Annotated in this window: 44 protein-coding genes, 1 tRNA gene and 1 pseudogene (1 of these 46 running past the window's edge); 18 read left to right on the top strand and 28 right to left on the bottom strand. The window is 54.3% G+C overall.

What is annotated here, in order from left to right:
* Both B088_RS01950 and B088_RS01945 read left to right on the top strand, forming a co-directional pair.
* A protein-coding gene (locus B088_RS01950) for a dephospho-CoA kinase (protein WP_018106728.1) crosses the window boundary here: on the top strand, positions 1-497 show its 3' portion. It extends 103 nt beyond the left edge of the window; the window shows 497 of its 600 coding nt (coding positions 104-600); its start codon lies off the left edge, out of view; its stop codon occupies positions 495-497.
* A 2-nt stretch (positions 498-499) separates the two neighbouring features.
* Positions 500-919, top strand: coding sequence for a DUF5606 family protein (locus tag B088_RS01945; RefSeq protein WP_018106727.1), 420 nt, complete (start codon positions 500-502; stop codon positions 917-919).
* 60 nt (positions 920-979) lie between these two features.
* Here the strand turns inward: B088_RS01945 and fmt are convergent, their stop codons facing one another.
* The 8 genes and pseudogenes from fmt to B088_RS01905 all read right to left on the bottom strand — a co-directional run bounded on the left by fmt (position 980) and on the right by B088_RS01905 (position 13,059).
* The gene (gene fmt / locus B088_RS01940; RefSeq protein ID WP_018106726.1) at positions 980-1,957 is read right to left on the bottom strand and encodes a methionyl-tRNA formyltransferase; all 978 of its coding nucleotides are present in this window, start codon (positions 1,955-1,957) and stop codon (positions 980-982) included.
* A 4-nt stretch (positions 1,958-1,961) separates the two neighbouring features.
* A complete protein-coding gene (locus B088_RS01935; protein ID WP_025081463.1) occupies positions 1,962-3,761 on the bottom strand; it encodes a chloride channel protein in 1,800 nt (599 codons plus the stop codon).
* Positions 3,762-4,367 carry an L-threonylcarbamoyladenylate synthase gene (locus tag B088_RS01930; protein ID WP_018106724.1) on the bottom strand — a complete coding sequence of 202 codons (606 nt, stop codon included), beginning with the start codon at positions 4,365-4,367 and terminating at the stop codon, positions 3,762-3,764. It lies immediately after the preceding gene.
* A gap of 194 nt (positions 4,368-4,561) precedes the next feature.
* A pseudogene (locus B088_RS01925) lies at positions 4,562-5,410 on the bottom strand (3-dehydroquinate synthase); the annotation flags it as partial.
* Between the two features lie 5 nt (positions 5,411-5,415).
* Positions 5,416-8,052 carry an alanine--tRNA ligase gene (gene alaS / locus B088_RS01920; protein ID WP_025081461.1) on the bottom strand — a complete coding sequence of 879 codons (2,637 nt, stop codon included), beginning with the start codon at positions 8,050-8,052 and terminating at the stop codon, positions 5,416-5,418.
* A gap of 356 nt (positions 8,053-8,408) precedes the next feature.
* On the bottom strand, positions 8,409-10,805 hold the full coding sequence (locus B088_RS01915; RefSeq protein ID WP_018106721.1) for an aspartate kinase: 2,397 nt from the start codon (positions 10,803-10,805) through the stop codon (positions 8,409-8,411).
* Between the two features lie 20 nt (positions 10,806-10,825).
* Complete coding sequence (locus B088_RS01910; RefSeq protein ID WP_018106720.1) at positions 10,826-11,773, bottom strand: alpha/beta fold hydrolase; 948 nt, start codon at positions 11,771-11,773, stop codon at positions 10,826-10,828.
* The gene (locus B088_RS01905; RefSeq protein WP_018106719.1) at positions 11,758-13,059 is read right to left on the bottom strand and encodes an O-acetylhomoserine aminocarboxypropyltransferase/cysteine synthase family protein; all 1,302 of its coding nucleotides are present in this window, start codon (positions 13,057-13,059) and stop codon (positions 11,758-11,760) included. Before B088_RS01905 ends, B088_RS01910 begins: the two co-directional genes overlap by 16 nt.
* 428 nt (positions 13,060-13,487) lie before the next feature.
* Here B088_RS01905 and pyrE point away from each other — a divergent pair, with 428 nt between their 5' ends.
* Genes pyrE through B088_RS01880 form a run of 5 tightly spaced genes read left to right on the top strand, consistent with a single transcriptional unit; the run spans position 13,488 to position 17,928 of the window.
* The gene (gene pyrE / locus B088_RS01900) at positions 13,488-14,129 is read left to right on the top strand and encodes an orotate phosphoribosyltransferase (RefSeq protein ID WP_018106717.1); all 642 of its coding nucleotides are present in this window, start codon (positions 13,488-13,490) and stop codon (positions 14,127-14,129) included.
* A 23-nt stretch (positions 14,130-14,152) separates the two neighbouring features.
* A complete protein-coding gene (locus B088_RS01895) occupies positions 14,153-14,584 on the top strand; it encodes a hypothetical protein (RefSeq protein ID WP_018106716.1) in 432 nt (143 codons plus the stop codon).
* Positions 14,585-14,612: 28 nt separating this feature from the next.
* Positions 14,613-15,095: a hypothetical protein gene (locus B088_RS08240; RefSeq protein WP_018106715.1), complete on the top strand. Its 483-nt coding sequence runs from the start codon at positions 14,613-14,615 to the stop codon at positions 15,093-15,095.
* A gap of 1 nt (position 15,096) precedes the next feature.
* Positions 15,097-17,043 (top strand): family 20 glycosylhydrolase, encoded by a 1,947-nt coding sequence (locus tag B088_RS01885; protein ID WP_026170429.1) that lies wholly within the window; start codon positions 15,097-15,099, stop codon positions 17,041-17,043.
* Between the two features lie 3 nt (positions 17,044-17,046).
* Positions 17,047-17,928, top strand: coding sequence for a lysophospholipid acyltransferase family protein (locus tag B088_RS01880; RefSeq protein ID WP_018106713.1), 882 nt, complete (start codon positions 17,047-17,049; stop codon positions 17,926-17,928).
* A gap of 60 nt (positions 17,929-17,988) precedes the next feature.
* Here B088_RS01880 and gltX read toward each other — a convergent pair whose 3' ends face one another.
* The 18 genes from gltX to B088_RS01790 all read right to left on the bottom strand — a co-directional run bounded on the left by gltX (position 17,989) and on the right by B088_RS01790 (position 38,946).
* A complete protein-coding gene (gene gltX / locus B088_RS01875) occupies positions 17,989-19,518 on the bottom strand; it encodes a glutamate--tRNA ligase (protein WP_018106712.1) in 1,530 nt (509 codons plus the stop codon).
* 47 nt (positions 19,519-19,565) lie between these two features.
* A complete protein-coding gene (gene obgE, locus B088_RS01870; protein WP_018106711.1) occupies positions 19,566-20,723 on the bottom strand; it encodes a GTPase ObgE in 1,158 nt (385 codons plus the stop codon).
* A gap of 63 nt (positions 20,724-20,786) precedes the next feature.
* A complete protein-coding gene (locus B088_RS01865) occupies positions 20,787-21,362 on the bottom strand; it encodes an adenylate kinase (protein ID WP_018106710.1) in 576 nt (191 codons plus the stop codon).
* A 2-nt stretch (positions 21,363-21,364) separates the two neighbouring features.
* Entirely contained in the window at positions 21,365-21,940 is a 576-nt protein-coding gene (locus B088_RS01860) for a phosphoribosyltransferase (RefSeq protein WP_018106709.1), read from the bottom strand.
* 65 nt (positions 21,941-22,005) lie between these two features.
* On the bottom strand, positions 22,006-22,734 hold the full coding sequence (locus tag B088_RS01855; protein WP_018106708.1) for a tRNA1(Val) (adenine(37)-N6)-methyltransferase: 729 nt from the start codon (positions 22,732-22,734) through the stop codon (positions 22,006-22,008).
* Between the two features lie 21 nt (positions 22,735-22,755).
* On the bottom strand, positions 22,756-24,054 hold the full coding sequence (gene metK / locus B088_RS01850; RefSeq protein WP_018106707.1) for a methionine adenosyltransferase: 1,299 nt from the start codon (positions 24,052-24,054) through the stop codon (positions 22,756-22,758).
* Between the two features lie 509 nt (positions 24,055-24,563).
* A complete protein-coding gene (locus B088_RS01845; protein ID WP_018106706.1) occupies positions 24,564-26,102 on the bottom strand; it encodes a RecQ family ATP-dependent DNA helicase in 1,539 nt (512 codons plus the stop codon).
* A complete protein-coding gene (locus B088_RS01840) occupies positions 26,099-26,629 on the bottom strand; it encodes a CinA family protein (protein ID WP_018106705.1) in 531 nt (176 codons plus the stop codon). The genes B088_RS01845 and B088_RS01840 overlap by 4 nt, the downstream gene beginning before the upstream one ends.
* Before the next feature lie 11 nt (positions 26,630-26,640).
* Positions 26,641-27,681 (bottom strand): tRNA (adenosine(37)-N6)-threonylcarbamoyltransferase complex transferase subunit TsaD, encoded by a 1,041-nt coding sequence (tsaD, locus tag B088_RS01835; RefSeq protein WP_018106704.1) that lies wholly within the window; start codon positions 27,679-27,681, stop codon positions 26,641-26,643.
* Positions 27,682-27,808: 127 nt separating this feature from the next.
* Positions 27,809-29,941, bottom strand: coding sequence for an ATP-dependent Clp protease ATP-binding subunit (locus B088_RS01830; RefSeq protein WP_018106703.1), 2,133 nt, complete (start codon positions 29,939-29,941; stop codon positions 27,809-27,811).
* Positions 29,942-29,973: 32 nt separating this feature from the next.
* The gene (locus tag B088_RS01825; protein WP_018106702.1) at positions 29,974-30,678 is read right to left on the bottom strand and encodes a cytidylate kinase-like family protein; all 705 of its coding nucleotides are present in this window, start codon (positions 30,676-30,678) and stop codon (positions 29,974-29,976) included.
* Positions 30,679-31,024: 346 nt separating this feature from the next.
* Complete coding sequence (gene xseB / locus B088_RS01820; RefSeq protein WP_018106701.1) at positions 31,025-31,261, bottom strand: exodeoxyribonuclease VII small subunit; 237 nt, start codon at positions 31,259-31,261, stop codon at positions 31,025-31,027.
* Between the two features lie 4 nt (positions 31,262-31,265).
* Positions 31,266-32,711, bottom strand: a complete 1,446-nt coding sequence (xseA, locus tag B088_RS01815) for an exodeoxyribonuclease VII large subunit (protein WP_018106700.1) — start codon at positions 32,709-32,711, stop codon at positions 31,266-31,268.
* Positions 32,712-32,721: 10 nt separating this feature from the next.
* Positions 32,722-33,324, bottom strand: coding sequence for an RdgB/HAM1 family non-canonical purine NTP pyrophosphatase (gene rdgB / locus B088_RS01810; RefSeq protein WP_018106699.1), 603 nt, complete (start codon positions 33,322-33,324; stop codon positions 32,722-32,724).
* Positions 33,325-33,338: 14 nt separating this feature from the next.
* A complete protein-coding gene (locus B088_RS01805; RefSeq protein ID WP_018106698.1) occupies positions 33,339-34,298 on the bottom strand; it encodes a YitT family protein in 960 nt (319 codons plus the stop codon).
* Positions 34,299-34,333: 35 nt separating this feature from the next.
* Positions 34,334-37,123, bottom strand: coding sequence for a leucine--tRNA ligase (gene leuS / locus B088_RS01800; RefSeq protein WP_018106697.1), 2,790 nt, complete (start codon positions 37,121-37,123; stop codon positions 34,334-34,336).
* 132 nt (positions 37,124-37,255) lie between these two features.
* Positions 37,256-38,170, bottom strand: coding sequence for a dihydroorotate dehydrogenase (locus B088_RS01795; RefSeq protein ID WP_025081453.1), 915 nt, complete (start codon positions 38,168-38,170; stop codon positions 37,256-37,258).
* 5 nt (positions 38,171-38,175) lie between these two features.
* Positions 38,176-38,946 carry a dihydroorotate dehydrogenase electron transfer subunit gene (locus B088_RS01790; RefSeq protein WP_245546714.1) on the bottom strand — a complete coding sequence of 257 codons (771 nt, stop codon included), beginning with the start codon at positions 38,944-38,946 and terminating at the stop codon, positions 38,176-38,178.
* Between the two features lie 565 nt (positions 38,947-39,511).
* Here B088_RS01790 and B088_RS08235 point away from each other — a divergent pair.
* The 6 genes from B088_RS08235 (at position 39,512) to bioD (ending at position 44,824) form a co-directional block, all read left to right on the top strand.
* Entirely contained in the window at positions 39,512-40,003 is a 492-nt protein-coding gene (locus tag B088_RS08235; RefSeq protein WP_018106694.1) for a helix-turn-helix domain-containing protein, read from the top strand.
* A 319-nt stretch (positions 40,004-40,322) separates the two neighbouring features.
* Entirely contained in the window at positions 40,323-41,615 is a 1,293-nt protein-coding gene (bioA, locus tag B088_RS01780) for an adenosylmethionine--8-amino-7-oxononanoate transaminase (RefSeq protein WP_018106693.1), read from the top strand.
* Positions 41,612-42,745 (top strand): aminotransferase class I/II-fold pyridoxal phosphate-dependent enzyme, encoded by a 1,134-nt coding sequence (locus tag B088_RS01775; RefSeq protein WP_018106692.1) that lies wholly within the window; start codon positions 41,612-41,614, stop codon positions 42,743-42,745. Before bioA ends, B088_RS01775 begins: the two co-directional genes overlap by 4 nt.
* Positions 42,736-43,404: a pimeloyl-ACP methyl esterase BioG family protein gene (locus tag B088_RS01770; RefSeq protein ID WP_018106691.1), complete on the top strand. Its 669-nt coding sequence runs from the start codon at positions 42,736-42,738 to the stop codon at positions 43,402-43,404. The genes B088_RS01775 and B088_RS01770 overlap by 10 nt, the downstream gene beginning before the upstream one ends.
* Positions 43,401-44,153: a methyltransferase domain-containing protein gene (locus B088_RS01765; RefSeq protein ID WP_018106690.1), complete on the top strand. Its 753-nt coding sequence runs from the start codon at positions 43,401-43,403 to the stop codon at positions 44,151-44,153. The genes B088_RS01770 and B088_RS01765 overlap by 4 nt, the downstream gene beginning before the upstream one ends.
* A gap of 14 nt (positions 44,154-44,167) precedes the next feature.
* The gene (gene bioD, locus B088_RS01760; protein ID WP_018106689.1) at positions 44,168-44,824 is read left to right on the top strand and encodes a dethiobiotin synthase; all 657 of its coding nucleotides are present in this window, start codon (positions 44,168-44,170) and stop codon (positions 44,822-44,824) included.
* Here bioD and B088_RS01755 read toward each other — a convergent pair.
* Positions 44,819-45,595 (bottom strand): ADP-ribosylglycohydrolase family protein, encoded by a 777-nt coding sequence (locus B088_RS01755; RefSeq protein ID WP_018106688.1) that lies wholly within the window; start codon positions 45,593-45,595, stop codon positions 44,819-44,821. The genes bioD and B088_RS01755 overlap by 6 nt on opposite strands.
* A gap of 214 nt (positions 45,596-45,809) precedes the next feature.
* Here B088_RS01755 and B088_RS01750 point away from each other — a divergent pair, with 214 nt between their 5' ends.
* Genes B088_RS01750 through B088_RS01730 form a run of 5 tightly spaced genes read left to right on the top strand, consistent with a single transcriptional unit; the run spans position 45,810 to position 57,100 of the window.
* The gene (locus B088_RS01750; protein WP_018106687.1) at positions 45,810-49,109 is read left to right on the top strand and encodes an MFS transporter; all 3,300 of its coding nucleotides are present in this window, start codon (positions 45,810-45,812) and stop codon (positions 49,107-49,109) included.
* Entirely contained in the window at positions 49,106-50,050 is a 945-nt protein-coding gene (gene queG, locus B088_RS08550) for a tRNA epoxyqueuosine(34) reductase QueG (RefSeq protein WP_018106686.1), read from the top strand. The genes B088_RS01750 and queG overlap by 4 nt, the downstream gene beginning before the upstream one ends.
* A 21-nt stretch (positions 50,051-50,071) precedes the next feature.
* Positions 50,072-52,942, top strand: a complete 2,871-nt coding sequence (gene uvrA / locus B088_RS01740) for an excinuclease ABC subunit UvrA (RefSeq protein WP_018106685.1) — start codon at positions 50,072-50,074, stop codon at positions 52,940-52,942.
* On the top strand, positions 52,939-55,227 hold the full coding sequence (locus B088_RS01735; protein ID WP_018106684.1) for an ATP-dependent helicase: 2,289 nt from the start codon (positions 52,939-52,941) through the stop codon (positions 55,225-55,227). The genes uvrA and B088_RS01735 overlap by 4 nt, the downstream gene beginning before the upstream one ends.
* A gap of 31 nt (positions 55,228-55,258) precedes the next feature.
* Complete coding sequence (locus tag B088_RS01730) at positions 55,259-57,100, top strand: ABC transporter ATP-binding protein (protein ID WP_018106683.1); 1,842 nt, start codon at positions 55,259-55,261, stop codon at positions 57,098-57,100.
* Positions 57,101-57,211: 111 nt separating this feature from the next.
* Here B088_RS01730 and B088_RS01725 read toward each other — a convergent pair.
* Positions 57,212-57,285 (bottom strand) — tRNA-Met (locus B088_RS01725).
* Positions 57,286-57,671: the final 386 nt, after the last annotated feature.

Below are 57,671 nucleotides of genomic sequence, written 5' to 3'. Positions count from 1 at the left end.
ACTGTGACACCAGAGCTAAGGCACTTTACAGAGATCCCGTGGTGCGGGCTGAGATCACCTCGCTACTGCATGAGGATCCTATCGATCAGGATGGTCGACTGAAGAAGGAGCTACTCTCCTCCGCCTTGCATGACGAGCACCTCAGGCCGCTACTTGAGGGGATCATCCATGAGGCTGTCAGGGAGGACTTTGCCCACTGGCTTGCTGAGTCCGCGGAGCCTTATGTGATACTGGAGTCGGGGATCCTCTTCTCCTCAGGTATGGACAGGTGCGTGGACTGCTCGATCGAAGTAGCTGCTGATGAAGCCCTACGGTCCCGGCGAACCCAATTCAGAGATCGTACTCACGGTGCCACTCAGTACAAGTCAATGAGTAGTCTGCAGCTCAAGGAAGCTGATCTCAGAGGCCGACTGGCGGACTACACAATCTATAACAATGGATCTGACTCGCTGATCCATCAGTGCGAGCGGATCCTCATAGAAATCAATCATCGTTAGACATGAAACTATCAGAAATCGTCTCTATCTCCGGCAAGCCCGGACTTTTCCTCTTTATCAATAGCTCACGAGTTCCCTACACAGTGGAGGAATTAGAGACCGGACGTCGCATGCCGGTCTTTGGTCGGGAGAAGATGAGCCTGCTCAGCAATATCTCCATGTACACCACCGAGGGGGAGAAGCCACTGGCTGAGGTGATGCAGGGGATGTACGAGACTTTTGGGGAGGAGATCCCGGATGCTAAGTCTGTCTCCGAGAGTGCCGAGTCACTTAAGGACTTTATGGACAAGGCTCTCCCCAATTGGGACCAGGAGCGGATCCATCAGAGCGACATTAAGAAGCTGGCTAAGTGGTACCAGATCCTGCGACAGAAGGGTATGGACTCCTTTATGCCCTCTGAGGAGGAAGAGAAGGAGGACTGAAGTACTTACACTCTCGTAAAACAAAAAGCGGAGCGCTCTTGATGAACGCTCCGCTTTTTATTAGAGAAAAGTCCCCAGAGGGAACGGTGAGTGACCAAGGAGAAATGCCTTCGTGGGCATCACCTTGCTGGAGGGCCACTGCAGCTCCAGCACCTCTATAGTGCCCCTGGCTGTGCCAACGAACAGCCGCTTGTCGTCTGTCTCGAGAGGCTCACCCGGTGCGAGATCACGGTGGATCGGTTTCTCGCAGATACACACGCTTAATATCTTGATCTCCACCTCTGCATCGGTAGTCTCATCGTGGAAAAGGGCTAATGCCTTAGGGTAGGGCGCCATAGCTCTCACGCGTCGATCGATCTCCTCTGCAGTCATCGAGGCAAAGCGGATGGTCTGCTCCTCCTTGAAGATCTTTGGAGCCATCGGCAGGTGAGAGACATCCTCCGGCTGAGGATGACCGAGATGCTCCTTCGGCTCCTCAGACTGCCCGATCAAGTCGATCGTCTCCTCGATCACCTTTGCCCCGATGACCATAAGCTTGTCATGCAGGGTCCCGCCTGTCTCATCTACTGAGATCGGCACACGCTCCTGGAGAAGTACTCGTCCGGTGTCGATCTCCTTATCAAGGAGAAAAGTGGTGACACCGGTCTCCTGCTCGCCATTGATCACCGCCCACTGGATCGGTGCCGCCCCACGGTACTTAGGCAGGAGGGCGGCGTGGAGATTGATCGTCCCACGAGGGGGCATATCCCAGACCTCCTCGGGGAGCATCCTAAAGGCGACGACAATAAAGAGGTCAGCATTGATCTCTCGCAGGCGCTCCAGAAACTCCTCGTCTCGAAGCCGTTCCGGCTGGAGGATTGGGATCTCGGGCAAGAGCACCTGAGCCGTACGCTTGACGTCTGAGGGCTGGAGCTTATGGCCACGCCCCTTGGGCTTATCGGGCATCGTAACTACAGCAACCACCTCCCGATTATGCTCTACGAGCGAGTGGAGAGAGTAGGCTGCAAATTCGGGTGTGCCAAAAAATACGATCTTCATTATCTTATTCGTCACCAAAGTTCAGGTTAAGCACTCTCCGGTAGACGTTGAGGATAGCCGACTTGGAGATGAAGCCGACATACTTCCCCTCAGGAGTCTCTACCGGGAGATTCCACAGTCCAGAGTCATCAAAGATGGTCATCACATCCTCCATCTGCATATTCGTTTTAATTCGGATCCCCGGCTCTACCATAAACTTCTTCACTCGGAGTCTCTCGTATAGGTCGGGGCGGAACATAATGTTTCGGATATTGTCGAGCATCACAATGCCCACTAAGTGGTCATCATCGTCCAGTACCGGGAAGATATTGCGCTGGCTCTCCGTGAAGGTCTTTACTGTCTCACCGAGGGTCTCTTCCGGATGCAGGGTCTTGAATTTCTTCTCCACCACATCCTCCACGTCCATCAGTGTCAGTACTGCTCGGTCCTTCTCGTGCGTCACCAGTTGCCCCTCTTCACCTAGTCGCATCGCGTAGATATTGTACTTCGTGAAGATCCGCATGAAGCCGTAGGAAATCAGCGACACTATCAGGAGCGGAAGGAAGAGATTGTATTGTCCTGAGAGCTCCGCAATGAGGAAGGTCCCGGTCAGCGGCGCATGCATAACGCCCGCCATCAGTCCCGCCATACCCATGAGGGTAAAGTTTTGATGGGGCAGATAGGTCTCAATGCCCAGTTCACCGCAGATGTAGGAGAAGAAGAATCCCAGGAAAGCGCCTACGAAGAGAGTAGGGGCAAAGGTTCCGCCGCACCCGCCACCGGAATTGGTTGCCACGGTGGCGAAGATCTTAAGTAGCATGGCTGCCAAGAGGAAGAGGATGAAGCTCCGATGGGATGGGTCGGAGACATTCTCCAGCAGCGACCCCTCCAAGATCCTCTCCGGGTGATCGCTCATCAGCATTGATATGATGTCGTATCCCTCGCCATATAGAGGAGGGAGGAGGAAGATCAGGCTGCTGAGGATCAGAGACGCAATCACAAAGCGGACGCTCCAGGTACTGATTCCGCCAAGTTTCCGCTCCAACCACGAGGAGCATCGGGTAAAGTAGAGTGAGAGACCACCGCAACAGAGACCGAGCAGAACCACGTAGGGTAGTCTATTGAGGGTAAAGGCCTCCTCGGCCATCACAGGGAAGAGGGCACCCATACCGAAGATCAGATAGCTAACCGTCGCTGCTGTCACGGATGAGATCATCAGAGGCATCACGCTGGTGAGAGTAAAGTCCATCATCAGCACCTCGATGACAAATAGCAGCCCGGTGATCGGTGCCTTGAAGATCCCCGCAATCGCGCCGGCGGCACCGCACCCCACGAGGAGCATAAGGTTTCGGTGCTCCATATGGAAGAGCCGACCTATATTGCTACCTATGGCGGCACCGGTTAGCACGATCGGTGCCTCCGCTCCCACAGAGCCGCCCAGTCCGATAGTAATGGACGAGGCAACGACCGAGGTCCAAGTGTTGTGGGGCTTCAGCCGGCTCTGACGACGGCTGATCGCATAGAGCACCCTGGTGATCCCATGAGAGATATTGTCTCTTACGATGTACTTCACAAAGAGACCACAGAGGAAGATCCCCACCACAGGTGTGATGAGGTAGGAGAGATAAAGGTCGGTGTGGGTATTCAGCCCGATGACGAAGTGCTGTATCGTGGTGACAAACCACTTCAGCAACGCTGAGACAAGCGCACATGCGATACCGGTAAGGAGTGCCAGTGCCGTCACCGGCATCCCCTCAGGAAGGTGCTTATGGAGCCAATTGGAGAATGGCTTCCTGGGTTGTGACTTTACCTCTGTAGCTTGCATTTATCGGATCACCTTTACTTCGCCTCTCAGTCCCAGCTTGATGATGTTGGAGGCCACATGTTTCGTCTGCTCCTCTTGGCGATACCTCACGACGTAGTCAACTCCATTGCGCACTTCGTCCGTGATATCCGCAAAGGCAGCGGGCGATGGCTTGCCGGAGATATTCGCTGAAGTACTCACGATGGGTCCGCCCAGTCGCTCACACATTTTCTTACAGAAGTGATCTCCCACCACTCGGATGCCTGCGCTGCCATCCTCAGCAAGGAGGTTAGGAGCGAGGCCAATGGCATCAGGATAGATGATCGTCAGGGGCTTCGTCGCCGTATCCATCATATCGTAGGCAATGTCCGGAATGGTCCGGACCACTTGTGCCAGCATCCCATCGCTGGACACGATAGAGAGGAGCGCCTTAGCATCATCTCTCTGCTTAAGAGCAAAGATCCGGCTCACCGCCTCGGCATTAGTCGCATCGCACCCAATGCCCCATATGGTGTCTGTGGGGTAAAGGATCAGACCTCCACGCTTCAGCGTAGCGACAGCCTCGCTCAGGTCCTCCAGATCCCAGCGGGGCATCTCTTCCAGCTCTTCGTCTATTCTCTTCTTCATATTTATATCTGCATAAAGTCTCGGTAAAAGTCGATCGCCTCATCCAGCTCCTTGAGTGAAAAAAACTCCGCAGGGGCAGGCTTACCGATACCATCCAGCATCACCACCGGGATACCCTCCTCTGCCGAGCGAAGCTTCTTGTCCTGTTGGGCAAGCGTATGGATCTGCTCATACTCCGTACAGAGGACAGAGACGGGAGGGAAGTAATCCCTTACTACTCTCGCCAGTCGCATCAGATCCTCCTGTGGCAGTCGATCCCTCCGTAGTGACAAGTACCCCTCCATCACCAGTCCAGCAGCCACGGCGATACCGTGTGGCGCCGGCTCGCCCTTGCTAAGATGAAGCGCCTCCAACGCGTGACCAAGGGTGTGACCAAGGTTGAGGAACTGTCTTTTGCCGCCCTTGTCCAGCGGATCCGAAGCGACCACCTCTATCTTGTAGTCAATACATCGTCGGGTAAGCGAAGGGGCTACCTCAGCCGTCCCCCACACGTCCTCATCCACGGAGAAGCCCGCCAGCATAGAATACTTCAGGATCTCGCCCCAGCCGGAGAGTAGCTCCAGCTCAGGGAGTGTGGAGAGAAAGGCGGGCGTTATCAGCACCTCCTCGGGGGTATAGAAGGTCCCAACGCCATTCTTCACGCCCTCAAAATCTATCGCTGTCTTACCGCCAATAGAGGCATCCACATCCGCCAGCAGGGTGGTCGGGACATAGACCAGCCCCATCCCACGCTTGTAGGTCGCAGCGGAGAGTCCCGCCACGTCCAACAGCGCCCCACCACCGACCGCTATCATCAGATCTCCTCGGGTCGCTCCCAGATCGGTCAGTCCGCTCCAGAGGCGGAGCAGCTGCTCAGCCGTCTTTGCCTCCTCACCGGGAGGAAGCACAATGTCAGCGGACTCTATCCCGATCCGATCAAGGCAAAGGTCGGCACAATTGCTCTCAGTTACCCAGATCGCCCGTCGACCTGACGTCAGTGACCGAAGTCGGGTCCTAAGCTCCTCAAGGTTGTCGAAGAGAATATAGCGGAGCGGGGACTCCATAGCATTTACTCCTTCTTCAGTCCCAGCTCTCCCAGAACAAAATCAACAGCCTCAGGTAGTCCCTCCGGCCGTTTCCCACCCGCCGTAGCGAGAGAGGGCTGCCCGCCGCCACCGCCTTGGATGAATTGACCGGCAGCCTTGACCAACTTGCCGGCGTTATACCCCTTCTCCACGAGACCATCGCTGATCAGCACGGTAAGGAGTGCCTTGCCCTCATCCTTAGAACCGCTCACGAAGACATAGTCGCCGTCCAGAACCTGCTTGAGCCCGAAGGCAATGTCCTTCGCCAGAGCAGACGGGATCGCTACGTCAGGTCGAATCACCTTCACACCATCCACCAGCTCATAGTGCTTCTGCAGACGACTGATCAGGCTCCCCTTCTCACGCTCATAAGCCTGCTTCACCTCGGCAGAGAGAGTGTGATTCTCCTCCAGCACCTTCTTGATCGCTGAGATCAGGTTGCCACCGCCGAAGTAGCTCTTCACACTCTCGATCGTATCCTCCAGCTCGTGTACATAGTCGAGAGCAGCGGGACCGGTGACGGCAAAGATACGGCGCACACCCGCTGCCACGGAGGTCTCTTGGGTGATGTGGAAGCTCCCCAGTACCCCGGTCGACGGAGCATGGCAGCCACCACAGAGCTCAATACTGTCTCCAAATTGCATTACCCGGACGTAGTCCCCATATTTCTCTCCGAAGAGGGCAATGGCTCCCATCTCCTTCGCCTTAGAGATCGGTACGTCCCTATGCTCGACCCGCTGGTAGTCTGCTTGGATTGCCTCATTGACCATCCGCTCCACCTCTCGGATCTCCTTCTTCGTCATCTTCTCGAAGTGGGCAAAGTCGTAACTCAGTACACGATCGCTCACGAGGGAGCCCTTTTGCTCCGTCATGTCCCCGAATAGTGTCCTCAGGGCATGGTCCAGCAGATGGGTAGCAGTGTGATTGCGCTCGATGTTATACCTGCGCTCGCTGTCGATAGAGGCGAGGAAGTCCTGATGAGGATCGGTGGGCAACTTATCCACCAGAAGCATCGGCAGGTTATTCTCCTGGATCGTATCGAGGACCTTGATCCTCTCCTGATCCTCCTCGCCGATGAGAGTACCTGTGTCGCCCACCTGGCCGCCCATCTCGGCGTAGAAGGGCGTTGTCTCGAGGACCACCTGATAGCTCTTCTTTCCATTCTGCGTCACCTGGCGGTACCGGACGATCCGAGTCTGCGCCTCGTGCATCTCATAGCCGACGAAAGTGGTCTCTGTCTCCTGATCTCCGATCCACTGCCAGTCGCCAGTCTCGGTGTGCTGAGCCTTACGGGCGCGCTCCTTCTGCTTCGCCATCTCGCTGTCGAAGCCCTTTAGGTCGGCCTCCATACCCTGCTCCTCCAGGATCAGCTCCGTAAGGTCTGCCGGGAAGCCATAGGTGTCGTAGAGCTCGAAGATGATCTCGCCGGATAGCGTCTTCTCTCCCTTCTTCTTGGACTCATCTATGTGAGACTGCAGCATCTCTATGCCGGTAGAGAGGGTCCTGAGGAAGGCACTCTCCTCCTGCTTTGTCACGCGAGTGATCAGCTCCTGCTGAGCCACCAGTTCTGTGTAGTGTCCGCCCATGCTCTCCACGAGGGTGGGGATAAGGAGGTACATAAAGGGCTCCTTGAGATTGAGGAAAGTGTAGCCATACCGTACCGCGCGCCGGAGGATTCGGCGGATAACGTAGCCCGCTCTCGTACTGGAGGGCAGCTGTCCGTCGGTAATGGCAAAGGCTATCGCTCTTATGTGGTCGGCGATCACACGCATAGCTACGTCGGTCTTCTCCGACGAACCATAGGTCACGCCGGAGATCTCTGCGACCTTGCCGATGAGTGGTTGGAAGACATCAGTGTCGTAATTGGACTTCTTCCCCTGCATCGCCATACAGAGGCGCTCCAGTCCCATGCCTGTATCGATGACGTGGTGGGGCAGAGCCTCGAGGTGACCGTCTGCCATGCGATTGTACTGCATGAAGACGAGGTTCCAGATCTCGATCACCAGCGGGTCGTCCTGATTGACGAGGTCTCTGCCGGGGATGCGGGCGATCTCTTCCTCGCTCCTCAGGTCGATATGGATCTCCGAGCAGGGGCCGCAGGGACCGGTCTCGCCCATCTCCCAGAAGTTATCGTGCTTGTTACCATTAAGTATCCTCTCCTCCGGCAGCAGCTTTGCCCAGGCATCATATGCCTCCTGATCACGCTCCAGACCCTCCTGAGGTGCTCCCTCAAAGATGGTGACATAGAGCCGATCCTTGGGCAGCCCGTATACCTCCGTCAGCAGCTCCCACGCCCACGGGATGATCTCCTGCTTGAAGTAATCTCCGAAGGACCAGTTCCCCAGCATCTCAAACATGGTATGGTGGTAGGTGTCGTGTCCTACGGCGGAGAGGTCATTGTGCTTACCGCTCACGCGCAGGCACTTCTGAGAGTCGGTTACCCGCGGGTACTTCCTCGGAGCATTCCCCAGGATGATGTCCTTGAATTGATTCATCCCCGCATTGGTAAACATTAGGGTCGGATCCCCCTGCAGGACCATCGGAGCGGAGGGAACGATATGATGTCCTCGCTCTGCAAAGAAGTCAAGGTACATCTGACGGATTTCATTAACCGTTTTCATTTCTGCAATAACTCACATAGTAATATGACCCCGCTCCCTCCCACTTGCGGAGTCATTCGTTTCTCTCTCACAAAGATACTAATGAAAAAAGAATTTACTCAGCCCCCTAAACAAATGCGATAAGACTACACCTCCGGACTAATATCGGTATTAGTGATTACTATAGTCGGTATTAGTCGACACTAATACCGGTAATAGTGGATGCTAATACCGGTATTAGAAGAGGCCGATCACAATCTACTGATTACCAGACTGATGTGTGGGTGTTTTTTGTATCTGCTATGCGGGTATTTTCTACAGTCGTAATTGATTGATTTTTATGTGATTAGCGATACTTCACTTAGAGCGACAATTTGTCAGGAGAGTTCGCCACGGTCGGCAATCCTTAGGAGGTCCCCAAAGACTCCGAGCGCAGTCACTTCCGCGCCTGCTCCGGCCCCGCGGATGACAAAGGGAAGGTCCCCATAGCTCTCGGTATAGATCTCGAAGCAGGAGTCCGCACCACTGACTGAGCCGAGGGCGCTATCGGCGGGAAGACTTCTGAGACCGCAGGAAAGCCGGGCGGCATCGGTGCTGTCCCCGATGGTCAGCTCCCCGACATATCTCAGCACCTCCCCCTGCGAGGTCTCAGATAGGCTCTCGAAGTAGACCTGAGTCTCATCCAGTCGCTCCATGAAGTGCTCCGCTGAGCAGTCCCTGAGGGTCTCGGGGACTAAGTCCTCCACCTCTATGTCCGACATCTCTGCCGATATGCCCACCTCGCGGGCAAGGATGAGCAACTTCCGCGCCACGTCGAGACCATTGAGGTCCTGCCTTGGGTCCGGCTCTGAGTAGCCGAGACGGGCGGCGGAGCGGATCGCCTCAGCGTAAGAGGTGCGGTCGCCGAGGGAGGAGAGGATATACCCGAGCGTGCCACTGAAGAGCCCCCTAATACGGGTGATGCGATCTCCGGAGAGGTGGAGGAGCCTGAGGTTGTCGATCAGGGGCAGTCCGGCTCCCACATTGGTCTCATACCTATAGGTTCGGCGGTGGTCCCGCAGGATCTCACGGAGTCGGAGGTAGTCAGGGTAGGGACCGGTATTGAAGATCTTATTGGAAGAGACGAGGTCGTAGCCCTGCTCAGCGAGCTCGCAGTAGCGGTCGGCGATGGCAGGCGAGGCGGTGTTGTCGATGACGACAACATTCTCAAGGTAGTTCGCCTCCGCATAGTGGATGATCTCGCGGATCGGGTCCTCGGAAGCTGGGGCGGCTGCCTTTCGCTCCCTCCAGTCGGTACCGATGCCCTCTTGGTCGAGGAGCAGCTGACGGCTGCTGGCGATGGCGAAGAGGCGGAGATCGACCGCCTTGTCGGAGAGGATCCGCGCCCGCTCCTCAGTCACTCGGTCGAGGAAGGCGCCACCCACTGTACCGTGACCGATACAGGCGACATGGATCCGCTTGGCGTGGGCAAACATTTCCCCGTGGATCACATTGAGCGCCTTCGGTACCTCTTCGTCACGCACGAGGAGGAAGAGCGTGTCGCCGGTGACGGCGTTATTGACCAGTAGGGGCGTGATGCCGTTTCGGATCAGGGCAGAGTAGGGGTGATCGAAGCCGGAGAGGCTTACCCCGATGAGGGCAATGACGGAGAGTCCCTTCGTCGCCTCGATCGTGGGACGGTGGATGTCTCGGTCAAACTCTCGCCTAAGTGACGCCACGGCGTGATCAGCCTCACTCTCCGCCACGACGAAGCCGACACCGCGCTCCGTCGATCCCTGGGAGATGATCCCGGTGCTGATACCCTCGTCCCGGAGGACGGAGAAGATCCTGGCGTCGAAGCCGGGTAACCCCTTCATCTCGTGCCGCTCGAAGTGGATCAGCGCCTTGCCGGAGAGGGCGGCAATGGCTCTTGCCTGCTGAGAGGAGGGGAGGAGATGGACGAGTGTCCCCTCCTGGCGGCATCCCTCGGGGCTGAAGGAGTCGAGTATGCGGAGGGGGATCTGCTTGGCAGCAAGTGGATCGATCGTCTTGTAGTGGAGGATCTCAGCCCCAAGCTGGGAGAGCTCGGCCGCCTCGGTGTAGGAGAGCTCGGGGATCTTGTGCGCCGACAGGACGATGCCCGGGTGGGCAGAGTAGATGCCGTCGATATTGCTGTAGTTGTCGAGCTGCGTGGCATCGAGGAAGTTGGCAAGGAGGGCAGCGGTGTAGTTGCTTCCGTTTCTTCCGAGGGTGGTTCGCGTTCCGTCCTCGCTTCGGGCGATGAAGCCGGTCACGATCGGGAGTGTGCCGGCTGGGAGGTGAGCGAAGTAGCTGCGTGTCTTTTCCTCCGACTCCTTGAGCTCCACACTCGCCTCTCCGTAGGAGCTGTCGGTGACGATGAGGTCCCCGGCGTCGATCGGTAGGGCGTGGGACAGGAGCCGGGCGATGTGGTGGGCGGAGAAGAGCTCGCCAAAGGAGAGTACCTCATCCAGCGTCTTAGCACTGCACTCTCGCAGGAGCTCTATTCCCTCGAGGAGTCGGGTAAGTCGATCTGACAGCCCTTCCGTTCCCTCCCCCTGGTCAGAGAGGAGCTGTCGGTAGCTCTCCCGCCAGGGCTCCCCGGCCTCGGCGAGGTGAGCCAACTCGAGGAGTCGGTCTGTCGTCTTGCCACGAGCAGAGACGATGACTAAGGGTGGGGTTTCGTCACTTGCGACAACGTCTTGGATGATCCGGAGGGAGAGACGGAGGGGCTCCCCATTAGCGAGGGACTTGCCCCCAAACTTTAGCACACGCATATATACAATTGTCTTATGGTTTAAGGAAAGAAGGGACTCATGATCCTGCAGAGCTGGTCATACTCGATGAGGAAAGCGTCGTGACCATGGTCGGAGACAATGGTGTGGAGCTCCGCACGCTCTTTGCCGGAGCACCTGAGTCGCTCAATGGTCTCACAGGCGATGAAGTAGGGGAAGAGGCGGTCGCTGTCAATGGCAACAAGGTGGATGTCGGAGGCGATCCGTGTCAGCTCTTTCTCACTCTCCGCCGCGTGGATCGTGGACGTAAGGAAGGTCATCACCCGGTAGGCGCTTAGGCTGAAGCGTCCCTCCAGCGTGCGACCGTGGTAGTCAAGCCAGTCAAGTACTCTGGGGAGTCCGCTGTCGGTTGTTTTCCCCTCAAAGCGACCTATAAGAGACTTCGGCGTGCGGTAGGTGAGCATGGCGTGGACCCGCGCGTCGTGGATCGGGCGGTCGGAGTGATCCAGTATCAGTCTCTGTACCTCAGTCTGGGCAAGAAGCCAGTCGGAGGCCTTGTAGTCAGTGGCTATGGGGAAGAGGAGCTCAGCCAGCGTCGGCTCAAGGGCGGCAATCTGCCAGGCAATGCCTCCACCGAGACTGGGCCCGATGAGGGCGTAGAGGTGATCGACACGGAGCTCCCTCAGCACGAGCAGCCAGAGGCGAGCCACATCCCTGACACTGAGCAGGGATGGGTCGTCCAGTGGCGCAGAGCCGGCATACTCATTCCCCGGGATGTCGATCGAGAGGATGGTATAGCGGGTCGTGTCGATCGTCTGCCCCGGACCGATGAGCTTTGCCCACCAACCCTCAGGACCGACGACGGCAGAGTTGCCGGTGAGGGCATGGCAGACGAGGACGATCGGAGCGGCACCGAGGGCGGGACCTGCCACCTGGTAGGTGAGTGTGAGTGAGGGGATACTCTCCCCTCGCCAGTTCGTGAATCCCGAGAGCGTTACTTGTCCGAGCATGATTGGTCGAGTGCGTATTGGAGATCTGCCTTCAGGTCCTCGATGCTCTCTAGACCGATAGAGAGACGTATGAGATCATCTGAGATACCCGCCTGGCGGAGCTCCTCTTCGGTCATCTGGCTGTGGGTGGTGCCGGCGGGATGGGTAATGAGGGACTTGCTGTCACCGAGATTAGCAACGAGTGTAAAGAGCCGGGTACTCTCAGTTACCTTGCGAGCCGCATGATAACCACCCTTGGGTGCAAAGGTGAGGATCCCACCGCCAAAGCCTCCGAGCAAAGTCCGGCAGAGGTCGCTCTGATCGTGAGAGGGAAGGGTGGGGTAGCGAACCCAGGCGACCTTTGGATTAGCCTCCAGCCACTCAGCCAGCTCACGGGTACGGTCACTAATGGCGTGCGCCCTCAGGTCGAGCGTCTCCAGTCCCTTGATCATCTCGTAGGCATTGAGGGGACTGAGCCCGGTCCCGAGGTCCCGCAGACCGATAGCGCGGAGTGCCGTGATGAGTGCCTGGGGTCCGAAGGTTTCCGTAAAGGAGATGTTGTTGTATGTGGGGCAGGGCTCTGAGAGCTCGGGGAAACGCCCGCCACCCCAGTCGTACCGACCGGAGTCGATGATCGCCCCTCCAAGGGTCGTGCCGTTGCCGCAGACAATCTTGGTGAGAGCAGATGTGAGGACGTCGGCGCCCTCACTAATGGCATGGCTGATCCCCTCGGTGAGGGTAATGTCTGCCACGAGAGGCAGACCGTGGCGATGAGCTATCTCGGATACCTCGGGGATATTGGTGATGGTTAGCCGTGGGTTGCTGAGTGTCTCGCAGAAGACCAGCTTGGTCTTGTCGGTGATGGCAGCCTCCACTTCTTCTGCATTATTGATGTCTACAAAGGTAGTGGTGATGCCGAAGCGGGGTAGGGTCGACTCGAGGAGATTAAAGGTCCCGCCGTAGATGCTATTGGAGGCGACGACGTGGTCCCCAGATCGGAGCAGGGTGAGGAAGAGTGTACTGTGGGCGCTCTGTCCCGTCGCGGTAACCACTGCACCGACTCCGTCCTCATATGCGGCGAGTCGCTTCTCGAGGACGTCCACAGTGGGACTGCCGAGTCGGGAGTAGAGGAACCCCTCCTTGCGGAGTGCAAAGATGTCGATCGCCTCCTGTGAGTCGGCGAAGGCGTATGCGGTCGAGGCTACCAGCGGAACGGACACCGCATGGTGACCGGTAGCAAGAGGATCGTAGCCATAGTGGAGTGCAATGGTCTCAGGAGTGTACTTAGGCTGAGAAAAGTGTGACATAATGGTAGGGTGTAGTGTATGTGATGATAAAAGTGAAGCGAAACCAATCTGAGCTTCTGGCTCGTCGGTTTCGCTTCGTGTGCATGAATGTTGTCTTCGGAAATAGTTTCGAGACCAAGTGTGGACACGATAGAGCCGACGAGTGTACGCCGTACATCCGCATCATCATCTGCGGCAGCATGCTGCAGAGGGATATGTAGCTCTTTTGTCTCATAATGTTTATTTGAACAGTGTGACAAAGGTACGAAAATACATTTAAGTAGCAAATATATTTGATGATTATTCTATTTACGGAATAAATACTGTGTTACAAAACCATTTCTCAGAATAAGGTTATAGCATCGCAAGCAGTGAAAATCAGGTCGGCAGGTAGAGAAAAATGAGTTACCTTTGGGTGCTGGATAATATAACTCACGAAATAACACCCTATGTTTACCTCCATAACCGTAGCTGAGAAGATTGCTAAGCTCCTGCTGGACGCTCATGCAGTGTCACTTAACCCTGAACATCCCTACACATGGGCCTCGGGCTGGCATAGTCCCATCTACTGCGATAATAGAGTGACGCTCTCGTCGACGGAGATCCGTACACAGATCGCTGATGCGCTGGTGGATCTGATCAAGGATAAATTCCCTCAGGTCACAGCAGTCTCCGGTGTCGCCACGGGTGGTATCCCTCAGGCAGCTCTTGTCGCCGATCGCATGCATCTGCCCCTCTCCTATATCCGCGCAAAGGCTAAGGATCATGGGATGCAAAATCAGATCGAGGGCTCCATAGATAAGAATGCCAAGGTGGTGGTCATCGAGGACCTTATCTCCACCGGTGGTAGCAGTCTCTCAGCAGCGAGGGCACTGCAGGCAGCCGGTTATGAGGTGCTCGGACTGGTCGCTACTTACTCTCATGGCTTTGCCGTCGCTGAGGATGCCTTTACTGAGGCTTCCATACCGATGTACACCCTCAGCGACTATAATCACGTGGTTGCAGAGGCGGAGAGGAGAGGATTTATCCACAGCGACCAGGTGGAGACCCTCAAGGAGTGGAGGAAGGATCCGGCCAACTGGGGTAAATAATGCACGTAGAATAGACGATAGATATGCAGGTAATCAATAGCAGACCGTTTACCATTAAGAAGGATATAGAGACGGTATTTGATCTAGCGGGAGAGCCGGAGTCGGCACGTCACTTCCTGAGCAAGGTGGGCGATAAGCCGATGTTTAAGGATGTCTCCGTAACCGATGATAGCATCGCTGCCAAGCTTCCATTTGTCGGTGACATTACCCTTCGTCGCAACCGCATAGAGAAACCCTCTCTTGTCAGCTACAAGGCAGAGGGAGCTCCGGTTCCGGTGGAGCTGGTGCTTAATTTTCAGCCCGATGGCGAAAACACCAAGACTCAGGTGTCTGTCGAAGTAGAGGCACCCTCCTTCGTCGCCGGTATGGTGAAGACTAAGCTGCAGCCTATGCTGGATAAGATGGCTGATAGTCTCGAACTCCTGGACGTGGATCGCTTCCTTGGCAAGAAGTAAGTCAGAAGTACTCTACCCACTCCCTCAAATGGTCACAGTGCTGGTGCTGGCTGTGACCGTCCTCTCTTGCAGACACTTCGGCACCGACACGCCCATACAGGATACACTACCGGACCTTCCGGTGTCCTACACCATTGATCTCATGTCCTCCGAGGGAAGGTCAATTGCCTCCCCTCAGACTGCGATCCTTATCATTACTCCTCGTCATCAGAGCGATCTGCTCGGAGTGGGGGGGGTGCTCGTATGCCATGGACTTCCGGGTGAGGTGGAGGGTGGTGGCTATGCGGCATATGATGCTCAGTGTCCCCTCTGCTATCCCACGGCGGGGGTGGTAAGACCGGATCATGTCCCGGCAATGGAGACACTGATGTCTGCCACCTGCGACAAGTGCGGTGCCGTATACGATCTATCGCTTGGTGTGGGACAGCAGATCCGTAAGGACCTGCCGGCGGCGGTGCTGAAGCGCTACCCTGCCATGGTCCGCGGAAGAGACTTAATTATCGGCTACTAAGATGAATAAACCTTTCCTACTTCTTCTATGTCTGGCTCTGGCATCCATTAGTTCTGTTTTCGCTCAGGAGTCACCATATAAGGATATCATCCCTCGTCCACTCCTTGCGGAGCAGCATCCAGGGGCGATTCCCTCCGACTTCGCCCTCATCCCACAACTGTCAAGCGACAGTCTTTCCACTCTTACGCCTGCAATAGACCGAGCTTTTCCACGCCGAGCAGGGCATGAGGTGACACTCTCCCTCCGCTGTACGGATACGCTCTCTTTTAGCCCCAGTGTTGAGGCATACCGTGTCCTTGTTTCCCCATCAGAGGTCCTTATCGAGGGGAGGTCGATAAGGGGAGTGTACAATGGGATACAGACGCTGAGACAATTGGTCTCCGACTCCGGCATTCCCTGTGGACTGGTGGAGGATGCACCAGCCTTTCGCTGGCGGGGATTTCTGGCGGATGTGGGGCGCAACTATCAGTCGGTGGCGCTACTGAAGCAGCAGATTGATGCCATGGCCGGTCTGAAGCTCAATGTCTTTCACTTCCACGCCACCGAGGATGTGGCGTGGCGCCTCGAAAGCCGGCTGTATCCCGAGCTCAATGACCCGGCTACGATGACGAGAGACAAGGGGCTATTCTATCGTTATGAAGAGCTTGAGGAACTTCGTCGGTATTGCGAGGAGCGGTTCATCCTCTTCCTCCCTGAGATAGATATGCCCGGGCACTCTGCTGCATTTGAGAGGACAATGGACTGCTCCATGCAGAGCGAGAAGGGACAGGCGATTACACTTGAGTTGCTGGACGAGTTTCTATCACAAGTCAACTGTCCTTATCTGCATATCGGTGCGGACGAGGTGAAAATCCACAATCGAGACTTTGTACCCACTGTGGTCTCATTCTTAGAAGATAAGGGGGTGAAGGTGATCGGCTGGAGCCCCGGGGGTAATTATCCCGAGACTGTGATCCGCCAGCTCTGGAGCGCCGCAGAGAAGTCGGAGATCGATAATCCCAAGGTTGCAAAGATAGATTCTCGAAACCTCTACATCAATCACATGGATCCGCTGGAGAGTGTTGTCTCGATCTTCTATCACAGTATCCTGGACAGTGACTCCGACAACAATGATGAGCACTTACTTGGTGGGGAACTGTGCTTATGGAATGATCGGAATCTGCTCTATGGCGATCTCAATCATGTCCATAATCCGACCTATCCATCGCTTGTTGCCTTTGCAGAAAAAGGCTGGCGAGGGGGCGGATATGTAGACAACTTCGTCAGTCTTAGCCCGGATAGAGACTTCGAGTGCTTTAGAGACTTTGAGCGGCGGCTCTGTATCTATGGTAAGAGATATATGCAAGGGCTTCCTTTCCCTTACATAGCTCAGTCGGAGATCCGCTGGAGCGTATTTGGCCCCTATCCCAATGGCGGCAAGACGGCCATGACTTTCCCCATTGAGTCACTATCCCCACGGGAACTGGAGAGGCTGACACCCGACACGACCTTTGTAGGAGGTACACTAATACTAAGGCATTTCTGGGATCCGCAGATCAAGGGGCTATGGACCGATCCCGCTCCCAATCAGACCGTTTATGCCTATCGGCGGGTCTGGAGTGACGAGGAGCGAGAGTCGGGTCTATGGGTAGGTTTCTACGATTACTCGAGGTCGCAATGGGCGGACGCTTTCCCCAAGGGCAAGTGGAGCAACACCGATGCTCAGATATGGCTTAATGGCGAGGCTATCTCCCCTCCACTGTGGGCTCACTCTGGTCAGAAGGGCGATCCTGAGATCCCATTCTGGGACGAGAATTATACGATGAGACCTCCGACACGGGTAACCCTGCGACAGGGGTGGAATACGATACTTCTGAAAATTCCAGTCGGCTCCTTCGCCGGAAGTGCATGGTATGCTCCGGTCAAATGGATGGCAACGGCAGTTTTTGTAGACGATATGCTCCAGTGAGTTATGACAGAGGAAAAGAAGATCAAGTGGGTGCTCAGGCTCTGGCGGCGGCTTGGTAGGATCCCTCTCCGACGGCTCTATCGTCTGTCTGATTTCTTGGCCTGGGTGGTCAGGGATGTGGTTCGGTACCGGAAAGAAGTAGTGGATCACAATCTTGAGATCGCCTTCCCGGAGCTTACTAGGAAGGAGAGGCAAAAGATAGCGAAAGACTTCTACAGCTACTTCTGCGATCTGATACTGGAGGCTCCAAGGATGATGACTTGGTCGAAGGAGGAGATGAAGGAGCACATCACCTTTGAGGGCATAGAGCAGATCCGCGAGGATACCGCGAGTGGACGCAATTTTACCCTCTACATCGGTCACTATGGTCAGTGGGAGTGGATCCCATCCATCGCTCTCTGGCTTCCCGGGGTCACTTGTGCACAGATCTACTCTCAGCTCCACGACCCGGTCTCTGACCAGATCATCCTTGCCAATCGTCAGGCTCACGGCAGTAAGTCGGTTGAGATGAGAGACACGCTCCGGTATGTGCTCTCAGCAAGACAGTCAGGAAAGCCATTCGGGGTAGGGTATGTGGCTGACCAGTCTCCCTCTGCAGACAAACTTCATCATTACATTGACTTCTTTGGTCGGCAGGTGCCTACACATGTAGGGGCGGAAAAGATCACAAGGAGACTGAATCTGACTGCTTACTTCCTTGATCTGCATCGCGAGAGGAGAGGCTACTGGAGTGTGAGAGTCATCCCTATGCCCTATGACAAGGAGGACGACCAGGGGGGCTTCACACTCACGCAGCAGTTTTACGTACTATTAGAGGAGATGATCCGGAGAGAGCCGGCCTATTACCTCTGGAGTCACAAGCGCTTCAAGTACGAGAAACGATGAGAAAAAAAGCAGGACGCAAAGCACTAAGCTTTACGTCCTGCTTTTTTCTTGATATAGATATCAGCCTAGTCGCTCAATGGCGTACTGAACCCTTTGCTTCGTCTCCTTGACACCAATGAAGTCGATGATGTCGTAGATGTAGAGCCCTATCGCCTTCCCTACGAGAGCCACTCTGAGGGCGTTCATCACCACTCCGATCTTATAGCCTTTCTCCTCCAGCCAGCCGTGAGTCTTCTCGTCGAGTAGCTTCACATCGAGAGGTCTCGAGAAGGTGTCGATATACTCGAGGTACTCAGTAAGTTGCTTGGCGCTATCCTCCTTCCACCGCTTCTTCACCGATTTCTCATCAAAGTCAGTCGGCGCCTGGAGGAGGTAGCCTGTCTGCTCGACGACATCCGGGAGGAGAGTCAGTCGCTCACGTGTCAACTCAAGGGCACAGACCAGCTTGTGGTGGTCACAAGTGATGCCCGCCTGCTCAAGGTAAGGCTTACAGAGGTCAGCTAAGCGATCGAGGTCGCAGATCCTGATGTACTGCTGATTGAACCACTTCCCCTTCTCGTAGTCGAAGCGGGCGCCACTCTTATTGACACTGCTGAGGTCAAACCGACGGATGAGGACATTCATCGGCATAAGCTCAATATCATCACCTGGATTCCACCCCAGGAGAGCGAGAAAATTAACCACCGCCTCAGGCAGGTAGCCGCTCTCGCGATAGCCCGGGCTCACAGCTCCGTCCTCAGGTGACTCCCAGCGAAGGGGGAAGACCGGGAAGCCAAACTTGTCCCCATCTCTCTTGCTAAGCTTGCCACTACCCTCGGGCTTAAGTAAAAGGGGTAGGTGGGCAAATCGAGGCATCTCATTCTCCCAGCCAAAAGCACGATATAGCAAGACATGAAGAGGTGTAGAAGTCACCCACTCCTCACCACGTATGACGTGAGAGATCTTCATCAGATGATCATCTACTACGTTAGCCAGATGGTAGGTGGGGAGGTCATCGCTCTGCTTGAAGAGCACCTTGTCGTCAAGCTCCGAGGAGTTGATGGTCACCTCACCGCGTACCATATCGGTGAAGCTGATCGCCTCTCCCGGCTCTATCCGAAGCCTCACAACGTAAGGCACGCCAGCTTGCTCCAGCTCCTCGCACTCGCTCTCAGTCAGCGCGAGCGAGTTGCGCATACCCATACGGGTGGATGCATCATACTGAAAGTTCTTGGTACTCTCACGAGCCTGCTCCAGCTCCTCAGGGGTGTCGTACGCCTTATAGGCCTGACCACTATCCAGCAGCTCGCGGACATACTTGCGGTAAATGTCCCTGCGCTCGCTCTGGCGGTAGGGACCATACTCACCTCCCACACCTACACCCTCGTCGATATGGATACCAAGCCACTTGAGGGACTCAATGATGTATTCCTCTGCTCCGGGGACAAACCGACGAGAGTCGGTATCCTCAATCCTCAGAAGCAACTTTCCGCCCTGATTTTTGGCAAAGAGGTAATTATAAAGAGCGGTGCGCACACCACCGATATGAAGTGGTCCGGTAGGACTGGGTGCAAATCGTACTCTTACCTGTGATGGAGTAGTATCAGTCATGTCTGTATTCTTATCTATCGTTCTGTCGCTGTCGTTGGGTCATAGGATCAGTAGGGATCCTCGTCATGCATCCTACCTCCGGCATCGGTCTCCGCGGACTCCTCGTCAGTGTCGGAGGACTCCACAGCATCATCCTCGCTCTCATCGAGTTCGACCCCTTGCAGGGTGCGATTGAGATTCTGCTCCACGAGAGGAGAGACCGCCTCAAAGTTATTGACGGTAATGCTCTTCCAGATCAGATCCTTGAGCTCTGCCACTCCCTGTCCGGTTACCGAGGAGAAGAAGCAGACCGGCACCCCTTCTGGGAGAGTCTCGCGAATCATTTCCTCGAGATCCTCATCAACGAGGTCGGACTTTGAGATGCCCAGGACCCTATTCTTATCCAGCAGCGAGGGGTTGTACTTCTCCAGCTCTCCCAGCAGTATCTCGTACTCCTCTGAGATGTTGTCAGCATTGGAGGGGATGAGGAAGAGTAGGGCGGCATTGCGCTCGATATGACGGAGGAAGCGGAGTCCCAGCCCCTTGCCCTCGGCAGCACCCTCGATGATCCCGGGGATGTCTGCCATGACGAAGGAGCGACCATCGCGGTACTTCACGATGCCGAGGTTGGGCACCAGTGTCGTGAATGGGTAGTTCGCCACCTTGGGCTTAGAGGTGGTGATAGCAGATAGAAGGGTCGACTTCCCTGCGTTGGGGAAGCCTACCAGTCCCACATCGGCCAGCAACTTCAGCTGGAGTATCACCTCCCGCTCCTCGCGCGCCTCACCGGGCTGAGCGAAGCGGGGAGCCTGATTGGTCGAGGTGGCAAAGCGGGTGTTTCCCTGTCCCCCACGACCTCCCTTCAGGATCCTGATCACCTCTCCATGCTCTCGCACCTCGGTGATGTAGTCTCCCGTGTCGGCATCGTAGCAGGCGGTCCCGAGTGGGACGTCAATGTAGATATCCTCTCCATCGGCGCCGGTGCGGTTGTTCTCACCACCGCTCTTGCCATTTCCGGCAAAGATATGGCGATTGTAGCGAAGGTGAAGGAGGGTCCAGTAGTTCCGATCACCCCTTAGGTAGACATCACCTCCGCGACCGCCATCACCTCCGTCAGGTCCTCCCTTAGGACTCCGCTTGGATCTGTAGAAGTGGACACATCCCTGTCCTCCCTTGCCGCTCCGGCAATAGATCTTTACGTAATCGACAAATCCTGACTCAGCCATGGCACTTATTTCTTCAGAGGGAACTTTTTCCTGATGCGTGAGAGAATCTACTAGATGACGGTATCAGGCTACGAAGTTATCGATAGCCTTGATGATCCGCTCCGTAATCTCATCGATACTGCCCTCGCCCTCTAAAGCAACGTACTTGCCTTGCTTGGAGTAGAAGTTGCGGACCGGCTCAGTCTCGTTGTGGTAGACCTTGAGTCGCTCACGAGCCGACTCCTCGTTGTCATCAGCTCGACCGGAAACCTTTCCTCGCTCGAGGATGCGGCTGATGAGCTCCTCCTCACCTACCTGTAGCTCCAGCAGAAGAGTGACGCTCTCGCCATGAGTACTCAGCATCGTGTCCAGCGCCTCAGCCTGGGCTACCGTGCGGGGGAAGCCATCGAAGATGATACCGGCATACTCACCGGGATCCTCGATATGACCCTCCATGATACTCACGATGGTCTCATCGGGTACGAGGTGTCCCTCGCTGATGAGCCCCTCCACCTTCTTCCCCAGGGGAGTTCCCTTCTTGATCTCTGCACGCAGGAGATCCCCTGTGGAGATGTGATTGAGGTTGTAGTGCTCCTTGATGTGTGCACTCTGGGTACCCTTGCCGGAGCCGGGAGCCCCGAATATGATGATATTAAGCATGATTATATGTTGAGTGATTGATTCTTCTTCCGGAGGGACTCCTCGTCGACCACGAAGATGTCATTGAGCATCCGTCCGAAGCCATTGTAGTCCAGTCCGTGACCCACGATAAAGTCATCTGGGATCTCCATCCCCACATAGTCCAGCTCGAGAGATGCATCCTTGTGTGCATTGGGCTTATCGAGCATGACAGCTATGCGCACCTCCTCGGCACCTCGGGAGAGGTAGAGTTCCTTAATCTGTGTTAGGGTAAATCCGGTGTCCACAAGATCCTCCAGCACCACCACGACGCGTCCCTTAACATCAATCTGTGGAGCCATAACCTCCGTGAGCCGACCCGTGGAGTGCATACCCGAGTAGGAGCTGTACTTCGCAAAGGCCATCTCGTAGGGTTTGTCCAGCAGATGGGCAATGTCAGAGCCAAACATAAATGCTCCGTTGAGGATACAGACAAAGAGCGGATCTCTGTCTCCCACGTCCGCGATGATCTCCTTCGCAACTCTCGCTATGTGAGGGTGCAGCTCCTCCTGTGACAGATAGGGCTTAAATGTCAGCCCATCCACCTCTATTGACTTCATGATCTACGTTCCTATGATTAAAAAACAAATTTACCATAAAGTATGTGCTTATGCCACCTCCGCAATCAAAATATCGTCAGAAAGTCTCGCATCAACTCCGCATATCGGTCGCTGTAGCCCTCACCTGAGGAGATAGTCAGCAGCTCATCTGTACAGTCGCTCTTTTCTCCACGTGTCCATAGTCCTATGACACGCTTGCAAGCCTTGCCTGCCACGGTCTGGATGAGACAACGGTGAATCATCTCCAGCCCGAAGGATGATGCTGCGTAATCGTAAAGGGGTAGCTGGCTCGATGGTAAAACCACTGCGATGTACCCCCTCGGCGACAGCAGCTCTGAGGAGATCCCGAAGAATACCTCCGGGGGCAGCGTCCCGCTGTGTCGGGCGATCTGCCGCCGCTCATCCTCGGGGAGGTAGCTCCCATTGTGGTAGGGTGGGTTACTGACGATCAGGTCGTACCTGTCGGTCAGGTCCTCCGCTCTAACTAAGCCATAGTCCCCCTCGGTAAGCTGAAGCCGGGATGAGAAAGGAGAGTGGGAGAAATTGCGCCTTGCAGTCTCTGCTGCTCCATGATCGATCTCGATAGCATGAACCACTGCGGAGGAAAACTTCTGAGCCAGCATGAGGGCGATGACTCCCGTCCCTGTGCCTACATCGAGGATCAGCCGAGGCTGGATATGCCTTTTCAGCAGCCACTCGATGGTGTATGCACCCAGCACTGTGCCGTCGGTACCCACCTTCATGGCTGCTTCGCCCTGCTCGAGCTCGAAGCCCTTCATGCGGAAGACGGACATAAGTTATTCTTCTGGCGAGTATCAGAAGTGGAAAGCACCCCTGACCTTATCGACGAGATCCGTTTTTTCCCAGGCAAAGAGCTCCACCTCCTTAGTGAGCGTCCGACCATTCCCATCCGTAAAGGACTTCGTCGCCACTCGAGGTGTGCGGCCGATATGCCCGTAGGCAGAGCTCTCCCTGTAGATCGGCGACTCCAGGTGAAGTGACTTGATGATGTGATAGGGTCTGAGGTCGAAGAGAGAGGACAGCATCGAGGCGATCTCGCCATCCGTCTCACGTACTCTGCTCCTGCCGTAGGTATCCACATAGATGCTCACCGGATCTGCCTGACCGATGGCGTAGGCGACCTGGATCTTGATCTCATCGCTCACCCCGGCGGCAACCAGGTTTTTGGCGAGATAACGAGCAGCATAGGTAGCGGAGCGATCCACCTTACTCGGATCCTTACCGCTGAAGGCACCACCACCATGAGCAGCCCGGCCGCCATAGGTATCTACGATGATCTTACGTCCGGTCAGACCGGTATCCCCGGCTGGACCACCGAGGACAAAGCGACCGGTAGGATTGATCAGATACCTGACCTGATCATCGAGGAGGTTCTGGACCTTAGAGCTGTACTTCTCGATCAGCCTCGGGATCACAATACGGCGGACATCCTCTGAGATCTTCTCCTGCATCAGTCGGTCAGCTTCTGCCTGGCTCATCCCATCATGCGGCTTTACGAAGTCATCATGCTGTGTGCTGAGGACGATGGTATTGACGCGCTTAGGAGTGCGGTCCATATTATACTCCAGTGTCACCTGTCCCTTAGCATCAGGACGAAGGTAGGGCATAAGGTCCGGCTCCTCCTTGCGGATCTGGGATAGGATCTGCAGCATCGAGTGAGACAGCTCGATCGGGAGTGGCATATAGTTGTCGCTCTCACATGAGGCGTAGCCAAACATAATCCCCTGATCTCCTGCGCCCTGGTCCTCGTCCGACTCACGCACGACACCCATATGGATGTCAGGACTCTGCTCGTGGATGGCGCTGAGGATACCGACCGACTGCGCATCGAAGCCATACTCGCCTTTGGTGTAACCGATGTCAGCGATCACTCCTCGCACGACAGACTGCAGGTCGACGTAAGCGTCAGAGGTGATCTCGCCGGCAATAAGTACCTGACCGGCAGTCACTAATGTCTCACATGCCACCTTGCTCTTGGGATCCTGAGCAAGGAAGTTGTCCAGGAGGGCATCAGAGATCTGGTCGGCCACCTTATCGGGGTGTCCATCGCTCACAGACTCGGAGCTAAAGAGGTAGGTATCAGAAGTTTTCATATATCAATGAACCTAAGTAGATGAAGTGTACAATGTCTATAAACCGAGAAGAGACCCTTATCCTAAAAGCATGCAACGCTCAAAGCCTCTCTCGGTCAGACTCCACGATCCGTGAGCAAGAAGCTCCGATCATTGTTCATTGACTCAAGAGTGCCCTTTAGCATTGTTTTAGCGTGGTTGCAAGCAGACACAAATCTCTCCACGTGTTGCCGCAAAGGTACGATTTATTCCCCTTTTTCCCAGATCGGTTTTACACAAGCAATTAATCTGTGTGCTTTTTCAGAGATAGCGTAGCTAGATGACCTCAGACTATTACCGATAATAGTGATTACTATTACCGGTAATAGTTGAGACTAATATCGGTATTAGTGTTGTCTATTACCGGTATTAGATTTGGCAGACTACTTCCTGCTGATAGCCATTCACTTGTAGCTCATAGCTTACAGACCAAATGTAATGCGGTTTAGATCGCCGGCACGTGGAGGTACGTACACCCTCAATAAGTAGGGTCACGCTTTCTTGCGATATGGGGTGAATTTAGTGAGTGTCAGGGACATCTCTCCCCTTAACACTTCCCAGCCCAACTTGGTCATCGTAAAGCGACAGCTATTGCTGTAGTCTATGGCGATGAGACCATTCTGGGTCATCTGGTAGATATACTCCCTCCATGCCAGCCAGGTCTCATCCCTACCGATCCCAAAGGTGGTCAGTCTATTGAGCCCTCTGCTCCAGAGCTCTCTCTGCTGAGATCCTATCAGAATGTTTGCCACATCCTCCACAGTCAGTGTCTCTTGTGCCCTTACGATGGTGCTCATCACCTTCTGAGCATGGATTGTACCGTCAAAGGTAGCTTCCGGTGGCAAGAGGCAGAGGTCGCAATTACCGCACGCCTCTGCAGTCTCCTGTCCGAAGTAGGCTAATAAGATCTTCCGTCGGCAGACTGTTGCTTCGCAGAAGCGCTTCATATAGTCCATTTTAGCCTTATTGAGATCCTCGTTTGGGGTGTTCTTGATGAGTAGTTCGAGTACCTTTAGATCTCCAAAGGAGTAGTACATCAGGGCTTCTGCCGGTTGACCATCACGGCCGACTCGTCCTATTTCCTGATAGTACTGCTCGATATTCATCGGCATACTGTAGTGTATGACCCACCTCACATCAGGCTTGTCGATCCCCATCCCGAAGGCTACGGTAGCACAGACCACCTGCACATTTCCCGAAAGGAAGGCACGATGGACCACCAGTCTGTCTTCGGGGGACATATTGGCGTGGTAGGGCAGAGCGTGGATGTTTTGACTATTGAGATACTCGGAGAGCATCTCAGTATCCTTGCGCTTTGTGCAGTAGATGATGCCGCTGGAGAGTGTGCCCTGCTCCTCGATATAGTCTGCTATCTGCCTTAGCTTCTCTCTCTTCTTTACTCCTCGCCGTACCGAGATGTGGATGTTAGGTCTATCGAAGTCCCCGACTATTTCCACAGGATCTGTCAGCTGCAATTTATTGATAATATCCTTCCTTGTGGCAGGGTCGGCTGTTGCCGTCAGTGCGATGATGGGAAGGGAAGGGTACTTTTGCTTAAGAAATCCAAGCTGCGAGTACTCGGGTCTGAAGTCATGGCCCCACTGGCTGATACAGTGAGCCTCGTCTATGGCGAAGAAAGAGATCTTGGCATTGCTCAGGATATAGTCTCCCATTGGAGACATCAGAGTCTCCGGGCTCAGGTAGAGCAGCTTCAGTTTTCCCCTGAGTAGCAGTAGAAGCACCTGGCGTCGTACAGAGTCAGAGAGAGAGCTATTGATGGTGGCCGAGGGGATGTGATGCCGATTGAGTGAGTCGATCTGGTCTCTCATTAGCGCAATCAGAGGCGACACTACGATGGCACATCTATCCTGGAGAATGGCCGGCAGCTGATAGCAGATCGACTTGCCGCCGCCCGTGGGCAGTATGACGAGCTGATCACGACCGTGGAGAAGGTTACGACAAGCCTCCTCCTGATTGGGTCTGAAGCCAGTATATCCGAATGCTTTTTTGAGTGCCTCCTGAAGCGTCATCCCCACGAGGTCTCTAGATACTTCTGCAGCTCTTCGCGAAGTAGTGAGAGCGCCTGAAGGGCGATGAATGCGCGATTGGTGTTTCGTCCCTCATCCTCATGCTCGAGCCATCGAGAGACAGTGCCCATAGGTGTATGGACGGCGATCCACGCTGCACATGGCTTGTACCCCTCGCTCTCCGATGGTCCGGCGACTCCTGTGGTAGAGAGTGCGACATCGACTGCTGAGAGCTTCGCTATGTGCTCGCACATGGCGATAGCAGTGGCCTCAGAGACAAGCCCGTCACGGATCTCCCGATCCTTCAGCCCGAGGACATCACGCTTGCTGTGCCGGGTATAAGTGGTTACTCCGGTATCAAACCAGTCTGAGGCACCACTTATACTAGTACAGGTGGCAGCGATCAGCCCACCGGTGCAGCTCTCAGCCACTGACAAGTGGGACTTGAGCGAGAGTAGGAGTTCGGATACCTGCAGAGCTGTAGCACTGAGCTCCGTCAAGTACTTGTGTAGTGACTTATCGTATTCCATATACTTGGCGCTTAGATTGTGATCCTTGAGTAAGGGGCGTCCGTCATCTCGCTACGTCGACCTGCAGCATAGAGACAGGCACCGGCCATTGCAATCATCGCCGCATTATCTGTCGTGTAGCTGAATGGGGGAATAAAGACAGCCTTACCACTACGCTCGCCATAGTCCACAAAGGCCTGTCTTAGGCGGCTATTGGCGGAGACACCGCCGGCTACACCCACCTGATCGATATTGAGATCCTCAGCAGCCCGCTCGAGCTTTTCCATGAGGAGCTCGATCACGGTCTCCTGGAGTGAAGCACACAGATCCTCCTTATTCTTCTCGATAAAGAGAGGATCCTTCTCCAGATTATCTCTTAGGGTGTAGAGGAAGGAGGTCTTCAGCCCACTGAAGCTGTAATCATAGCCCTCTATTCTGGGCTTGGCGAAGTGGAAGGCCCTTGGGTCTCCCTCCTTGGCAAGTCGATCGACGACCGGTCCTCCAGGGTACCCCAGTCCCATCACTTTGGCACACTTGTCAAATGCTTCGCCGGCAGCATCATCGATGGTCTTGCCGATAATCTCCATGTCTAGGGGGCTATGGACTAGAATAATCTGCGAGTTGCCTCCTGATACGAGCAGGCAGAGGAATGGGAAGTGGGGGACAGGTCGCTCCTCGCCCGGCTGCTGTACGAAGTGAGCCATCACGTGCCCCTGCAGATGATTGACGTCTACCATCGGGATACCGAGCGCCTGGCTCATCCCCTTGGCGAAGGTCCCTCCGACCAGCAGGGATCCTAGGAGACCGGGACCTCTCGTGTAGGCGATCACGTCTATATCCTCACGCGTGATCCCGGCCTGCCGAATAGCCTCACTGATGACGGGGACCACGTTCTGCAAGTGGGCTCGGCTGGCCAGTTCGGGCACTACGCCACCGTATTGCTCGTGGACCTTTTGGCTCGCTATGACATTTGACAAGAGTGTCTGACCCCTTAGGACAGCAGCTGAGGTGTCATCGCAGGAGGACTCGATGCCGAGGATGATTTTATCTGGATCTATTGAGAATGGTACCATTGGTTACTAAGATTTCTTCCTACAAAGATACGCAATTGTGGGGACGAAGTGATCGCCCGAAGTCCCAAGAGAGAGGGGCATCACAGCTCATATGCCATAATGCCCCTCTCTGAGTAGTATCAATTACTTATGAGATCAGTAGCGGCTCCGGTACCATGATCTTCAGCTTCATGTCCTTCCCCGTACCATCCACATCGATCTGGTAATCCTCTCCCGGCTGCACCTCGCCACTGATGATTCCGTCCGTGATCATCTCCTCGATGTACTGCGCTATTGCTCTCTTGAGCGGTCTGGCTCCGAGCTTAGGATCAAACCCCTTCTCAGCCACGAAGTCTCTCGCCTTATCGGAGTACTGCACTCGGATATTGAGGTTCTCCAGACGCTTATCCAGCTTACTCAGCTCCAGATCCGTAATCTTACGGATGTCTTGCTTTTTGAGCTGATTGAAGGTAACGATCTTGTCGATACGATTGAGGAACTCAGGGGCAAAGCGCTTATTGAGAGCCTTTCGGATCACCTGCTCAGCCGCCTCATCTCCATCGCTCTGATCCTTAAATCCTATACCGGTACCAAACTCGCTCAATTGGCGAGTCCCGACGTTGGATGTCATGATGATGATGGTGTTCTTAAAATTAACCTTGTCACCTGTACTATCTGTCAGTACACCATCATCAAGGATCTGTAGCATAAGATTTTGTACATCAGGGTGAGCCTTCTCGATCTCATCGAAGAGGATCACGGAGTAGGGGCGTCGCTTCACTTTCACCGTTAGCTCGCCACCCTGGTCATATCCGACATATCCGGGAGGAGCACCGATCAGTCGAGAGACGGAGTACTTCTCCATAAATTCACTCATGTCCACACGGATCATGGCATCCTCTGTGCCAAAGAGCTCCTTAGCGAGCATCTTAGAGAGATATGTCTTACCGACGCCGGAGGATCCTAAGAAGAGGAAGGAGCCAATGGGCTTCCCCGGGTCTCTGAGCCCCACCTTATTCCGCTGGATGGCTGTAGCGACGTCGCGCACCACATGATCCTGACCGATCACCTTGGACTTCAGTGTAGACTCTAGCTGACAGAGTGCCTTTAGATCTCCGGCGGTAAAGGACTGTACTGGCACGCCGCTCCCCAGAGACACCACGTACTCTACCTCCTGACTGTCCACGAGGGTAGGGTCGCCGAGCATCTCACCACGCTCCAGGCTACGCTTGACCGTCCTAAGATCCTCCTGATACTGCTTCTCCTTATCCCTCGCCTGAGAGGCAAGGTCATACCGCCCTTCGTTGACGTACTGAAGCTTCAGCTTCCGTATCTCGTCGATCTGGTCTTGATAGGGCTTCAGATCGACCGGCTTCTGATTCTTGATAAAGGAGTAGGCGCCCGCTTCATCGAGAGCATCTATCGCCTTGTCGGGGAATTGCCGGTCAGTGACATAGCGCTCAGTCAGATAGACGGCTGACTCAAGGGCTTTCTCCGTATAAGTCACGTGATGGTGCTTCTCGTAGATCGGCTGGAGCTTCTTTAGAATAAGGAGTGTCTCCTTCTCGTCAGGAGCGTTGACCATAACTTTCTGAAATCTCCGGTCCATCGCACCATCTTTCTCGATGCTCTTACGATACTCCTCTAGAGTTGTGGCACCGATGCAGCGGATCTCACCTCGTGCCAGTGGCGGCTTGAGCATGCTGGCGGCATCGACTCCTCCCTGGGTGTTGCCGCTACCCATAAGAGTGTGTATCTCATCCATATAGAGGATGACATCGGGATTTGCCTTGAGCTCGTGGATGAGCTTCTTCATCCGCTCCTCAAATTGTCCCCTATACATCGTCCCCGCCACAATGGACGACATATCCACCGCAACGATCCGCTTATTGAGCAGATAGGGTGGGACATTTCCGGATGCGATTCTCTGTGCCAGAGCCTCGACTACCGCTGTCTTTCCCACACCCGGCTCACCCAGGAGTAGGGGGTTATTCTTCTTTTTCCTTGCGAGTATCTGAGTGATCCGCTGAAGTTCCTTCTCACGACCATACACGGGATCCAGCTTCCCTCTCTTCACCTGCTCATTGAGCCACGTACCGTAGGCATCCAGGGTGGGAGTCTCAGTCTTCTGAGTAGACTCCTGACCGCCACTCGCATCATCTCCTCCCGAGCCCCCTCCATCGGATGAGGGCTGATCAAAGAGGGTATCGAAGTCCTCCTGGTCGGAAATAGAAGACTCCACTATTGGGTCATATATCTTCTTATTATTTTTATTTGACATCTATACAAACTGCTTAGTTATGGACTTGGAACCTAATGTTCGCCTGCCAAGGAGGTGCCCATGAGGGGGAACTGCTTGGCGCGAATAATCTCCATTACTAAATCAGTTGCATAATCTATGCCAAAGAAAGACGGTTGCAGAGCCAGATCGTAAGTCTCACAGCGTCCCCAGCGCATGCCGGTGTAATAGTTGTAGTACTGACGCCTTTCCTTATCCAGCTTCAGGAGTCTATCCATCGCCTCCTCATCGCTGACTCCCTCGTAGTCTCTCTGGAGGTTCTTTATGCGAATAGCCATCGGCTCGGAGATATAGAGCTTCAGTAGGTTAGGGTGGTTCCTTAACACGAAGTCAGCTGTATGACCCAGGAATATGGCAGAGCTCTCAGCGGCAAGCCTCAGGATTGTCTCTGACTGCATACTGTGAATGTTCTTATTGGACAAAAAGTTATCCGTATAGGTGATCATCGCTCCTGACGAAGCATACTCCGCACCGTATATAATAGGGACTGAGAAGTCTGTATTATCCTCATTTTTCACAAAGAGATCGCGCCGGATATTGTGATCCTTCGCAGAGAGGTCGAAGATATTGTCATCGTAAACAGGTATACCTAACTTATCCCCAAGCAGATGGGCGAATGTAACTCCGCCACTGCACTGGGATCTGGAGATACAGATTGCGAATTTGTCGCTTGGCAGCATGACTTTCTGCTCAGGGTTTATTGTATCGGATTCTCTCATGGTAGTTACGAGCTTGTAGTTGTTTCTTATGAGTCAAAGTTAACCATTCCCACTGACTTCATTATTGAGCTCATGTATCTCCCTCGCTTCTTACTTAACATAATCGCTATTATATACTCAATAAAAGTGGATTCGAAACATAGGAAGAACAAAGACCAGCAGCGCCAAAGTCCCTGCACGGGAGTACTTATAAAACCCATACACACAAGCCTGGTAACCAGCACATCACTATCGCACGTTTCTAATACCGATATTAGCGTCATCTATTACCGGTATTAGTGTTGCCTAATACCGGTAATAGTAATCACTAATACCGATATTAGTTTCAGGTTCAAATATTAGACTGTTACTCCTTATCGGGACTGGGGTCCAGATCGTCCAGTATACGATCGACCTCCTTGCCTACCTGCGCTATCTTTGCCCGACAGTGAGTGATCAGTGCCACGGCATATCGACTCTGGCTAAGCACCTCATCTATAGGCAGATTACCCTCTTCCAGATGTGAGAGCACGCGTTCCGTCTCGGCAATGGCCTCATCGTAAGTCAGCGCATCTACTTTCTCCTTGATCTCTTCTTTGGTCATGGGTCTATTGAGACTTATCAGTGTGTATATGGATGACCTTGCCCTCTATGGAGCCGTCGGTCATCAGGATCTGTAAGTTACTATCGCTGTCCACCTCACTTATCGAAGTGAGCTGGCGTCCTCCCTGAAGAACAGGCAGGAACCCGCGAAGCATGATTTTCTCAGGATTGTAGAGTTCTGCCAGCTTAGAGTAGTTATCCAACTTCTCCTGCTCCTGTGGAATGATCCTCGATAGGATCATAGAAAGACGCTTACTCCTGCTCTCCAGACTGACAGACTGAGAGCTGACGTGCATCCTGTGGTCGTAGAGCAGCGTGGTGGATCGCTTGGCTAAGGCCTCGACGTGATCACGGAGAGCCTCTTGGTGAGCATGCATAGCATAGTTCAGTCTCCTCTCAGAGCGCCGCATGCGATCACTCTCCCGTCGCTCGAGGGTGGACAGCACCTTCCCCAGTCGCGTGGGGTGATCGACCTGGAGCTGCTGCATCCGGTGATAGCGATCGAGGAGCAGACTGCTCAGCTGATCTCCAGCATCGACCACCCTACTCACCTGCTCCTCCAGTCGATGGATCAAAAACTCTGCTGCTGCCGTAGGTGTCTTGACCGATGTGTTGGCCACATGGTCCGCTACGGAGAAGTCACGCTCATGGCCAATAGCGGTAATCACCGGCAGGCAAAAGCAGGCAATATACTCGCAGAGTCTATAGTCATCAAAGGCGGAGAGGTCTATCGGGCTGCCCCCACCACGCAGGATCACCACAGCATCGTAGGAGTCTGCATGGCTATAGATCCTATCCAGCGCACTTATCACTGTCTTCGTGGTGGTAGCACCCTGCATCGTAGCCGGGTATAGATCGAAGTGGAAGAGTCCGGCAAGGGCGCTCCTCCGCATCTGATCACGGAAGTCGCCCCACCCTGCTGCCGTCTCAGAGGAGATGACGGCTATCCTCTGGGTAAGTGTGGGGAGTGTGCACTGCTCCTTATTAAGATTCAGGATCCCATTCTCCTTCAGCTTCTGGATGGTCTCCCGACGGATGCGCTCCAGATTGCCAAGCGTATGATTGGGGTCTATATCCTGGATATTTAGCGAAAAACCATACTGCTCATGAAACGTGACGCTCACAGTCATCAGGAGCTCCATCCCTACCTGAGGGTAACTGCCCGTTACATCGCAGAAGCGCTGCATCACGCTCCTAGCAGTACCGGACCACATGGTGGCTCGTGTGGAGGCTACTTTTCGTCCGCTTTTATTCGTCTCTGTCAGCTCGAGGTAGACGTGCCCGGAGGAGGCATTCGAGTTGATGCTCGCCACCTCTGCGACTATCCTGTAGTACCCTTTGAAGCTTGCCTCGAGAGCACGGCGGACACTTCCGAGCAATTCACTCAGCCTGTACGCCTTTATCTCATGATCGTCCTCAAAGAGGCTGATCCTCGATGCTCCCACGCTCATAGATAATTCCTCATCCGTGAAGTGATCTAAGGAAGCAGATCAGAGCCTCCACAGCTCTACCTCGGTGGCTGATATGATTCTTCTCCTCCTCGCTCATCTGTGCAAAGGTGCAGTCATAGCCCTCGGGCTGAAAGATCGGATCATAGCCAAATCCGTCCTCTCCCCGTGGCTGCTCAGTGATAGCCCCCCTGACCTGACCCTCAAAGGTGTGGACTTTATCGTCTAAGATCAGAGTGATTACGGTCTTAAAGACTGCAGTCCTGTCCTCGACGCCTTCCAGCTCGTGGAGGAGCTTACGGATGTTGTCGGCCGGTCGGCACGCCGGTCCTGCATAGCGAGCTGAGTAGACCCCGGGTCTACCTCCCAGAGAGGTAACCTCCAGCCCGGTGTCGTCGGCGAAGCAATCTATGTGATGCCGCCGATGACACGTCTCAGCCTTGAGCTGAGAATTCTCCATCAGAGTCTCCCCTGTCTCCTCTATCTCGAGGTCGTCGCCGATCTCATGGAGAGACACCACCTCATAGGGCAAGTCCTCGGAGATAATCAGGTCTCGTATCTCTTGTGTCTTATGCTCGTTATGAGTGGCAAGGATGAGCCTACGTTTCTCACACATGATGTCTTCTAGGCTTATCCTTCAGCCTCTTCTGATGCTGATGAGGTACTTAGTGCTTCCTCTTCCTGTTGCGACTTCTTCGTAGACTTCACATAATTGACGTCAAAGCCTTCTCCATAGACCCCTCTGACCGGAGCCTCTGTAATGAATGCCCGCTCATCGATATCCTTGACGATCCTCATGATCGTAGCGGTCTGAGCACGACGAGCAATAACCATCATCACCTTCATATCCGATCCGGAGAAAGCCCCAACGCCCTTTAGCAGGGTTACGCCTCGACCTGCCTCCTTGATGATTAGACGACTGATCTCTTCATACTTGGATGAGATGATAAAGAACTGAACACACTGGCGGTATCCGTTAAGGAAGAAATCAACGGACAGGTTGCATGTGATGATCTGGATGAATGAGTAGACCAGCTTATCCGGATCCTGAAAGATAAACCACGAGATGCCCACCGTGATCACATCGATCGCCAAGAGAGCACGCCCGATCGCCATGTGCTTGTACTTATTGATGATCGAAGCTATGATATCCGTACCACCCGTCGAGCCACCACGAGCAAAGATCATCGCAAGGCTGAAGCCTATTCCGATAGAACCAATGATGACAGCCATTGCCGGATCGTCGGCAAGCATAGGAGTGTCAAAGAACTGACCAGACGCAGGGATGGATATACCGAGTACGATGACGCTGAAGACAGTACGGATGGAGAACTTCCACCCAAGGATGATCACCGATAGTACCACCAGGATACCATTGATGATATTGTACGGCCAACCCACATCGAAGGTCATACCGGCCTTGTCGCAGGCCCATGTGATCACCGAAGCGATACCGGATAATCCACCAGAGGTGATCTCGTGAGAGAAGATAAATCCTCGCCAGAAGAAGGTGTACAGCAGCAGGGTTAAGAAGATCAGGATATAATCCTCTACCTCCCGCCAGATCTTAGCTGACTTGCTAATGCCCATGACTTATAAGTTAAAACTATACGTGATGTATTTTATTATTTTCCCAGGACGATATTGACGATCTTATGAGGAACCACGATTACCCTACCGGGCTTCTTGCCCTCAAGGTAGCGTTGTGTCTCCTCCGATGAAGTGACTATCTCCTCTATCTCTGCCTTACTCAGATCTGCTGCGAGGTCCATGGTAAAGCGTACCTTACCATTGAATGAGATCGGGTAAGTGATGGTTGACTCCTTGAGGAAGTCCTCATTCAGCTCCGGCCACTTGGCATCGACCACGCTATCGTCATGTCCCAGAGCATGCCATACCTCCTCCGCAAGGTGAGGAGCAAAGGGAGAGAGCATGACGATGAAGTCTTGTAATAGCTCCTTGGACGTACACTTCTGACTCGCGAGCTCATTGGCACAGACCATCATAGCACTCACGCAGGTATTGAAGGAGTAGGACTCGATGCCTTGTGTCACCTTCTTAAGCGCTGTATGGAGAGACTTCAGGGAGTCTTTCGACGGCTTGTCATCCGTCACCTTTAGCTTCCCTTCGTCATCGAAGAAGAAGCCATAGACTCGCCTCAGAAATCGGAATGCGCCATCTATCCCATTGGTGTCCCAAGGCTTAGACTGCTCTATAGGACCAAGGAACATCTCATACACCCTCAGCGTATCAGCACCGTACTGCTTGATGATATCGTCAGGGTTGACGACGTTAAGGTAAGACTTGCTCATCTTCTCCACCGCATTGCCGCAGATATAGGAGCCGTCGTCCTCCAGAATAAACTCAGCATCCTCCAGCTCGCGCTGAGATGCCTTAAACGCCTCGAGGTCTAGTCGATCATTGTGGACAATATTGACGGACACGTGTATTGGCTGTACCTCGTGGTCCCCAATCTTACCCAGTGAGACGAAGGTATTGGTCCCGATGACTCTGTAAGCAAAGCTGGATCGCCCCTGGATCATTCCTTGATTGATCAGCTTACGGAAGGGCTCATCCTCACAGACGTAACCGAGGTCGTAGAGGAACTTATTCCAGAATCGACTATATATCAAGTGTCCCGTAGCATGCTCGGTGCCGCCCACATAGACATCCACACTTCTCCAGTAGTTGTTTGCTTCCTTGCTGACAAGAGCCTCACAGTTGTGCGGATCCATATAGCGGAGATAGTATGCAGAGCTACCCGCAAATCCGGGCATCGTACATAGCTCGAGAGGGTATCCCTCCTTCGTACACCAGTTCTTTGCTCGACCAAGAGGCGGCTCACCGGTCTCTGTGGGCAGGTACTTATCTACCTCCGGGAGTTTAAGCGGCAGGTCGGACTCGTCCAAGGCGTAAGGTATACCATCCTTGTAGTAAATCGGAATGGGCTCTCCCCAGTACCTCTGTCTACTGAAGATCGCATCTCTGAGACGATAATTGACTCTCTTACGGCCAAGCTTGTGCTCATCGACATAATCTCTCATAGCACCTATCGCCTCATCGACACTCATTCCATCGAGGAAGCCGGAGTTGATCATCGTCCCCTCATGGCTATCAATGGACTCCTCCCAGATCGATGGGTCACTAACCTCTGTGCCATTTGCCTTGACCACCTGAATGATAGGTAGAGAGAAATGCTTTGCGAAAGCAAAGTCCCTGGAGTCATGCGCGGGGACAGCCATCACGGCGCCTGTACCGTATCCGATGAGGACGTAGTCACTGATCCATATAGGGATCTCAGCTCCTGTAATAGGATGGATCGCATAGCTACCCGAGAAGACTCCGGAGACGGAGTGATCCATCATACGCTCCCGTTCGGATCTCCTCTTGGTGCGCTCCAGGTAGGCATCCACCGCCTCTCTCTGGTCGGCAGTAGTCACCTCGTCCACCAGAGGACTCTCCGGAGCAAGTACCATAAAGGTTACTCCATATAGGGTATCCGCACGGGTGGTGAAGACCGTAATCGTCTCCTTGTTATCGGGAAGGTGAAAAACGATCTCCGCCCCCTCAGAACGACCGATCCAGTTACGCTGAGTCTCCTTGATAGACGGTGTCCAGTCTATATTCTCCAGCCCGGAGAGCAGTCTCTCGGCATACGCTGAGACACGCAGACACCACTGCTTCATAACCTTTTGCTCCACAGGATGACCTCCACGTACAGACAGGCCCTCGCTCACTTCGTCGTTGGCGAGCACCGTCCCCAGAGCAGGACACCAATTGACCATCGTCTCGCCACGATATGCGATGCGATAATTCATCAGCACCTCTTGCTGCTTGCGTTCATCCCACTCCTGCCATTCGTCAGCGGTAAATGTCAGCTCCTCAGATCCAACAGCATGGAGCCCCTCCGTCCCCTGCTTAGCGAAGTGGTCGGCCAGAGCGGAGATAGGTTGAGCCTTATCTAGCTGTGTGTCGTAGTAGGAGTGAAACATCTGTATGAAGGCCCACTGAGTCCACCTATAGTACTCCGGATCACATGTCATGACCATGCGGCTCCAGTCGTAAGAGAAGCCGATGTTATCCAGCTGTTTGCGGTACCGGTCAGTATTGATCTTAGTGGTAAGAGCGGGATGCTGTCCTGTCTGTATGGCATACTGCTCTGCAGGGAGTCCATAAGCATCGTACCCCATGGGATGTAGGACGTTGAAGCCACAGAGCCGCTTGTATCTGCTGAGGATATCAGAGGCGATATATCCCAGAGGATGACCCACATGAAGTCCTGCTCCCGAGGGATAGGGAAACATATCCAGACAGTAAAACTTCTCCTTAGACGGATCCTCGTCTACCTTATATACTTCATGGTCACGCCACCAGGCCTGCCATTTCTTCTCGATCTCAGTGTAGTTGTAAGACATGAGTACTACTTACTTTGTCAGACTGACTTAGCTATCAAGCGCAAAAATACCAAAAAAACGATAACTCTGCTTCACAGAATTACCTATTTTCCCCTGCTGACTGAAGTTTTTGCAGACTCAGACAGTAGCGAACTAATCAGTGATCATTGCGCCCACCATCTCACTGACCGAAGAGAAGTGATGCCTGGTCATATAGTCGTCGATGCCCTCGATCACCTTTAGGGGGGACAATGGATCCACAAAGTTCTGAGTCCCGATCTGTACTGCGGAAGCACCACAGAGAATAAACTCGATCGCATCCCTCCAGTCGCAGATCCCTCCAATACCTATCAGCGGCACATCGACAGCCTGAGACACCTGCCAGACCATCCTAAGAGCTATGGGCTTCACTGCCGGTCCGGAGAGTCCACCCGTGATCGTAGAGATCTTAGGGCGTCTTCGCTCAGCATCGACAGCCATCGCCATAAGCGTATTGATCAGAGACAGTGCGTCTGCCCCCGCATCTACAGCTGCTCTGGCAATATCAACAATGCTGGTCACATTAGGAGTAAGCTTCACGATAAGTGTCTTATCGAAGACTTGTCGTACGGCTCGTACGATCTCCCCGGTCCCCTCGCACGATACGCCGTAGAGCATCCCCCCGTCTCTGACATTGGGGCAGGAGATATTGAGCTCTATGGCATGTACCCGGTCAAGGTCATTAAGCGCCTCAGCCACCTGCACGTAGGAGTCGATGGTCGATCCGCTGACGTTAGGGATGATCTCCGTCCCCAGCTGATTTGCCTCAGGATAGATGTGGTTGATCCAGTAGTCCAGCCCTTTATTTTGCAGACCTACGGCATTGATCATACCGGATGGGGTCTCAGCCATACGAGGCTTCGGGTTACCCTGACGAGGCTCCAGAGTCACAGCCTTGGCAAAGATCCCTCCGAGCTGAGATACATCATAGATCTGATTCATCAGCACGCCGTCCCCAAAGGTTCCGGAGGCGGTCGTGACAGGATTCTTCAGCGTCAGATCACCTATCCGAGTCGTGAGGTCATTCATCGTTTTCATTGCCATAATAGATCCTTAGTATTAAAAACCGGTCCCTCTGTACAGACACACACATTCCCTCGCAGGGTTGGCTCTACGCAGCACAAGCAGATCCCTATGCCACAGGCCATCATATTCTCCAGTGACACCTCGCATCGGATCTGTCGCTCCCGTACAAGTGAGGCCACTGCCTTCATCATGGGTGTGGGACCACAGCAATAGATATCTGAGGGTGTGCCCTGCGACCAGACGGAGTGATCAGTCACAAATCCTATCTCGCCCAGACTTCCGTCCTCAGTAGTAATAAGGAGCTGCCCCAGCTCCTCAAAGGGCTTCAGGTCAGGAAACGCAGTCTCAGACCGTGCACCAAGGAGGAAGCAGGGTCTATGCCCCTCCTCCCGGAGGTGTCGCCCCATCGTCAGTAGTGGGGCTATGCCGACTCCGCCACCTACGAGGAGGATTTGCTCACCGGTCGGATCACTAAATCTGTTGCCTAGGGGTCCCAGTACCTCCACCTTGGTTCCTATGGGAGCAGTACTCAGGTACTTTGTAGCCTTTCCTGCCACCTGTATCAGCAGATCTAGGTGATGCTCACTGCCTCCGTAGATGGATATGGGGCGCCTCAGTAGCACCTCAGGAGCATGGATCCGTAGCTGAACGAACTGCCCCGGTGCAAACGAGGGCACGCTTTCACCAGGATTGATCGGCTCCAGTCTGATGCAATAGAGCGTCTCGCTAAAGTGGCGTATGCCCTTGACGGACATACATAGATCTTTCATCTGTCGCATAATCTTTTAAGCATCTCTCCCCCTATACTGACTCATTCATCCAAAAGTACGATTAAAAAGTCGATCCCCCACAAGCACCACCCTCTCAAAAGTAGAGAATGTATGTACGGAAACGTATCAAACCCGCCACGTACATATATTATTGAGCGAAAATGCATTTACATACATATATCGCCTTGATGCTTTCGTCGAGACGTCATCGTCTCGCGCATCGCGTCGTGGAACAATCACGAACACAGGAGAACGTCGACTAAAGCTGAAATAGAGAACAGACTAAGTATTGTATGCCATTAACTTACGTCCATTTGTTTAGATTTTATTTAGCCCTCGAGCCTCCTATTTACATCTGATCCGGATGACTAACATTGGTTTAGACCATTATGACTATTGCAAACCAATAGATTAGGATTCCTTATGTAGAATATGTTCTAACCATCACAAGCATCTCCGCGTGCGAAATAGATTCATTTGAATCTTTCTACACCGTTAATCCGGATATTTACATATATATTTGTATCGAGATATTATTTATGTACATCTGATATACGTATATGTGCGTTTATATATGGATACAAGGGATAGAATCAAGCTCATCATAGAGACCGAAGGGGTCACGCAGGTGGCATTTGCAGAGACGACAGGCATCAATACCTCGACTCTTAATCACGTACTGACCGGTCGAAATAACCCCAGCGTCGACGTGATCAGTAAAATACTTGCCGCTTATCCTCAATATGAGTCTGACTGGTTGCTGCATGGTAGTGGACCCATGTGGACCGAGGTCTACAGTGAGCAGCAGGTAAAGAGCACCTCCATTCCCCTCTTCAGCGATTCCGATGGAGACGGCTCCGGATCCACTCCATCTCCGGTAGCCGCTACGGTGCCTAATAGTGGAGTGAGAAGGGGAAAGGTGGAGGAGCGCACTCGGGAAGCCACTCAGACTACTACAGAGCGATCCTCCTCGAAGCGAGTGCAGAAGGTCATCATATACTATGACGATAATACGTTTGAGACGCTTTACCCTTCCCACCTGACCGACTGCACGAAGGACTTTTAGTTCAATTATTGATCCTCAACGAGATAGAGTAGGAGCATTAGTCACAACCTCGTAAGTCTCGGTGAGAGTTACAGGCGGGAATTTTTGCACCGCCGCTAAATCGTCTTAGTGTCTTAGTTCTCAGCATATAGTGGACAGTAAGATCTATTACCGATATTAGAGTCAACTATTACCGGTAATAGTGCCGACTAATACCGACTATAGTGAAGACTAATACCGGTATTAGATTGAGGGGTCTCCGTTGGTGAGAGCGGAGCAGAGGATTGAGAGTCGGAATGACTACCTTTGTGCCCGAAACAGAAAAGCTAGAAATCTCGCCATGACAACAGAAGAACTCCTAAAGTGGGACCGGACACACCTCTGGCACCCCTACACCTCTACAGTTCACCCGCAGCAGACCTATCCGGTAGCCTCCGCCAAGGGGTGTGTGATCACACTGGAGGATGGGAGAGAACTGATCGACGGGATGAGCTCCTGGTGGTGCGCTATCCACGGATACAGCCACCCCACTCTGACTCGGGCGATCAAGGATCAGACGGAGCAGCTGGCGCACATTATGTTTGGCGGCTTCACTCACCGCCCTGCAGTGGAGCTGGGACAGCTCCTTGTCGATCAGATACTTCCGGAGGGGATAGACAGGCTCTTCTACTCCGACAGCGGGTCGGTGTCGGTAGAGGTAGCACTCAAGATGGCGATCCAGTATCAGTTGGCGAGGGGTCGAGCGGGACATACCCACTTTGCCACTATCAGCAGAGGCTATCACGGAGATACCTGGCATGCGATGTCTGTCTGCGATCCGATCACCAGCATGCATAGTCTCTTCTACGGCACTTTGCCGGTTCAGTACTTTGCGCCACAGCCAGCATGTGCCTTCGGTGACGAGTGGGATCCCGAGGATCTGCGACCGATGCAGGAGTTGGTAGAGAGGCACCAGGATCACTTAGCGGGGATCATTGTGGAGCCGATTGTACAAGGTGCCGGGGGAATGTATTTTTATCACCCCAAGTATCTGGAGGGACTTCGAGCACTCTGCGACGAGTACGACCTGTTGCTAATCTTCGATGAGATTGCTACCGGCTTCGGACGAACCGGCGAATTGCTGGCGACCTACTTCACGAGTATTAAGCCGGATATACTTACGATAGGCAAGGCCATGACCGGCGGGTATATGACGCTCGCCTGCACCGCCACTACACAAGAGATCGCAGATACCATCTGTAGTGGCGAGGCGGGCTGCTTCATGCACGGGCCCACCTTTATGGCCAATCCTATGGCATGTGCGGTGAGCAAAGCATCAATCGAGCTTCTACTCAGCCAGGACTGGCGTGGTAAGGTCAGCAATATAGAGAATCAGCTGCAAGAGGGACTCAGTCCACTTCAGGAGCTAAGCGACGTGCGGGAGGTGCGCTGTCTCGGAGCGATCGGCGTCGTGGAGATGAGGGAGCCGGTGGATATGGAGCAGTTGATCCCCCGATTTCTGGAGGAAGGGATCTGGGTGCGTCCCTTCGGGAGATTGGTTTACTTAGAGCCTCAGTTCATGGCGATTACTGATGAGCAGCTGGATAGCCTCATCGGAGGACTCAGCCGGGTACTAAGAGCGTGCTATCGATGATAGAGTATAAGGAGCGCCTGCAGCAGATCAGGGAGAGTGGCACCTATAGGAGCCTACAGCCTACTGAGACCGAGGGGAAGTATGTCTATGTAAGTGGGAAGAAGTTGCTTAATCTGAGCAGTAATGACTACCTCGGTCTACAGGAGTTGTCCGGGCTGCCGGAGGAGTACCGCCAGTCTCGGGAGTTTCGCCCGATGATGAGTAGCTCATCCGCAAGGCTCCTGACGGGGAATGATCGGATCTATCAAGAGCTGGAGCAGTACCTCGCTGCTCAGTACTCGGTTCCCTCGGCGCTTGTCTGGACCAGTGGTTTTGCAGCTAATAGTGGGATCATACCCTCCCTCGTCGATGGAGAGACGCTTTTCCTTGCTGACAGACTCATCCACGCCAGCATGGTCGAGGGGCTGAGACTGTCAGGCTGTAGATTTGCCCGCTTCGAGCACAATGACGTGACCCGCCTGAGAGACTTACTAGAGCGGAATGAGGGGGAGTACCGCCATATCTGGGTGCTGGTGGAGAGTGTCTACAGCATGGATGGAGATGTGGCACCACTCGCAGATATTGTGGCACTCAAGAGAGACTTTCCCTCGATGCGACTGTATGTGGACGAAGCACACTCAGTGGGTCTCTGTGGTCATGGACTTGGTCTCTGCGCCGAGCTTGGTCTCCTCTCCGGAGTCGACCTGCTGCTCGGGACGCTGGGCAAGGCGCTCGGTTCGATAGGCGCTTACTCCCTCCAGTCGGCAAGTCTACGGGAGATCTTCGTCTCTCAGGCGAGACCCTTTATATACACCACCGCACTACCACCTCTGATGGTCGGGTGGACCTTATTCCTACTACGTAAGGTAAGGGAGATGGAGGACCGGAGGGCACATCTGGTGGAGATGAGGCAGCGACTGGGGGACCGTATAGGAAGGGCTCCGGAGAGTCAGATCATCAGCCTGGAGATCCCCGGAGAGCAGAAGGTTGCGGAGGCAGCTAAGGACTTTATGCGTGAGGGACTCTTTGTGCGGCCCATCAGGAAGCCCACCGTGCCATCGGGACGAGAGCGTCTGCGCATCTCACTCACAGCGGCGATGAGTACTGAGGAGATCGACCATATAGGAGAGGTGGTAAGGAGATGGATGTAAAGCTGCTTCATCAGGGGAGCAATGGAGGAACTGCTGTCCTCTACTTCACCGGCTGGAGTGCCCCCCACTCTCTTGCGCTGGAGATGGAGCTACCGGAGGAGTGGACCCTATTCTCTGTAGGGGACTACCGAGGAGAGCTCCCTCAGTGGCCTGATATGTCCTGCTTCAGCCGGCTATATCTGGTCGCCTGGAGCATGGGGGTCTGGGCAGCGGAGTATTTCCACAAGTGCTATCCGGCACCCTCCCTTGCAGTGGCGATCAATGGTACTCCCTCTCTGATCTCGGACCGGTATGGTATAAAGGGTGTGGACTATCAGAGGATGGCAACGGGACTGGATGTGGAGGGCTACCGTCACTTTGTCCGTCAGATGTGCCTCTCAGAGGAAACGACCGCGCACTTCCTCTCCCTACCGGATCATCGGGGCATCACCGCCGCTCAGGAGGAATTGCGCTGGGTCGGTGATCTCGGTGGCTCTGTTACCGAGTGTGATGTGCCCTGGACGCGCGCAATAGTCAGTGACCACGATCTCGTGATCCCTTCAGGTGGGCAGCGTCGCTTCTGGTCGGATCGCAGCATACCTATCGAGGAGCTCCCTACCGCCCCTCACCTGATCCTCGGCACCTACATAAAGTCATGGAGAGAACTGCTCAGACTATGATACCCCGTAAGCAGGACATTGCAGACCGATTTGCCCGGAGCATCTCCACCTACGAGACGGCGGGGGTTGTCCAGCGGGAGATCTCGGAGCAACTGATCAGCCTGATAGAGCCGATAGAGTGCGGCACTGTGCTTGAGATCGGCTGTGGGACGGGACTACTATCGTCCCTCCTCGTAGAGCGGCTCAGAGACTGCCGATTTATCTACAATGATCTGTCGCCTGAGATGGAGAGACCACTGAGGCAGAAGGTGGGGACCAGCGGGCTCTTCCTGCCGGGAGATGCGGAGCGGATCGATTGGCCGATGGAGTGCAGTGTTATTGCCTCCGCCTCTTGCATTCAGTGGTGGGAGGATCCACTATCATTCTTCTCTAAGTCATACGACGCCCTGATGTTGGGTGGCCAATTGGTCTTCAGCACCTTCCTCCCGGACAACCTTGGCGAGCTCAGTGCGGTTACGGGTGTGGGGCTGCACTACCCCGACTCGGAGGAGATCGAGAGTGGCCTGCAGAGAGCAGGCTTTAGAGACATACAGCTACAGCAGTATCGGAAGTCGCTCTACTTCCCTACCCTCATTGAACTCCTTCGCCACCTGCGCAATACCGGTACCAATAGCCTCGGATCGGGGGGTCTCTTGACTCCAAGAAGACTCGGAGCGATGGAGCAGACGTATAGAGAGAACTTAAACTTATCCCAATGCGCCTCCTTGCCACTCACCTACGTGGGAGTACTTGGCTACGGGCGCCGATGAAAGCAATTGATGATATGAAAGAATTATTCCCCCTCAAGACTTACTTCGTCTCCGGCATCGATACGGACGCCGGTAAGACAGTCGCCACTGGATTTATCTCAAGGAAACTCCGCGAGGAGGGTGTGGACGTGATCACTCAGAAGCTGATCCAGACGGGCAATCACGGGATCTCAGAGGATATTGCCATGCATCGAAAGATAGAGGATCGAGCACTACTGCCGGAGGATATCGATGGGACGACCTGCTGCCTTATATACTCCTACCCATGCTCCCCTCACATGGCGATCGCCATCGACGGACGCGCACCGGAGTATGACAAGGCGACTGCCAACACTCATCTACTGGAGCAGAAGTACGACAAGGTTTTGGTCGAAGGGGCAGGTGGACTTATGGTGCCGCTGACGGAGGACTACCTCAATATAGACTACATTGCTGACCAGGGACTACCCTGCATCCTCGTCGGGACAGCGAAGCTGGGAAGCATCAATCACATCCTCCTCAGCATGGAAGCACTTGGCCACAGGGGCATCCCCACTCCGGCACTCCTATATAATAGGGGTGTAGCCACCGATGAGAGGATCACCGCAGAGACCGAGAGATATCTCCGTGGCTATCTGCAGAGGCACTATCCTGAGACGAGCTTTATCCCCCTTCCGATCCTAGACCTATAGGGAAGAGGAAGAGGGCGACATAAAGCAATCTCTAAACTCCTCGTAGATCTCCCGCATTTCCTGTGGAAGATAGCTGAGAGCCCTCTCAGCAAGTGGATCCGGGACCCCAAAGTAGGCCTCTGCCATACTCCCCACGATGGCAGCAAGGGTATCACTATCTCCGCCGTAGTGAATTGCTGAGCGTATCGCGTCCTCAAAGTCTGTCGACTTAGTCAGTATGAGCAGGGAGAGAGGGACGCATCCCTGACAAGTCTCATCGAAGACACCCACGCCGGGAAGTTGCCGCTCATAGTCTGCTCCGTAGGACGAGATAAGGAGCTCCTGTATCTTATCCCACTCACCTCGCCTGAGACGGAAGATTGCCTCAGCTACTACCTGAGCCCCCTTGATCCCCTCTGGATGATTGTGCGTGGGGAGAGCGGTCTGCTCAGCCTCTGCCAGAGTGGTCTCCAGATCCTCAAACGCCCAGCCTACCGGGGAAACTCTCATCGCAGCCCCATTGCCGTAGCTCCCATAGGGGTGATGGACAGCAGAGGTGAGCCACATCTGGAAGCGTCCTCCGTACCCTCTCCCCGGGTATCTGTCACACCACTCCAGGAGTGCAGACTCGTAAGACTTGTGGTGCAAGATCGCATCCGCCACAGCTATAGTACAGACAGTGTCGTCCGTAAAGGTTGTTCCCTCGCGGAAGAGGTCGAGGTCGTAGTCCTCCGTATTATTGTCAAACTCATAGGATGAGCCTGTCACATCTCCGATAATTGCTCCTATCATACTTAATGTCTTCTTTTGTCCAAAAATACCATATTTTTCTTAATCAGAGCAAGGCACACTTCCATCCCCAACCAAGTTAGATGCTGATAAAGGGGTGTGAGCAATAGGACAAGCGTATTCCCTGATAAGAATATCGTGGAAGGGAGCACCTATCGGACTAAAATCATTACTTTTGCAACTGATCGTGACGTCACGGTCGGTTGAGAAGATAAGCATGCAACGAAGTAACTATAAGCGCCTGGAGCGTGGCATGAGCTGGCTCGTCTTTGCCATCTCTGCCATCGTCTACTGGGTGACCATGGAGAAGAGTGCCTCGGTATGGGACTGCCCTGAGTTCATTACCACCTTCCACAAACTAGAGGTGGGACACCCGCCGGGTGCGCCGTTCTATATGCTGGCGTACAATGCCTTTGCTGAGCTTTTCCCTGCTCATGGCGACTGGATTGCCATTGCGGGCAATGCCCTGAGTGGACTCCTCTCCGGACTGACGATACTACTTCTCTTTCGGACAATCAGCCACCTGATCCGGCGGTCCTTCATCCTCCGCACCGCCTCATGGCGCGAGGAGACTGAGATACCTGCGGACTATGCGTGGATTGCTCTGGGAAGTGCTCTGGTGGGTTCGCTCACCTATGCCTTCACTGACACATTCTGGTACAGTGCGGTGGAGAGTGAGGTGTATGCCTTCTCAAGTTTCTTCACAGCGCTCGTTTTTTATCTCATACTGAAGTGGGAGGAGACGCGCAATCCGATCAAGGAGGACCGCTGGCTCCTTATTACAGCGTACCTCATGGGACTGAGTGTCGGAGTCCATCTGCTCAATCTGCTAGCGATCCCGGCGATGGCGCTGGTGTACTACTTCAAGCGGACAGAAAAGGCGACGTGGAAGGGCGGAGTGGTAGCTACGCTGCTATCCTTTGTCCTCGTCGCTGTGATCCTCTTCGGCATTATCCCAGGTGTGCCGGAGGTGGCGGGGTACTTCGACCTCTTTTTTGTCAATACGCTTGGTCTCAGCTACAATAGTGGTCTGATCTGCTACGTCCTGGTGCTGGCGCTTGTGATGAGTCTGACCGTCTATGCATCGATGAGACGACCGGTGCCGATGACCCTCCTCAGAGTGGGCTTCCTCTCCACCTGCATCCTACTGGGGATCCCATTTATGGGCAGCGGTTGGATCGTCCCGATCATCGTGATTGCCGCTCTTGTCTGGTACCTCTGGTACTCCATGCGGACAGATGCACATCGACTGGCACACCTGACCATGGCGATGGGACTTCTCTTTGCCGGTATCAGCACTTATGGTGTGATCCTTGTGCGAGCCAACTCGGATATTCCGATGAATCAGAATACCCCTGCTGATGTCTTTGCACTCCGGTACTACCTCTCTCGTGAGCAGTATGGGAGTACCCCGCTGATCTATGGACAGACCTACGCCTCTCTGCCGGAGTACGATGCTCAGGGGCGGCCGGTGACGACCACCAAGGTCACCTACGCCCGGACCAATAAGCTCTCTCCTGATGACCCAGATCACTACGAGCGACAGGAGAGTAGCTCGCTGGTCTATAGGAGCGATATGAAGATGCTCTTCCCGCGCGTTTACAGCAATATGATGCCCCACTTTAAACAGGGGTATGAGATCTGGGGTGAGGTGAAGGGAGAGACGAAGACTGTGAACCAGGCGGGTAAGGCGGAGACGGTGACGCTACCGACCTTCGGAGAAAATCTCCGTTACTTCTTCTCTTACCAGCTCAATTATATGTACTGGAGGTATTTCCTCTGGAACTTCTCCGGTCGACAAAACGACATCCAGGGACAGGGAGAGCTGACGAAGGGTAATTGGATCACCGGCATCCCCTTCATAGACGGGCTATTCCTCGGACCGCAAACGGACCTACCCTCCTTTGTGACCGACAACCCCGGACACAATCGCTACTTCATGCTGCCCCTCATCCTTGGTCTCCTGGGACTGATTGCTCAGCTGCTGAGCCGAAGAGAGCGGAGCAGGCAGAATTTCTGGATCATCCTCTCGCTCTTCTTCATGACCGGTATAGCCATTGTGCTGTATGTCAATCAGACGCCCTATCAGGTGCGCGAGCGAGACTACTCCTATGCGGGGTCTTTCTACGCCTTTAGCATCTGGATTGGGTGTGGTGTCTTCGGTCTCTATGACCTCATCACCGGGGAGAGAAGTAGGAAGAAGAGCGGTCTGGCTCTCGGTCTAACAGCCCTCTGTCTCTTGGTACCGACCTTAGTCGCCTGGCAAAACTGGGACGATCACGATCGCTCGGGACGTCGTCTCGCAGCCGACACGGGGAATAACTACCTTAATAGTTGCGAGCCGAATGGGATCATCTACTGCAATGGGGACAACGATACCTTCCCCCTATGGTATGCGCAGGAAGTGGAGGGAGTACGGACTGACCTGAAGGTCTGCAACTCCTCATACCTGCAGGCGGACTGGTACATAGAGCAGATGAAGAAGCAGACCTACGAGGCGGCTCCAATGCCCATCACTTGGGGTTTGAAGGAGTATGGGGGTGATAAGCGTGGCATCGCTTATGTGGTGCCGGTGATGAGGGATACGCTGGAGCTGAGGCACGCACTTGACTTCATCGGCTCCGATGACCCCTCCACCAAGGATATCCCTGGTATTGTGCAGAAGGTGGACTACCTCCCAAGCACAAAGGTCGCCCTACCCTATGATTCTGCTGATCTGATCCAGAGAGGTGTGCTTTACCCCAGCGATACAGCGCTTATTAAGAGCCCTATGACACTGTATGACTTTGAGGGCAAGAGCTATCTCGGTAAGGAGGAGCTGGTCTCCTACGATATGATCGAGGCCAATCGATGGGAGAGACCGATCTACTTCTGCATCACGGTTGGCGAGTCCAATCGTATGGGTCTGACGCCTTACTTCCGCCAGACCGGCATGGCCTATCAGGTGCTCCCGATCCGGACAAAGGGGACCACGAGCGAGGTAGACGTGGATCGGATGTACACCAACGTGATGGAGCGCTTCCGCTGGGCGGGAGCCGATCGCCCAGGGACCTACATGGACGAGAATGCTCGCCGTATGCTGGAGACCTACCGAAGTATGATCTTTGCTCCGCTGGCGAAGGGTCTCGTAGCCCGAGGTGACTCGATCCGTGCACGAGAGGTTCTGGAGCGGTCCAAGACGGCCATCCTTGATGAGGTGGTTCCGCATGGAGCCTCTTCGCTTCCCCTTGTGGGAGCCTTCTACGACGCAGGGATGACTGGTGACGCAGAGGAGATCACCTCGCTGATGCTGGATCGGAGCCTGAGAGATTTGGACTGGTACTTCCGTCTCAACGACAGGGACTTCATCACCTGTATGCCCGAGATTGAGCGTGAGATCATCGTAGCTGAGGAGCTCATGCGTCTCAATCGCGCCCATGGCAGCGGTCTGGAGGCGAAGTATGGCAAGGACTGCGACTACTATAGTAAGGCTTACCTGCAGATCTACAACCAGCTCTCCGGGGCTACTCAGCAATGACTCAGGACCTGCGGGCACTCATTCGTGATGCAGCCAGGGAGTATGGCTTTGATGCAGTAGGCTTTGCTCGGCTTGGGGAGGTGTCGGACGAGCACCAGGCTTATCTCGACCATTGGCTCGAGGAGGGTAAGGCAGCGGGCATGGGCTACATGTCCAAGAACGTGGATGTAAGGAAGAATCCCATCGACAAGATCCTCCCGGGTGCTCGCTCGGTGATCGTGGTGGCAGCCTCATACTATCCGGTGAGACAGCAGCCCAAGGAGGCGCCGCAGGTGGCTAAGTACGCCTATGGTCCGGACTATCACGATGTGCTGACGGAGGCACTGGTACGTCTTGGCGAGGGAATTAATGAGCGGGTGGCACCCCACTCCTTCCGCTGCATCTCAGGTAGCGTGCCTTTCCTGGAGCGGTACTGGGCGAGCGAGGCAGGAATAGGCTTTATCGGGAAGAACCGGTGCATGATTATCCCTGGTATAGGGAGTTTCTTTTTTCTCGCGGAGATGCTGACGACGCTTGAGCTAGAGTCGGAGCATCCGATTCGACGCTCACTCTGTGGTTCCTGTCATCGCTGCCTGGACGTCTGCCCGACGGGAGCGCTCTCTCCTGAAGGGATGGATGCCCGCCGCTGTATCAGCTACCTCACCGTGGAGCACCATGATGAGGTCTCTCCTGAGCTGACCCGACGGATGGGGAATAGGCTCTTCGGATGTGACAGCTGCCAGGATGCCTGCCCCTTCAATCGTCGACCCAAGCCGACAAAGCTCTTCCCCTCCTACGACACGATCCTCGACCTCAGTAGGGAGGACATTACTGAGATGTCGCTGGAGGAGTACCACAGGATATTTCAGCAAAGTTCAGCCCGGCGAGCAAATTATAAGTGGATGACGCGCAACTGCCGACTTTGGCTTGAGAATAATCCTCCTCACGACGCCGATAATTGAGTACCTTTGCCCATTATATCTATGAAAGATAAGAGCAAAATAGAGAGCAAGGCTGTAGAGAAAGGTTGGATCGTGGTTCAGGGGGCGAGGGAGCACAATCTCCGTGACATCTCCGTGACCATTCCGCGCAATTCACTCACCGTAGTTACCGGTCTGAGTGGAAGTGGAAAGTCATCCCTCGCCTTTGATACTATCTACGCAGAGGGAAATCGGCGCTACCTGGAGACCTTCTCCTCGTATGCCAGAGGCTATATCGGTGACCTGGAGCGGCCTGACGTAGATGAGATTACCGGTCTGTCGCCAGTCATTTCCATCGAGCAGAAGACAACCAATAAGAATCCTCGAAGTACCGTAGGGACGACGACGGAGGTCTACGACTTCCTCCGTCTGCTCTACGCCCGCTGTGCAACCGCCTACTCGCTGAAGACAGGTAAGGAGCTGGTGCACTACTCAGAGGATCAGATCATCGAGCGGATACTCGAGACCTATGTCGACCATAAGGTTTACATTTACGCTCCAGTCGTGCGGACTCGTAAGGGGCACTATCGAGAGCTGCTCGAGAGCTACCGCATGAAGGGGTATGTCTCCGCACGAATCGATGGGGAGCTGACTAATCTGAAGCCTGGTCTCGCCTTGTCGAGATACAAAAACCACTCAATAGAGATCCTGATTGATAAGCTGAAGGTGGTGCCAAAGCAGTCTGAGCGGATCAAGGAGAGCGTCAGGACGGCTCTGAGGATAGGTAAGGGGATCATCCTCGTACAGGATATGCAGGAGGATGGTCTTAAGCCCTCCTACTATAGCCGTAATCTGATGGACGAGGAAGCGGGGGAGTCGCTACCGGATCCGGACCCTAATACGTTTTCTTTCAATTCTCCACAGGGAAGTTGTCCAAAGTGTAAGGGACTCGGCGTGGTCACCGCACCAGATCTCTCTAAGGTGATACCGGACCCAAAGCTCAGCATGAGACAGGGAGGGCTGGCACCGATCGGGAAGTACAAGCGGGGGCTCCTCTTTGCTCAGTTGGATGCGATCCTTAAGCATCACGATCTGGATCTCGACACCCCCATTGAGGACTATCCGGAGGAGCTGATTGATGACGTGCTGAATGGTGTCGACTATCCACTCTTCTATCACACCAAGACCGGTGTGCGACAGAGGCTGACCGAGTATGACGGCATCGTCTCCATACTCGAGAAGATGACCGAGGGGGACTATAACGCAAAGACAAAGAAGTGGGCGGAGCAATTTAGCACCTACGTCCCCTGTCCTCGGTGTCACGGTAAGCGACTGCGTAAGGAGGCTCTTGCCTTTAAGATCAATGGCAAGGACATCACAGAGATGTCGTCGATGCCCATACCTGACCTACTCGAGGAGATTAAGTCGGTCCCGGCCAAGATCGACCGACAGAGACGTGTCGTCGCCACCGAGATCTGCAAGGAGATCGAGAGTCGTCTCTCATTCTTAGTAGAGGTAGGGCTGACCTACATTTCCTTAGACCGAACCACTGCCACTCTCTCCGGAGGTGAGATGCAGCGGATACGACTGGCTACACAGCTGGGAAGCCGATTGGTGAATGTCCTCTATATCCTCGATGAGCCCTCTATAGGCCTTCATCAGAGGGATAACGACCGACTGATACGATCCCTCAAGTCGCTACGGGACCAAGGCAATACGATCTTAGTCGTTGAGCATGACCGAGAGATCATGGAGCAGGCAGACTACATCATCGATATCGGTCCCGGAGCGGGACGCAAGGGAGGGCATATCGTCTTTAGCGGCACGCCTAAGGAGTTGATGCAGTCTGATACGCTGACAGCCCAGTACCTGAGGAGGGAGAAGGACATTGAGATCCCGAAGATACGGCGGTGCGGTTCGGGCAAGAGTCTCACACTGATGGGAGCTAAGGGAAATAATCTGCAGGGAGAGCCCTTCTCCATTCCACTGGGTACGCTAACATTGGTGACCGGAGTCAGCGGTTCGGGTAAGAGTACTTATGTCAATGACACCCTCTACCCTGCCCTCTCCAAGCATCTCTACAAGTCACTGGCGGAGCCACTGGAGTATGACTCGATAGAGGGTATCGATCTGGTAGATAAAGTGGTCCAGGTGGATCAGTCGCCCATCGGACGTACTCCGAGGAGCAACCCCGCTACCTACACAGGAGTCTTCACCGACATACGAAACCTCTTCACAGAGATGCCGGAGGCGAAGATCAGAGGGTACAAGCCGGGGCGTTTCTCCTTTAATGTCAAGGGGGGACGTTGCGAGGCGTGCAATGGAAACGGTTATCGCCGGATCGAGATGCACTTCCTCCCCGATGTCTACGTGCCGTGTGAGGCGTGCCGAGGAAAGCGATACAATAGAGAGACGCTGGAGGTACGATACAAAGGACAGTCCATCTCCGACGTGCTGGAGATGACGGTTAATCAGGCTGTGGACTTCTTCGAGGGGCAGAGTCGCATCCGAAGTAAGATCAAGGTGCTACAGGACGTGGGGCTCGGCTATATCAAGCTGGGGCAGTCCTCCTCCACCCTCTCCGGAGGTGAGTGTCAGAGGATCAAGCTGGCGAGCGAACTAAATAGGCGTGACACCGGCAATACGATCTACTTCCTCGATGAGCCGACGACGGGCCTTCACTTCGAGGACATACGCATGCTGATGGCTATTGTCAATAGACTTGTAGATAGAGGCAATACTGTCGTGATCATTGAGCACAATCTCGACGTAATCAAGACCGCAGATCATATTATAGACATTGGTCCCGAGGGAGGAAAGGACGGAGGGCACATCATTTTCCAGGGAACACCTGAGGAAATGGTGCAGCGCTGTGACAGCCACACGGCAAAGTATCTGAGAGAGGAATTTAAGGCAGCAGGAAGAGAGGTATGATGACGACAAGCGAGGAGCTCTTAGCGACACTCAATGAGGAGCAACGTCAGGCTGTCGAGGATCTCTCTCATGATAGTCTGGTGATCGCAGGAGCCGGCTCCGGTAAGACACGCGTCCTGACGACAAAGATAGCCTACATCCTGGCAGAGGGTAAGGCCCGTCCCTCAGAGGTGCTGGCTCTGACTTTCACGAATAAGGCTGCAAGAGAGATGCGCTCTCGTATCGCAACCATTGTGGGAGATGGACTATCTCAGATGATCCCTATGGGCACCTTCCACTCCATCTTTGCTCGCTGGCTACGTAGTTATGGGAAGTACCTCGGATACGATAGCGACTACACCATCTATGACTCGGGCGACTCACGGACCTTGGTCAAGGTGATCATACGAGACATGAAGCTGGACGAGAAAGACTATCCCCCCAAGAAGGTCTACGGACTGATCTCAGCCTGCAAGAATGACGGACTCACCCCGGGCAGTCTCTCAGACAGCGACCCGAGGTTACGCCGGATGCCCCGTTTCGATGACATCTATAGGGGCTATCTGAGTCGTTGCTTCAGGGCCAATGCGATGGACTTCGATGATCTGTTGATCAATATGCTGCGACTGCTGAGACAGCACCCGGAGGTGAGAGACGAGCTCTACAGGAGATTTCGCTACATCCTTGTTGACGAGTATCAGGACACCAATTGGGTGCAAAACGAGATCGTCAAGCAACTGAAGGGACCCGATACGATCCTCACCGTCGTAGGTGACGACGCACAGAGCATATACTCCTTCCGAGGAGCAGTAATCGAGAATATCCTCAGTTTCAGTGACACATTCCCGGGCGCCGTGGTCTATAAGCTCCGGAAAAACTATCGCTCGACCTCCAATATCGTCGACATTGCCAATAGCCTGATCGAGAAAAATCGCTTCCGCATCCCCAAGACTGTGGAGGCGGTCGCCGGCAAGGGGGAGAAGCTCACCCTCTTCGATGCTTTTAGTGGCAAGTCCGAGGCTGAGCGGGTCGCCGAGATGATCTCCGCCTCACTTCGCCGAGGGAGATCACCCGAGGAGGTGGCGATACTCTACCGCACCAATGCTCAGAGCCGTCTCCTCGAGGAGCAGTTACGCAATTATTCCGTCCCTTACAGAATCTACGGTGGACTCTCCTTCTATGACCGGGCTGAGATCAAGGATGCCCTGGCCTACCTCCGTTTGGTGATCAATGCAAGTGACGATGAGGCGTTTCGACGGGTATACAACACCCCCAAGAGGGGAATCGGTGACGTAACCTTTAGCACTCTCTCCGACCTCGCTAATAGACAAAAGAAACCCCTACTGGAGGTGGCATCGGATCCTGATCTGATGTCAGAGTCTCTCAAGGCAGCCCCTATCAAGCGGATCACCGGTTTTGTGGAGCTGATTGATCAGCTACGCGAGACGGCTAATACCGGCATGACTCTGGCGGAGTATATGAGCCATCTCATCCTCGCCACGCAGCTGACAGGTATGTACAGCGACGAGAGTGTGGAGTCTCTGTCTAAGCTGGATAACCTCAATGAGTTAGTCTCTGCAGTGCAGGAGTATGAGGACGCTCACTACGAGCTCTCAGACGATCCTGTGACCATCGAGGACTTTGTCCGCGATATGTCGCTCTTCACCGACGCGGATCAGAAGGAGGACGGCACGCCCCGTGTCACCCTGATGACTATGCATGCCTCTAAGGGACTGGAGTACGAGGAGGTCTACTGCGTGGGGCTCGAGGATCAGCTGATCCCCAGTGACCGATACAGTGAGGAGAAGGACATCGAGGAGGAGCGGCGACTCCTCTACGTCGCTATCACTCGAGCCAAGGAGAAGTGTATCCTCTCCTACGCTCAGAGCCGTATGACCCACGGTCAGCTCGACTATCAGAGACCGAGCCGCTTCCTCCTCGATCTGGATCCACGATACCTCGAGGATCATACCGGGCTAACCGACTACCTGCCCCACTTCACTGCCCGAGTGGAGAGACCTACAGTTACACCCTCTGCTCCGGTGCAGTCCTCCCGCCATCTCGATCCCAAGCCTAGACGCGTCCGTCGGGTGATACGGACGAAGGAGGAGGACAATGCTCCTCTGATCGATCGAGTGAGCGAGGCCGATCTCAGCAAGGGCGACCGCGTGGAGCACCCCACTTTCGGCGTAGGTCGGGTGGAGGGCTTCTCCCAGAGTGTCTCCGGGACTAAGGTCCTGGTCACCTTTGATGATGGATCGAAGAAGCAGATGATCCTTAAGTTTGCCAAGCTTCGCAAGATCTGATTGGACTGCGACATACTAACACCTTACCCTGATGAAGGACTTTTTCCGAGCGTTCAGACGATTTCTCCCCAAGTATAAGTGGTACATCACAGGTAACATTGCCTGCAATGCCATTGCGCCGCTACTAAACCTACTGGCATTCTCACTCCTGATACCTATCCTGAGGATTCTATTCGGGATCGACACCACCACGTACCACTTCATGCCGTGGAGTGAGCTCTCTCTCTCCACCCTAATGAATGGGATACAGAACAACTTCAATTATGCGGTGACGCAGATGATCGATGCCTACGGCGTCTCCAAGTCTCTGATGATCCTGGCGCTCTATCTGGTGGCGATCACACTGCTGAAGGTGTCCGTGCAGTATGCCGCCTCCTTCTTTATGATCCCGGTCCAGACAGGCGTGGTGAGGGACATACGAAATCAGCTCAATGAGAGAGTGCTTGGGCTCAACCTTGCCTTCTTCTCCGGAGAGCGGAAGGGCGATCTGCTGGCGCGTATCTCAGGTGATGTCAATGAGGTGCAGCACTCCCTGATCAGTTCGCTCGACATGATGATCAAGAACCCGCTCATCATCCTCGTCTCGCTGATTGCTATGCTGATCATCAGTCCCTCGCTAACCCTCTTTGTGATGCTCCTGCTCCCTATGGCGGGATTTGTCATGGGTCGTATAGGCAAGCGACTCAAGCGCGACTCCCTCGAGGGGCAGACGAAGTGGGGCTATCTGATCAGCCTCTTTGAGGAGACATTGGGCGGGCTTAGGGTGATCAAGGCCTTCCATGCCGAGAAGCCCATTCAGGAGCGGTTTGAGAGCCAGAATGAGGAGTTCCGGACCATCTCCCGGCATGTAGCCTCGCGGCAGGCACTGGCCCATCCCGTGAGCGAATTCCTTGGCACGGTCACCATTGCGGTAGTACTCTGGTTTGGTGGGACGCTTATTTTCCACAATAGTGTCGGCTTTGATGCCTCCACCTTCATCTACTACTTAGTGATCTTTTACAGCATCATCAATCCTGCAAAGGAATTCTCCCGCGCCTCCTACGACATACGTAAGGGGATGGCATCACTCACCCGCATTGACGAAGTGCTCTCGGCAGTCAATCCGATCCAGGATCCAGATCGCCCTAAGGAGATCCGCTTCGAGAGGGAGATTCGGTATGATCATGTCTCCTTCCGCTACAATAATTACGACGACCACTGGATCCTGAGAGATGTCGATCTCACCATCCCTAAGGGCAAGACGCTGGCGATCGTGGGGGAGAGTGGCTCCGGCAAGAGTACTCTTGTGGATCTCCTGCCTCGCTTCTACGACGTGGACGAGGGGTCCATCAAGATAGATGACACGGACATCAGGGAGCTAAGGATGCACGACCTGAGGATGCTGATGGGTAATGTCAATCAGGAGGCAATCCTCTTCAATGACACCGTCCGAGCCAATGTCGCCTTCGGCAACAAGGATGCTACCGATGAGGAGATCGTGGCTGCCTGCAAGGTGGCCAATGCGGACGACTTTATCAGAGAGCTCTCCGAGGGCTACGAGACAAATATCGGTGACCGAGGCAGTAAGCTCTCCGGCGGGCAGCGTCAGCGGCTGAGCATCGCTCGCGCTGTACTCAAGGACCCGGACATCCTGATCCTCGACGAGGCTACATCTGCTCTGGACACGGAGTCTGAGCGACTGGTGCAGGAGGCACTGGAGCACCTCATGAGAGGGCGCACCACTATCGTCATCGCTCACCGTCTCTCCACGATCATCAGTGCGGATCAGATCATAGTCCTACATAGGGGACGGATTGTGGAGCGAGGGACTCATGAGGAATTACTGGCTCAGGACAGGTATTATGCACGATTAGTGGCCATGCAGAAGCTCTAGGCTAGGAGCACTATTTTCCCGCCCTACCCCCGGCTCTCAAGAGGACTACTGACGGGGCACAACACACAAAGAGCTCAGACGAGTGATCGTCTGAGCTCTTTGTGTAATGAGTAGCGAGAATGGGGCACGATCCCATGACCTCAGGATTATGAATCCTGCGCTCTAACCAGCTGAGCTACCTCGCCATCCCTGTTTGTGGTCGCAAAGGTACGAAATTTTGCCATCATGGCAAGCCCTTCACCCCTGAGACAGGGGTGACGCATTTGAGCCTTAAAGCAAAGAAGTGATAATCCCTGTCGCTGTGCAATCCTGTCGACTCCCAGCCCTGCTGCTACCGCCTGCCGATCCCGCAGGGGCGAAGCCCCGGAGGGATCATCGCTTTTTAGACCGGGTGTCGAGGCACGNAGTGCCGAAGACCCCGGGAAACGACGACGCATTCAAGGTGTACGACCCCGCCAGGGTGTCGCACATACCAGTCAGTCAATCAGTGCGACACCCTAGCGGGGTCGCGGGATCGCTGGCAACGCCTGACCCCCGGGTCGTCGGGGCTACGCCCCTCGACCCGGGTCTA

The organism is Porphyromonas bennonis DSM 23058 = JCM 16335 (genome assembly GCF_000375645.1).
GTDB lineage: Bacteria > Bacteroidota > Bacteroidia > Bacteroidales > Porphyromonadaceae > Porphyromonas_A > Porphyromonas_A bennonis.
This window is presented reverse-complemented; position numbering and strand designations above follow the sequence as displayed.

What these genes read in the sequence shown, in the direction of transcription:
- B088_RS01945 (WP_018106727.1), top strand. Translation starts at nt 500, where the DNA reads ATGAAACTATCAGAAATCGTCTCTATCTCCGGCAAGCCCGGACTTTTC.
- fmt (WP_018106726.1), bottom strand. Translation starts at nt 1,957, where the DNA reads ATGAAGATCGTATTTTTTGGCACACCCGAATTTGCAGCCTACTCTCTC.
- B088_RS01935 (WP_025081463.1), bottom strand. Translation starts at nt 3,761, where the DNA reads ATGCAAGCTACAGAGGTAAAGTCACAACCCAGGAAGCCATTCTCCAAT.
- B088_RS01930 (WP_018106724.1), bottom strand. Translation starts at nt 4,367, where the DNA reads ATGAAGAAGAGAATAGACGAAGAGCTGGAAGAGATGCCCCGCTGGGAT.
- alaS (WP_025081461.1), bottom strand. Translation starts at nt 8,052, where the DNA reads ATGAAAACGGTTAATGAAATCCGTCAGATGTACCTTGACTTCTTTGCA.
- B088_RS01915 (WP_018106721.1), bottom strand. Translation starts at nt 10,805, where the DNA reads ATGCGTGTGCTAAAGTTTGGGGGCAAGTCCCTCGCTAATGGGGAGCCC.
- B088_RS01910 (WP_018106720.1), bottom strand. Translation starts at nt 11,773, where the DNA reads ATGCTCGGACAAGTAACGCTCTCGGGATTCACGAACTGGCGAGGGGAG.
- B088_RS01905 (WP_018106719.1), bottom strand. Translation starts at nt 13,059, where the DNA reads ATGTCACACTTTTCTCAGCCTAAGTACACTCCTGAGACCATTGCACTC.
- pyrE (WP_018106717.1), top strand. Translation starts at nt 13,488, where the DNA reads ATGTTTACCTCCATAACCGTAGCTGAGAAGATTGCTAAGCTCCTGCTG.
- B088_RS01895 (WP_018106716.1), top strand. Translation starts at nt 14,153, where the DNA reads ATGCAGGTAATCAATAGCAGACCGTTTACCATTAAGAAGGATATAGAG.
- B088_RS08240 (WP_018106715.1), top strand. Translation starts at nt 14,613, where the DNA reads ATGGTCACAGTGCTGGTGCTGGCTGTGACCGTCCTCTCTTGCAGACAC.
- B088_RS01885 (WP_026170429.1), top strand. Translation starts at nt 15,097, where the DNA reads ATGAATAAACCTTTCCTACTTCTTCTATGTCTGGCTCTGGCATCCATT.
- B088_RS01880 (WP_018106713.1), top strand. Translation starts at nt 17,047, where the DNA reads ATGACAGAGGAAAAGAAGATCAAGTGGGTGCTCAGGCTCTGGCGGCGG.
- gltX (WP_018106712.1), bottom strand. Translation starts at nt 19,518, where the DNA reads ATGACTGATACTACTCCATCACAGGTAAGAGTACGATTTGCACCCAGT.
- obgE (WP_018106711.1), bottom strand. Translation starts at nt 20,723, where the DNA reads ATGGCTGAGTCAGGATTTGTCGATTACGTAAAGATCTATTGCCGGAGC.
- B088_RS01865 (WP_018106710.1), bottom strand. Translation starts at nt 21,362, where the DNA reads ATGCTTAATATCATCATATTCGGGGCTCCCGGCTCCGGCAAGGGTACC.
- B088_RS01860 (WP_018106709.1), bottom strand. Translation starts at nt 21,940, where the DNA reads ATGAAGTCAATAGAGGTGGATGGGCTGACATTTAAGCCCTATCTGTCA.
- B088_RS01855 (WP_018106708.1), bottom strand. Translation starts at nt 22,734, where the DNA reads ATGTCCGTCTTCCGCATGAAGGGCTTCGAGCTCGAGCAGGGCGAAGCA.
- metK (WP_018106707.1), bottom strand. Translation starts at nt 24,054, where the DNA reads ATGAAAACTTCTGATACCTACCTCTTTAGCTCCGAGTCTGTGAGCGAT.
- B088_RS01845 (WP_018106706.1), bottom strand. Translation starts at nt 26,102, where the DNA reads ATGACGCTTCAGGAGGCACTCAAAAAAGCATTCGGATATACTGGCTTC.
- B088_RS01840 (WP_018106705.1), bottom strand. Translation starts at nt 26,629, where the DNA reads ATGGAATACGATAAGTCACTACACAAGTACTTGACGGAGCTCAGTGCT.
- tsaD (WP_018106704.1), bottom strand. Translation starts at nt 27,681, where the DNA reads ATGGTACCATTCTCAATAGATCCAGATAAAATCATCCTCGGCATCGAG.
- B088_RS01830 (WP_018106703.1), bottom strand. Translation starts at nt 29,941, where the DNA reads ATGTCAAATAAAAATAATAAGAAGATATATGACCCAATAGTGGAGTCT.
- B088_RS01825 (WP_018106702.1), bottom strand. Translation starts at nt 30,678, where the DNA reads ATGAGAGAATCCGATACAATAAACCCTGAGCAGAAAGTCATGCTGCCA.
- xseB (WP_018106701.1), bottom strand. Translation starts at nt 31,261, where the DNA reads ATGACCAAAGAAGAGATCAAGGAGAAAGTAGATGCGCTGACTTACGAT.
- xseA (WP_018106700.1), bottom strand. Translation starts at nt 32,711, where the DNA reads ATGAGCGTGGGAGCATCGAGGATCAGCCTCTTTGAGGACGATCATGAG.
- rdgB (WP_018106699.1), bottom strand. Translation starts at nt 33,324, where the DNA reads ATGTGTGAGAAACGTAGGCTCATCCTTGCCACTCATAACGAGCATAAG.
- B088_RS01805 (WP_018106698.1), bottom strand. Translation starts at nt 34,298, where the DNA reads ATGGGCATTAGCAAGTCAGCTAAGATCTGGCGGGAGGTAGAGGATTAT.
- leuS (WP_018106697.1), bottom strand. Translation starts at nt 37,123, where the DNA reads ATGTCTTACAACTACACTGAGATCGAGAAGAAATGGCAGGCCTGGTGG.
- B088_RS01795 (WP_025081453.1), bottom strand. Translation starts at nt 38,170, where the DNA reads ATGAATGACCTCACGACTCGGATAGGTGATCTGACGCTGAAGAATCCT.
- B088_RS01790 (WP_245546714.1), bottom strand. Translation starts at nt 38,946, where the DNA reads ATGCGACAGATGAAAGATCTATGTATGTCCGTCAAGGGCATACGCCAC.
- B088_RS08235 (WP_018106694.1), top strand. Translation starts at nt 39,512, where the DNA reads ATGGATACAAGGGATAGAATCAAGCTCATCATAGAGACCGAAGGGGTC.
- bioA (WP_018106693.1), top strand. Translation starts at nt 40,323, where the DNA reads ATGACAACAGAAGAACTCCTAAAGTGGGACCGGACACACCTCTGGCAC.
- B088_RS01775 (WP_018106692.1), top strand. Translation starts at nt 41,612, where the DNA reads ATGATAGAGTATAAGGAGCGCCTGCAGCAGATCAGGGAGAGTGGCACC.
- B088_RS01770 (WP_018106691.1), top strand. Translation starts at nt 42,736, where the DNA reads ATGGATGTAAAGCTGCTTCATCAGGGGAGCAATGGAGGAACTGCTGTC.
- B088_RS01765 (WP_018106690.1), top strand. Translation starts at nt 43,401, where the DNA reads ATGATACCCCGTAAGCAGGACATTGCAGACCGATTTGCCCGGAGCATC.
- bioD (WP_018106689.1), top strand. Translation starts at nt 44,168, where the DNA reads ATGAAAGAATTATTCCCCCTCAAGACTTACTTCGTCTCCGGCATCGAT.
- B088_RS01755 (WP_018106688.1), bottom strand. Translation starts at nt 45,595, where the DNA reads ATGATAGGAGCAATTATCGGAGATGTGACAGGCTCATCCTATGAGTTT.
- B088_RS01750 (WP_018106687.1), top strand. Translation starts at nt 45,810, where the DNA reads ATGCAACGAAGTAACTATAAGCGCCTGGAGCGTGGCATGAGCTGGCTC.
- queG (WP_018106686.1), top strand. Translation starts at nt 49,106, where the DNA reads ATGACTCAGGACCTGCGGGCACTCATTCGTGATGCAGCCAGGGAGTAT.
- uvrA (WP_018106685.1), top strand. Translation starts at nt 50,072, where the DNA reads ATGAAAGATAAGAGCAAAATAGAGAGCAAGGCTGTAGAGAAAGGTTGG.
- B088_RS01735 (WP_018106684.1), top strand. Translation starts at nt 52,939, where the DNA reads ATGATGACGACAAGCGAGGAGCTCTTAGCGACACTCAATGAGGAGCAA.
- B088_RS01730 (WP_018106683.1), top strand. Translation starts at nt 55,259, where the DNA reads ATGAAGGACTTTTTCCGAGCGTTCAGACGATTTCTCCCCAAGTATAAG.